Origin of the sequence: Paenibacillus sp. NPDC056722, assembly GCF_042790635.1 — a bacterium.
Taxonomy (GTDB): Bacteria; Bacillota; Bacilli; order Paenibacillales; family Paenibacillaceae; genus Paenibacillus_AQ; species Paenibacillus_AQ agri.
Genome location: NZ_JBHTYV010000003.1, coordinates 115,344 through 173,014 on the forward strand (window position 1 = coordinate 115,344; position 57,671 = coordinate 173,014).

General features: G+C 47.5%; 61 protein-coding genes and 1 pseudogene (2 of these 62 cut by a window edge). 14 read left to right on the forward strand and 48 right to left on the reverse strand.

Features of this window, described 5'->3' with window-relative positions; all coding sequences use genetic code 11:
- The 22 genes from ACFRAM_RS09080 to ACFRAM_RS09185 form a co-directional block, all read right to left on the reverse strand.
- Window positions 1-417: the start of an extracellular solute-binding protein gene (locus tag ACFRAM_RS09080; RefSeq protein WP_379465617.1), read on the reverse strand. It extends 909 nt beyond the left edge of the window; only the first 417 of its 1,326 coding nucleotides appear in the window; it begins with the start codon at window positions 415-417; its stop codon lies off the left edge, out of view.
- Between the two features lie 27 nt (window positions 418-444).
- Entirely contained in the window at window positions 445-1,266 is an 822-nt protein-coding gene (locus tag ACFRAM_RS09085; RefSeq protein ID WP_379465618.1) for a carbohydrate ABC transporter permease, read from the reverse strand.
- A gap of 17 nt (window positions 1,267-1,283) precedes the next feature.
- Entirely contained in the window at window positions 1,284-2,162 is an 879-nt protein-coding gene (locus tag ACFRAM_RS09090) for a carbohydrate ABC transporter permease (protein ID WP_175373778.1), read from the reverse strand.
- On the reverse strand, window positions 2,159-3,223 hold the full coding sequence (locus ACFRAM_RS09095; RefSeq protein WP_379465619.1) for an ABC transporter ATP-binding protein: 1,065 nt from the start codon (window positions 3,221-3,223) through the stop codon (window positions 2,159-2,161). Before ACFRAM_RS09095 ends, ACFRAM_RS09090 begins: the two co-directional genes overlap by 4 nt.
- Before the next feature lie 50 nt (window positions 3,224-3,273).
- Window positions 3,274-4,023, reverse strand: coding sequence for a glycerophosphodiester phosphodiesterase (locus tag ACFRAM_RS09100; RefSeq protein WP_379465620.1), 750 nt, complete (start codon window positions 4,021-4,023; stop codon window positions 3,274-3,276).
- Window positions 4,020-4,886, reverse strand: a complete 867-nt coding sequence (locus tag ACFRAM_RS09105; protein ID WP_379465621.1) for a glycerophosphodiester phosphodiesterase family protein — start codon at window positions 4,884-4,886, stop codon at window positions 4,020-4,022. The genes ACFRAM_RS09100 and ACFRAM_RS09105 overlap by 4 nt, the downstream gene beginning before the upstream one ends.
- A gap of 302 nt (window positions 4,887-5,188) precedes the next feature.
- Complete coding sequence (locus ACFRAM_RS09110; protein ID WP_379465622.1) at window positions 5,189-5,752, reverse strand: TetR/AcrR family transcriptional regulator C-terminal domain-containing protein; 564 nt, start codon at window positions 5,750-5,752, stop codon at window positions 5,189-5,191.
- A gap of 649 nt (window positions 5,753-6,401) precedes the next feature.
- Window positions 6,402-7,157, reverse strand: a complete 756-nt coding sequence (gene sigF / locus ACFRAM_RS09115; protein ID WP_066363542.1) for an RNA polymerase sporulation sigma factor SigF — start codon at window positions 7,155-7,157, stop codon at window positions 6,402-6,404.
- Between the two features lie 11 nt (window positions 7,158-7,168).
- Window positions 7,169-7,624: an anti-sigma F factor gene (gene spoIIAB, locus ACFRAM_RS09120; RefSeq protein ID WP_175373784.1), complete on the reverse strand. Its 456-nt coding sequence runs from the start codon at window positions 7,622-7,624 to the stop codon at window positions 7,169-7,171.
- The gene (gene spoIIAA, locus ACFRAM_RS09125) at window positions 7,621-7,974 is read right to left on the reverse strand and encodes an anti-sigma F factor antagonist (protein ID WP_175373785.1); all 354 of its coding nucleotides are present in this window, start codon (window positions 7,972-7,974) and stop codon (window positions 7,621-7,623) included. The genes spoIIAB and spoIIAA overlap by 4 nt, the downstream gene beginning before the upstream one ends.
- Before the next feature lie 179 nt (window positions 7,975-8,153).
- The gene (locus tag ACFRAM_RS09130; RefSeq protein WP_379465623.1) at window positions 8,154-9,356 is read right to left on the reverse strand and encodes a D-alanyl-D-alanine carboxypeptidase family protein; all 1,203 of its coding nucleotides are present in this window, start codon (window positions 9,354-9,356) and stop codon (window positions 8,154-8,156) included.
- Window positions 9,357-9,476: 120 nt separating this feature from the next.
- Complete coding sequence (locus tag ACFRAM_RS09135) at window positions 9,477-10,403, reverse strand: class I SAM-dependent methyltransferase (protein ID WP_379465934.1); 927 nt, start codon at window positions 10,401-10,403, stop codon at window positions 9,477-9,479.
- A 178-nt stretch (window positions 10,404-10,581) separates the two neighbouring features.
- Window positions 10,582-11,628 (reverse strand): acyltransferase family protein, encoded by a 1,047-nt coding sequence (locus ACFRAM_RS09140; protein ID WP_379465624.1) that lies wholly within the window; start codon window positions 11,626-11,628, stop codon window positions 10,582-10,584.
- A gap of 232 nt (window positions 11,629-11,860) precedes the next feature.
- Entirely contained in the window at window positions 11,861-13,192 is a 1,332-nt protein-coding gene (locus tag ACFRAM_RS09145) for a pyrimidine-nucleoside phosphorylase (protein ID WP_379465625.1), read from the reverse strand.
- A gap of 59 nt (window positions 13,193-13,251) precedes the next feature.
- Window positions 13,252-14,076 carry a purine-nucleoside phosphorylase gene (locus ACFRAM_RS09150; protein WP_379465626.1) on the reverse strand — a complete coding sequence of 275 codons (825 nt, stop codon included), beginning with the start codon at window positions 14,074-14,076 and terminating at the stop codon, window positions 13,252-13,254.
- A 47-nt stretch (window positions 14,077-14,123) separates the two neighbouring features.
- Window positions 14,124-15,302, reverse strand: coding sequence for a phosphopentomutase (gene deoB, locus ACFRAM_RS09155; RefSeq protein WP_175373790.1), 1,179 nt, complete (start codon window positions 15,300-15,302; stop codon window positions 14,124-14,126).
- A 163-nt stretch (window positions 15,303-15,465) separates the two neighbouring features.
- Window positions 15,466-16,389 (reverse strand): site-specific tyrosine recombinase XerD, encoded by a 924-nt coding sequence (gene xerD / locus ACFRAM_RS09160; protein WP_175373791.1) that lies wholly within the window; start codon window positions 16,387-16,389, stop codon window positions 15,466-15,468.
- Between the two features lie 166 nt (window positions 16,390-16,555).
- Window positions 16,556-16,789: a DUF4227 family protein gene (locus ACFRAM_RS09165; RefSeq protein WP_175373792.1), complete on the reverse strand. Its 234-nt coding sequence runs from the start codon at window positions 16,787-16,789 to the stop codon at window positions 16,556-16,558.
- Window positions 16,790-16,994: 205 nt separating this feature from the next.
- Window positions 16,995-17,459 carry a ferric iron uptake transcriptional regulator gene (gene fur / locus ACFRAM_RS09170; RefSeq protein WP_066363568.1) on the reverse strand — a complete coding sequence of 155 codons (465 nt, stop codon included), beginning with the start codon at window positions 17,457-17,459 and terminating at the stop codon, window positions 16,995-16,997.
- Between the two features lie 91 nt (window positions 17,460-17,550).
- Window positions 17,551-18,201: a stage II sporulation protein M gene (gene spoIIM / locus ACFRAM_RS09175; protein WP_379465627.1), complete on the reverse strand. Its 651-nt coding sequence runs from the start codon at window positions 18,199-18,201 to the stop codon at window positions 17,551-17,553.
- A 105-nt stretch (window positions 18,202-18,306) separates the two neighbouring features.
- Window positions 18,307-19,506, reverse strand: a complete 1,200-nt coding sequence (locus tag ACFRAM_RS09180) for an endonuclease Q family protein (protein WP_379465628.1) — start codon at window positions 19,504-19,506, stop codon at window positions 18,307-18,309.
- A complete protein-coding gene (locus tag ACFRAM_RS09185) occupies window positions 19,497-20,069 on the reverse strand; it encodes an NUDIX hydrolase (RefSeq protein WP_083205011.1) in 573 nt (190 codons plus the stop codon). The genes ACFRAM_RS09180 and ACFRAM_RS09185 overlap by 10 nt, the downstream gene beginning before the upstream one ends.
- 77 nt (window positions 20,070-20,146) lie before the next feature.
- Here ACFRAM_RS09185 and ACFRAM_RS09190 point away from each other — a divergent pair, with 77 nt between their 5' ends.
- The gene (locus ACFRAM_RS09190; RefSeq protein ID WP_379465629.1) at window positions 20,147-20,320 is read left to right on the forward strand and encodes a hypothetical protein; all 174 of its coding nucleotides are present in this window, start codon (window positions 20,147-20,149) and stop codon (window positions 20,318-20,320) included.
- A 983-nt stretch (window positions 20,321-21,303) separates the two neighbouring features.
- On the opposite strand, the gene ACFRAM_RS09195 is transcribed toward ACFRAM_RS09190, so the two are convergent.
- From ACFRAM_RS09195 to ACFRAM_RS09205, 3 genes are all read right to left on the reverse strand, one after another.
- A complete protein-coding gene (locus tag ACFRAM_RS09195) occupies window positions 21,304-22,017 on the reverse strand; it encodes a dihydrofolate reductase family protein (protein WP_379465630.1) in 714 nt (237 codons plus the stop codon).
- A 249-nt stretch (window positions 22,018-22,266) separates the two neighbouring features.
- The gene (locus ACFRAM_RS09200) at window positions 22,267-23,217 is read right to left on the reverse strand and encodes an AraC family transcriptional regulator (RefSeq protein WP_379465631.1); all 951 of its coding nucleotides are present in this window, start codon (window positions 23,215-23,217) and stop codon (window positions 22,267-22,269) included.
- 253 nt (window positions 23,218-23,470) lie between these two features.
- Window positions 23,471-24,598 carry a M20/M25/M40 family metallo-hydrolase gene (locus ACFRAM_RS09205; protein WP_379465632.1) on the reverse strand — a complete coding sequence of 376 codons (1,128 nt, stop codon included), beginning with the start codon at window positions 24,596-24,598 and terminating at the stop codon, window positions 23,471-23,473.
- 87 nt (window positions 24,599-24,685) lie between these two features.
- Here ACFRAM_RS09205 and prli42 point away from each other — a divergent pair, with 87 nt between their 5' ends.
- Window positions 24,686-24,787 carry a stressosome-associated protein Prli42 gene (prli42, locus tag ACFRAM_RS09210; protein WP_139084594.1) on the forward strand — a complete coding sequence of 34 codons (102 nt, stop codon included), beginning with the start codon at window positions 24,686-24,688 and terminating at the stop codon, window positions 24,785-24,787.
- Between the two features lie 85 nt (window positions 24,788-24,872).
- On the opposite strand, the gene lipB is transcribed toward prli42, so the two are convergent.
- From lipB to lpdA, 5 genes are all read right to left on the reverse strand, one after another.
- A complete protein-coding gene (gene lipB, locus ACFRAM_RS09215) occupies window positions 24,873-25,574 on the reverse strand; it encodes a lipoyl(octanoyl) transferase LipB (RefSeq protein ID WP_379465935.1) in 702 nt (233 codons plus the stop codon).
- A 62-nt stretch (window positions 25,575-25,636) separates the two neighbouring features.
- A complete protein-coding gene (locus tag ACFRAM_RS09220) occupies window positions 25,637-27,070 on the reverse strand; it encodes a dihydrolipoamide acetyltransferase family protein (RefSeq protein ID WP_379465633.1) in 1,434 nt (477 codons plus the stop codon).
- A 229-nt stretch (window positions 27,071-27,299) separates the two neighbouring features.
- Window positions 27,300-28,286, reverse strand: a complete 987-nt coding sequence (locus ACFRAM_RS09225; protein ID WP_175373093.1) for an alpha-ketoacid dehydrogenase subunit beta — start codon at window positions 28,284-28,286, stop codon at window positions 27,300-27,302.
- A 3-nt stretch (window positions 28,287-28,289) separates the two neighbouring features.
- The gene (locus ACFRAM_RS09230; RefSeq protein ID WP_175373092.1) at window positions 28,290-29,321 is read right to left on the reverse strand and encodes a thiamine pyrophosphate-dependent dehydrogenase E1 component subunit alpha; all 1,032 of its coding nucleotides are present in this window, start codon (window positions 29,319-29,321) and stop codon (window positions 28,290-28,292) included.
- Between the two features lie 284 nt (window positions 29,322-29,605).
- Entirely contained in the window at window positions 29,606-31,027 is a 1,422-nt protein-coding gene (gene lpdA, locus ACFRAM_RS09235; RefSeq protein ID WP_379465634.1) for a dihydrolipoyl dehydrogenase, read from the reverse strand.
- A 170-nt stretch (window positions 31,028-31,197) separates the two neighbouring features.
- On the opposite strand from lpdA, the gene ACFRAM_RS09240 reads away from it, so the two are divergent.
- Window positions 31,198-31,488, forward strand: coding sequence for a DUF2627 domain-containing protein (locus ACFRAM_RS09240; protein WP_175373090.1), 291 nt, complete (start codon window positions 31,198-31,200; stop codon window positions 31,486-31,488).
- 650 nt (window positions 31,489-32,138) lie between these two features.
- Here ACFRAM_RS09240 and ACFRAM_RS09245 read toward each other — a convergent pair.
- From ACFRAM_RS09245 to ACFRAM_RS09255, 3 genes are read right to left on the reverse strand one after another with little or no spacing between them, the layout of a single operon-like run.
- Complete coding sequence (locus ACFRAM_RS09245) at window positions 32,139-33,986, reverse strand: ABC transporter ATP-binding protein (protein ID WP_379465635.1); 1,848 nt, start codon at window positions 33,984-33,986, stop codon at window positions 32,139-32,141.
- Window positions 33,967-35,751, reverse strand: a complete 1,785-nt coding sequence (locus ACFRAM_RS09250) for an ABC transporter ATP-binding protein (protein WP_379465636.1) — start codon at window positions 35,749-35,751, stop codon at window positions 33,967-33,969. The genes ACFRAM_RS09245 and ACFRAM_RS09250 overlap by 20 nt, the downstream gene beginning before the upstream one ends.
- A 40-nt stretch (window positions 35,752-35,791) precedes the next feature.
- Window positions 35,792-36,001: a Ni2+-binding GTPase gene (locus ACFRAM_RS09255; protein WP_379465637.1), complete on the reverse strand. Its 210-nt coding sequence runs from the start codon at window positions 35,999-36,001 to the stop codon at window positions 35,792-35,794.
- A gap of 239 nt (window positions 36,002-36,240) precedes the next feature.
- Between ACFRAM_RS09255 and ACFRAM_RS09260 the strand changes: the two genes are divergently transcribed.
- Window positions 36,241-36,810 (forward strand): thymidine kinase, encoded by a 570-nt coding sequence (locus ACFRAM_RS09260; protein ID WP_175373086.1) that lies wholly within the window; start codon window positions 36,241-36,243, stop codon window positions 36,808-36,810.
- A gap of 53 nt (window positions 36,811-36,863) precedes the next feature.
- On the opposite strand, the gene ACFRAM_RS09265 is transcribed toward ACFRAM_RS09260, so the two are convergent.
- Window positions 36,864-37,118: a putative signal transducing protein gene (locus tag ACFRAM_RS09265; RefSeq protein ID WP_379465638.1), complete on the reverse strand. Its 255-nt coding sequence runs from the start codon at window positions 37,116-37,118 to the stop codon at window positions 36,864-36,866.
- A gap of 144 nt (window positions 37,119-37,262) precedes the next feature.
- Between ACFRAM_RS09265 and ACFRAM_RS09270 the strand changes: the two genes are divergently transcribed.
- From ACFRAM_RS09270 to ACFRAM_RS09285, 4 genes are all read left to right on the forward strand, one after another.
- On the forward strand, window positions 37,263-37,919 hold the full coding sequence (locus ACFRAM_RS09270) for a hypothetical protein (protein WP_379465639.1): 657 nt from the start codon (window positions 37,263-37,265) through the stop codon (window positions 37,917-37,919).
- A complete protein-coding gene (locus ACFRAM_RS09275; RefSeq protein WP_379465640.1) occupies window positions 37,916-38,440 on the forward strand; it encodes an accessory gene regulator ArgB-like protein in 525 nt (174 codons plus the stop codon). The genes ACFRAM_RS09270 and ACFRAM_RS09275 overlap by 4 nt, the downstream gene beginning before the upstream one ends.
- A 137-nt stretch (window positions 38,441-38,577) precedes the next feature.
- Complete coding sequence (locus tag ACFRAM_RS09280; RefSeq protein WP_379465641.1) at window positions 38,578-38,910, forward strand: LytTR family DNA-binding domain-containing protein; 333 nt, start codon at window positions 38,578-38,580, stop codon at window positions 38,908-38,910.
- A gap of 213 nt (window positions 38,911-39,123) precedes the next feature.
- Window positions 39,124-39,303 carry a sporulation histidine kinase inhibitor Sda gene (locus ACFRAM_RS09285; RefSeq protein WP_379465642.1) on the forward strand — a complete coding sequence of 60 codons (180 nt, stop codon included), beginning with the start codon at window positions 39,124-39,126 and terminating at the stop codon, window positions 39,301-39,303.
- 453 nt (window positions 39,304-39,756) lie between these two features.
- Here the strand turns inward: ACFRAM_RS09285 and ACFRAM_RS09290 are convergent, their stop codons facing one another.
- Window positions 39,757-40,065, reverse strand: coding sequence for a hypothetical protein (locus ACFRAM_RS09290; protein ID WP_066363626.1), 309 nt, complete (start codon window positions 40,063-40,065; stop codon window positions 39,757-39,759).
- A 221-nt stretch (window positions 40,066-40,286) separates the two neighbouring features.
- On the reverse strand, window positions 40,287-40,538 hold the full coding sequence (locus tag ACFRAM_RS09295) for a hypothetical protein (RefSeq protein ID WP_379465643.1): 252 nt from the start codon (window positions 40,536-40,538) through the stop codon (window positions 40,287-40,289).
- A 218-nt stretch (window positions 40,539-40,756) separates the two neighbouring features.
- Here ACFRAM_RS09295 and ACFRAM_RS09300 point away from each other — a divergent pair, with 218 nt between their 5' ends.
- Genes ACFRAM_RS09300 through ACFRAM_RS09320 form a run of 5 tightly spaced genes read left to right on the forward strand, consistent with a single transcriptional unit; the run spans window position 40,757 to window position 45,489 of the window.
- Window positions 40,757-42,325: a spore germination protein gene (locus ACFRAM_RS09300; RefSeq protein ID WP_379465644.1), complete on the forward strand. Its 1,569-nt coding sequence runs from the start codon at window positions 40,757-40,759 to the stop codon at window positions 42,323-42,325.
- Window positions 42,318-43,520 (forward strand): Ger(x)C family spore germination protein, encoded by a 1,203-nt coding sequence (locus ACFRAM_RS09305; protein WP_379465645.1) that lies wholly within the window; start codon window positions 42,318-42,320, stop codon window positions 43,518-43,520. The genes ACFRAM_RS09300 and ACFRAM_RS09305 overlap by 8 nt, the downstream gene beginning before the upstream one ends.
- A 16-nt stretch (window positions 43,521-43,536) precedes the next feature.
- Complete coding sequence (locus ACFRAM_RS09310) at window positions 43,537-43,737, forward strand: hypothetical protein (RefSeq protein WP_175373078.1); 201 nt, start codon at window positions 43,537-43,539, stop codon at window positions 43,735-43,737.
- Window positions 43,738-43,770: 33 nt separating this feature from the next.
- Window positions 43,771-44,919 (forward strand): GerAB/ArcD/ProY family transporter, encoded by a 1,149-nt coding sequence (locus tag ACFRAM_RS09315; RefSeq protein ID WP_379465646.1) that lies wholly within the window; start codon window positions 43,771-43,773, stop codon window positions 44,917-44,919.
- A 57-nt stretch (window positions 44,920-44,976) separates the two neighbouring features.
- Window positions 44,977-45,489, forward strand: a complete 513-nt coding sequence (locus ACFRAM_RS09320) for a GyrI-like domain-containing protein (protein ID WP_379465647.1) — start codon at window positions 44,977-44,979, stop codon at window positions 45,487-45,489.
- Between the two features lie 75 nt (window positions 45,490-45,564).
- On the opposite strand, the gene ACFRAM_RS09325 is transcribed toward ACFRAM_RS09320, so the two are convergent.
- The 5 genes from ACFRAM_RS09325 to ACFRAM_RS09345 all read right to left on the reverse strand — a co-directional run bounded on the left by ACFRAM_RS09325 (window position 45,565) and on the right by ACFRAM_RS09345 (window position 49,845).
- Window positions 45,565-45,708 (reverse strand): hypothetical protein, encoded by a 144-nt coding sequence (locus ACFRAM_RS09325; protein WP_379465648.1) that lies wholly within the window; start codon window positions 45,706-45,708, stop codon window positions 45,565-45,567.
- Window positions 45,709-46,105: 397 nt separating this feature from the next.
- Window positions 46,106-46,516, reverse strand: coding sequence for a DUF4362 domain-containing protein (locus ACFRAM_RS09330; protein ID WP_175373075.1), 411 nt, complete (start codon window positions 46,514-46,516; stop codon window positions 46,106-46,108).
- 85 nt (window positions 46,517-46,601) lie between these two features.
- Window positions 46,602-47,225, reverse strand: a complete 624-nt coding sequence (locus tag ACFRAM_RS09335) for a hypothetical protein (RefSeq protein WP_379465649.1) — start codon at window positions 47,223-47,225, stop codon at window positions 46,602-46,604.
- 13 nt (window positions 47,226-47,238) lie between these two features.
- Window positions 47,239-47,760, reverse strand: coding sequence for a matrixin family metalloprotease (locus tag ACFRAM_RS09340; RefSeq protein ID WP_379465650.1), 522 nt, complete (start codon window positions 47,758-47,760; stop codon window positions 47,239-47,241).
- Window positions 47,761-48,999: 1,239 nt separating this feature from the next.
- Window positions 49,000-49,845 carry an amidohydrolase family protein gene (locus ACFRAM_RS09345; RefSeq protein WP_379465651.1) on the reverse strand — a complete coding sequence of 282 codons (846 nt, stop codon included), beginning with the start codon at window positions 49,843-49,845 and terminating at the stop codon, window positions 49,000-49,002.
- Window positions 49,846-50,103: 258 nt separating this feature from the next.
- On the opposite strand from ACFRAM_RS09345, the pseudogene ACFRAM_RS09350 reads away from it, so the two are divergent.
- Window positions 50,104-50,495, forward strand: a pseudogene (locus tag ACFRAM_RS09350) (P-loop NTPase family protein).
- Between the two features lie 213 nt (window positions 50,496-50,708).
- Here the strand turns inward: ACFRAM_RS09350 and spo0A are convergent.
- The 7 genes from spo0A to dxs all read right to left on the reverse strand — a co-directional run.
- Window positions 50,709-51,527 (reverse strand): sporulation transcription factor Spo0A, encoded by an 819-nt coding sequence (gene spo0A, locus ACFRAM_RS09355; RefSeq protein ID WP_175373065.1) that lies wholly within the window; start codon window positions 51,525-51,527, stop codon window positions 50,709-50,711.
- 199 nt (window positions 51,528-51,726) lie between these two features.
- On the reverse strand, window positions 51,727-52,869 hold the full coding sequence (spoIVB, locus tag ACFRAM_RS09360; protein WP_379465652.1) for a SpoIVB peptidase: 1,143 nt from the start codon (window positions 52,867-52,869) through the stop codon (window positions 51,727-51,729).
- 98 nt (window positions 52,870-52,967) lie between these two features.
- Entirely contained in the window at window positions 52,968-54,710 is a 1,743-nt protein-coding gene (gene recN / locus ACFRAM_RS09365; protein ID WP_379465653.1) for a DNA repair protein RecN, read from the reverse strand.
- A 55-nt stretch (window positions 54,711-54,765) separates the two neighbouring features.
- On the reverse strand, window positions 54,766-55,215 hold the full coding sequence (ahrC, locus tag ACFRAM_RS09370; RefSeq protein ID WP_175373063.1) for a transcriptional regulator AhrC/ArgR: 450 nt from the start codon (window positions 55,213-55,215) through the stop codon (window positions 54,766-54,768).
- 29 nt (window positions 55,216-55,244) lie between these two features.
- Window positions 55,245-55,718, reverse strand: coding sequence for a hypothetical protein (locus tag ACFRAM_RS09375; protein WP_175373062.1), 474 nt, complete (start codon window positions 55,716-55,718; stop codon window positions 55,245-55,247).
- Window positions 55,719-55,783: 65 nt separating this feature from the next.
- A complete protein-coding gene (locus ACFRAM_RS09380) occupies window positions 55,784-56,683 on the reverse strand; it encodes a TlyA family RNA methyltransferase (RefSeq protein ID WP_379465654.1) in 900 nt (299 codons plus the stop codon).
- 47 nt (window positions 56,684-56,730) lie between these two features.
- Window positions 56,731-57,671, reverse strand: the end of a protein-coding gene (gene dxs, locus ACFRAM_RS09385; protein WP_379465655.1) for a 1-deoxy-D-xylulose-5-phosphate synthase. Its footprint extends 964 nt past the window's final position; only the last 941 of its 1,905 coding nucleotides appear in the window; its start codon lies off the right edge, out of view; it ends in the stop codon at window positions 56,731-56,733.

The following is a 57,671-nucleotide window of genomic DNA, read 5'->3' on the forward strand; positions in this document are numbered from 1 at the left end:
GTCCCTATTGAAATCGTTCACCTTCATAAAAGGCTCCAGATCCACAATCGTATTGCTGTCCGCAAAACCTTTGGTCTGGGATACTTCACCAATGAAAGCATTCGGAAGCGTGTTGGCAATCGCCGCTGCGTTAACTTTTTGCTGAATCTCCGAATAATCGCCTTGATACTCCGCGCTCACATGAATGTTCAGCTCAACACCCTTGGTCTTATTGAACTGATCCACCAGGTCTTTGTTGACTTGTTCCATAGCCGACGTCCAAAACTTAAGTTCGACGGCCTTGTCGCCTTTAGTGTACTTTACCGCACTCTCGTTTGCACCGGCTTGCCCACACCCGCTAAGAATTACAGTTGTTCCTACGACTGCCGTTAAGACTACAGCGAACTTCTTCTTCATGTGATTCCATTGGTTTGTCATAGCTTCCTCCAGGTCATGTTGTTAGATTTACTTCACACCACTGTACGTGAATGCTTTGATAATGTGTTTTCTCGCAAACATAAAGACAATCAGAATGGGTAGGATTAGCATCATGTTACCGGCCATAACGATATGCGGGTTTAACCCCTCTGAATCCTGAAGCTTCTTAACCCCTAGCGGCAAAGTACGTACTGCGTCGGTAGTTGTCCATACCAGCGGGAAGAAGTAACTGTTCCACGTCCCGATAAACGTAAGCAGAGCGAGTGTAGATAGCGTTGGAACCGCCATCGGCAGCATAATTGTGCGAATGATTTTCCATTCACTGGAGTTATCCAGCCTTGCAGCCTCCAGAATAGAATCGGGAACCTGCATAAAGGTCTGCCGGAGCATGAATATAGCCATCCCGCTCGCGATAAAAGGTACAATTAGGGACACATAGGTGTTCAATAGCCCCACGTTGGCAAACATTACGAACACAGGCAGGAAAATGAGCTGTCCGGGAACCATCATCGTCGCAAGCACGAGACCGAACAGTAACGACTTGCCTTTGAATTGATATCTGGCAAAAGCATACGCGGCTGGCACAACGACCAACATTAGGCCAACAAGGGTACCCAGAGTGATAATAATAGAGTTCTTCGTATAATGAAGAAAATTAATCCGGGTAAACGCATCTTTGAAATTGACCCATTGCAGCTTATCCACCCAGAACTTCGGAGGGACTGCGACTACCTCATCAAGTGTCTTGAATGCGGTCAGCAGCATCCAATAGAACGGGGCCAAAAAGATGATAATCAATAACACAGACAGCAGCAGTCTAATAGTTACTTTAGGGAGTCTCAGCCACATCTGTTTCCTTCTCCCCCTTATCTGTAGTGCACACGTTTATTCAATACTTTAAAGTAGAGGATCGTGATGAGCCCGACGATCAGCATCAGTACGACAGCCATCGCAGACGCATACCCTACCCGGTAATACTCAAAGCCTTGCTTATAAATACTGTAGATCAGAGTATTGGTTGAATTGGACGGCCCGCCATTCGTCATGACACTGATCGTCTCAAAGGCTTGAAACGAGCCAATAATGTTCATCAGAATTAAGAAGAACAACGTAGGCGAGATCATTTTCAGCGTAATTTGAAAAAATACAGAACGCCGGCTGGCATTATCCAAAGCCGCAGCTTCGTATAAATAGGGAGGAATTGCCCCCAGTGCCGAGAGTATGATCAGGACATTGAAGCCGAGTGATTTCCATACCGAGACCAGTACGACAGAGAATAGAGCCACGTTCTTGTCTGTCAACCAGCCAACCGGATCCGCTCCAAAGAGAGAAAGGATATAGTTGAACAATCCCTTGTCCGTATTCATGAGCCACATCCAGATCAACGATACCGATACTAGTGAAATAATATTAGGTGTAAAGCTGATTGTCTGGATAAAACGGTTAATGAACGTGTTTTTCTGCAAAAATAGCGCCATCAATAAACCTAGAATGAGAACCATGCTTACTTCCATCACCATGTACCCTATAGTGTTCATTAACGTATGGGCAAAATCACTGCTGGAGAAAAGCTCTTTGTAGTTCTTCAAGCCGATAAATTTCATAGGCCCGCGCATATTCCAGGAAAAGAAGCTCAAATATATATTGTAGCCAATCGGATAAATGTAGAATGCCACCAGAATCAGCACTGCTGGAGCGACCATCACATAAGGGAGGATTCGCAGCGTGTTATTGTCTTGCTTCATACTCTCTTCGCCCCGTAGATTCTCTGTTCGTTCCCGTCAAAGAAAACTAGACTGGACTCTTCCACATATACCGTTACATGTTCAAGCGGACGTTCCTGACTGTCAAAGCATTTGATAGCAATACTAGAGTTACTACCGAGCTCAGCCTTGTATATTATCTCGGAGCCCAAGATTTCCCGTGTAGTCAGCATGCCGTCAAAAGAAATACATTGCGATCTGCCCCCTGCTTTTTCATCCTCAATAGTGAACTTAACCTTCTCCGGTCTAAACCCTACATATTTAGCTTCCGCAGGTGCAAGAGCCTGCAGTTTGGCATCATCACATTGCTCCAGCTCAAGAACGTTCATAGCAGGTGTACCGATAAATTTACTGGTGAAAATATTTTGCGGATCATGATAAATGCCACGAGGCGTATCCTCCTGCATTATTTTTCCGCCATCCATTAACACAATTTTGGTGCCCATGCTCATGGCTTCAACCTGATCATGAGTAACATACACGAACGTTGCGCCTAGTCTTTGATGCAGCTCGATCAGTTCGGAACGCATTTGCCCTCTAAGCTTGGCATCCAAATTGGAGAGCGGCTCGTCCATAAGGAAAATCGCCGGTTTTTTAACCATCGCTCTGGCCAGTGCCAGGCGTTGTCTCTCCCCACCGGAGAGAAATTCCGGCCGCTTATGCAGATGCTTGGTTAAGCCAACCGTATTGGCAATATCTTTTATCAGCTGCATCCGCTCATCCTTAGGCACCTTGTTATTCTTTAATCCATACTCGATGTTCTGTTCAACGGTCATTGTCGGGTAAAGGGCATAATTCTGGAACACCATCGCCAGATTCCGTTTGCCCGGCTCCACACCGTTCATGTTCTTGCCGCCAATGATGATTGAGCCTCCGGTGTTATTCTCCAGGCCGGCAATCATGCGCAGGGTTGTGGATTTCCCACAGCCGGAAGGACCTACCAGGACCGTAAAGCTGCCGCTTTCGATACTTAAGTTGAGGTTATCAATAATAGATTTGTCTCCGTATTTCTTCTCCACGCGTTCCATTACAATACTGCTCATTTCCCATACCTCCGCCTAGCTGTCGATAGTTGTGCGGGCCGCTACAATAATTAAGCTAGCCCAGATGGTTTAACTAGATTGGCGCAGATATCAGGATAGTCTGTGATAATCGCGTCCACACCTGCATCGATCATTTGTCTCATGACCGAGACCTGATTTACAGTCCAAGCATTGACTTGAACACCGGCCTGATGTGCCTGATCCACCACATTAGCGTCCACACAGATAAACAATGGATGCAACGCATCGGCTTGGACGGTCTTGGCGTATTGCTCGCCTCTATAAAATTTGGAAAAATGCAGCAGGGCTGTTTTGATTTCCGGGCAAGCCTGCTTCAGCTCAAACATCGATTTATGATTGAATGAGGAGAAGATCACCTGATCTACCAGATCATAGGCTTTTACCAATTCAGCTGCTGCTACGTTAAGGCCATCATATTTTTGCGATTGGACCATAATATCCTTGACCTCGATGTTCAGGTACAAACGATGTTCCTTAACTAGCTCCAGCACCTGCCGCAATGTTGGAATCTCTGCAGTGGGATATTTATCTTCAAAACGGGCGTTGTAATTGTATTGCTTCAGTTCGGTCAGCGTAAAATCGGTAACATTTCCCTTGCCGTTCGAGGTTCTGTCGATGGTATCATCATGGATGACCACGATTTCCCCGTCCTTCGTAATGTGGATATCTATTTCAAAACCGTCCGCTCTCTGTTCAATGGCCAGCTTGAAGGCCTCCATCGTGTTTTCCGGAGCATATGCACTTGCTCCCCGGTGTGCCAATACTTTGAGGCTGCTCATAATTCCTGGCCCTCCTGTCCTTCGTTCTTCGCCATCTTGTCATATAAACTCTCTAAAAAAGAATAGGATTTTACTTTTCCATAGCCAGCTTTGAACTTCTCTTCGTCTAGCCCATCACGGGCGGCCTTATCCAGGCTTCTAAGATCAGAACAAACATCAGGGCAATCCGTAATGGCAACATCAACCCCGGCATCGAGCATGGACTTGATATAGGGAACATCGTTAACGGTCCAAGCATGCACCTTCACGCCTGCCTCATGCATCTGATTAATGTTTTCATGACCGATATTTATAAAAAACACATGGAGCGCATCAGCATTTACTGTTTTGGCATAAGCTTCACCGCGATGCAATTCCTCAAGAAACAACAGCCCGGTTCTGATGTCCGGATAGGCTTCTTTTAACTGGGCCATCGAGCCATGGTCAAAGGAAGAGAAACTAACTTGCTTCGTCAAACCATGTTCTGCCACCAGTCTTGCGGCTTCCAAACTGATGTCTGAAAGGTCATTATCTGAAAAAATGAAGTTCTCCTCAATGTTCAGCGCAAGGTTATTCTCTTTAACAAATTGCAGAACCTCTAAAAAAGTGGGGATCTCAGCTCGGGTATACTCCTGCTCAAATCTGGCATTAAAGTTGAATTCCTTCAGCTCTGCAAGTGTATAATTGGCAACCTTGCCAGTACCATTGGAGGTTCTGTCGATGGTATCATCATGGATAACAACAATCTCCCCATCCTTGGTACGATGAATAGTGATATCCAGTCCGTCGGCCTGCTGCTTAACGGCAAGCTTGAAGGCTTCCATTGTATTCTCCGGAGCATAAGCGCTTGCTCCCCGGTGTGCCCATATTTTTAGCTGCTCCATAACCAACTTCCTTTTTCATTTTATTGTTGATCCAATGCAAAGGACTACGTATACGAGTGTCTTCTCTCCTTCAAATCTGTGAATGTTATGGTCCACCTCTATAGAGTAGAGAATATTTATTCTCGTAATTTAAAAAAACATTAAATATATCCACATTTTTTACTATTAAAATTGTCCATATTTTCATATGAATGCGGATTCTCGCTTCAAATAGTGGAATAATGCAGAAAAATTGTCTTAATTTCGTGAAAAAGACCGATCTTTCATTTTACATTGGATTGATCATTCACTCCATATGTAAGCTATAGATTCTGATACTGAGCTAGGCTTCGCTCTATACAACCTCCCATTATTCTGCTGACTTTATGCACAATTACATCCGGGTCAGTGTTAGCTCCAGCCTTCAACCATTGGATTATTTGCTCCAAAACAGCAAGTGTATAGAAGTCAGCGATCTCCTCCTTGGCCTGCGAACTTGTCGTATGATCCCTCGCCAGCTCTTCAACGACTTCACTAGCTACACCGTAGATGACATCGTACAGAAACTTCTCCAGATGTTCGCGGCCGAGTGAATGAAAGGTATTAAGGCAGATGGTTTTGTTCTTCTCTGTATAGTGCAGTACGCTACGGAAGCCCTGCTGCCAGCCGGCGTAATTGCGGTATTGCTCCAATCCCTCAATTATTTCAGTCTGATAGACCCAGCCGAGCAGCTCATATATATCGTGAAAATGATTATAAAAGGTATGCCGGGTCAGACCGCAATCATCGGTTATCTGACCGATTGTAATCTTATGGAGAGGTCTCGTCAGCATCAGCTTTTTCAACGAACGAGCCAGGGCATTTTTCGTAATTTGCGAATTAGACATGTGTTACCTCCTTGGAATGGGTTGGTGTTTAGTTCTCTACATAAAAAAAGTGCTTGGTCATACGTCAGCGGAGAGGCTGCGGGGCGAAGGGTGCTTACGATCGCTGTTAAAGTCCGATTTCAGTGATTGAATTTTGTTAATGTTGAAATCGGACTTTAAAGGCGAACGCTTTCGCTTCTTCAGCATCCCTTCGCCCCTCCGCTGTGCAGCTTTTGTGCGTAAACCAACGTTTAAACATGAAGGCGAATGCCCGCTTCTACAGCATCCCTTCGCCCGGCTTTTGGGCGCATATCAACGTTTAAACATGAAGGCGAACGTCTCGATTCTACAACATCCTTTTGTTCCTTCGCTGTGCGGCTTTTGGGCATAAGCCAATGTTTTTTACAGGGACAGGAGTAAGTAATTCGCATGAATAAGGAGTGCTCATTCTTACGCCAGTGTGAACTTTTCTTGCTCAATGGTTGAAAGGATCAGTATGGAAAAACGGGATTCAGTCTACATTAGTTTAAGATGCTATAAATAATTCTGTTGAAATGTGAAAAAAAGTGCAAATCGCTCATGAAAAAAGATGACCTCTGAAAAAAATGCAGAAGTCACCTTGTTATCTGAATCATTTTATCGTCATACTCCTACTTTACCCATTTATAGCTCACTGGGCAATCTGCTCCCTGATATTCGCCAGGATCTTCTTCTCCAGCCTCGAAACCTGAACCTGAGAGATACCAAGGCGACTGGCGACCTCGGATTGCGTCTGATCCCGGTAGTAGCGCAGGTAGACGATCAGCCGCTCCCGCTCGCTCAAGGCTCCAATGGCCTCGCTGAGCGCCAGCTTATCGAACCAACGCTCCTGGGTCTCGTCGGCAATCTGGTCAATCAGGGTGATAGGATCACCATCGTTCTCGAAAACAGTCTCGTGAATCGAAGTCGGCGGCTTGTTGGCCTCTTGGGCAAACACGATTTCTTCCGGTGTTACACCCAATGCTTCGGCCACCTCGCCGATGGTCGGCAAGCGGTCCAACGTCTTGGACATTTCATCCTTCATCTTGCGCACCTTGTTGGCCATCTCCTTGAGAGAACGACTGACCTTCAGCGTGCCGTCGTCGCGTAAGAAGCGCTGAATCTCACCGATAATCATCGGCACGGCATAGGTAGAGAATTTGACCTCATAGCTGAGATCGAATTTATCAACGGACTTCAGGAGTCCGATACAACCGATCTGGAACAAATCGTCAGGCTCATATCCGCGGTTCATGAACCGCTGCACCACCGACCAGACCAGGCGGATATTGCAGCTTACGAGCGTGTCGCGGGCCAGGTTATCCCCGGCCTGACTAAGCGCGATAAGACGTTTGACCTCCGCATCGTCCAAATAGGTCGGCGGAGCTTTTTTAGCTTCAGCATCCATGGCTCCAACCCCTAATTGTATAAAGCTTTTTTCGAGACGATGGTTTTCTTCATTGTGATGGAGGTACCGCGCCCCGGTTCACTGGTTACTTCAAATTCATCCATGAAATTTTCCATAATGGTAAAGCCCATTCCCGACCGCTCCAGCTCCGGCTTGGAGGTATATAGCGGCTGCTGTGCCAGCTCCAGATCCTCAATCCCCCGTCCCTTGTCCTCAATGGTCAAGCGTACGGTCTCATTATCAATGGATGCCGAGATGCTGACAACACCACTGGGGTCACTGTCATACCCGTGGATAATGCAATTGGTGACGGCCTCCGACACAACGGTCTTCAGGTCATTCAGCTCATCCATCGTTGGATCCAGCCGGGAGACAAAAGCCGCCACCACCACACGTGCGAACGACTCATTCTCCGAGAGCGCAGCGAACTGCACATGCATGAAGTTACCGGCTTGGCTATTAGTCATAACGCAACCTCCAAATCCGAGAGTGCAGCGCTCTCGTCGTCATATAAGGGCATAATCTTGAACAGGCCCGACATTTCAAGCAACCGCTGTACGGGTGCGGTCGCATCGCATACCGCCATTTTGCCACCTTTAGCGCGAATCAGCTTGTACCTTCCCAGAATAACGCCAAGGCCCGAGCTGTCCATGAACTGCAAATGTTTGAGACTCAGCACCAGATGCTCGACCTGGCCCCGCATAATCGCTTCATCCATATCCATCCGTACATAATCGGCGGCGTGATGGTCCAGCTCCCCTGACAAACGGACAATCAGCACACCCCGGTGATGCTCCATTTCCACATTAGAATTCATGCTTGCCACTCTCCTCTTCGTTGCTTTGAAAAACTGCCCATGAACAGATTCACTTACTCACTCTTCACAGGACAAGGTTTTCTACGCGGCAAATCAGGAATCCTGCCTCCCGACAAAACTAGAAGAAAACCCCTATGAATCTACAGAATACATAGGGGGCATCTACAAAATGTACGGAATTAATCCGCGGTGAATAGCGACCCTGCCGTCCGCTTAAACAGCTTCCACCAGCCGGCCTTCGGCACGGCCTCGTCAGCCTTCAGTTCATATTCCTTGATCACACTAGTACCTTGGTATACGACCAGCTTACCGACAGTCTGTCCTTCAGCAACAGGCGCTTTAATACTCTCCGGCAGCACCAACTCGTGACGGATCCCCTCCTGAGTGACACCTTTTTTCAGCAAAACACTGTAGGCATCCTTAGCTGTAATCGGCAACGTCTTCTTCTCGCCCTTCTCAATGTTAAGCGTAGCGATGGTGTCACCAGCCTTGTGGATCGTATGCAGTTTATACTGCGAGAACAGGTAGTCGAACATGCCAGACACCTCGCTGTTACGGGTCTTCGTGTTCGGCTCGCCTAGCACAACGGCCACAGCACGCAACCCATCTCTAGCAGCTGTAGCGGACAGGCAGAATTTAGCCTCCGAGGTGTAGCCGGTCTTCAGACCGTCTGCTCCGGTGTAGAAGCGGACCAGTTTGTTCGTGTTCACGAGCCAGAACGGCTTAGACGAATCCTTGCGCAGATAATCCTGATAGGAGCCGGTATATTTAATAATCCGCTCATGCTTCAGCAGTTCCCGGCTCATCACGGCGATGTCATGGGCTGAGGAATAATGATTAGTCGCCGGAAGTCCATTACAGTTGGCGAAATGGGTATCCTTCAGTCCCAGTTCCTCCGCCCGCTTGTTCATCATATCGACAAAGGCACTCTCCGAGCCGGCCAGCTTCTCCGCCATCGCCACAGAAGCATCATTGCCGGAGGCCATAGCGATGCCTTTCAGCATCTCATCCACCGTCATTTCTTCACCCGGCTCCAGAAAAATCTGCGAGCCACCCATCGACGCCGCGTATTCACTTGTCCGAACCTTGTCATCAAGCTTCAGCCGGCCATCATCCAGCGCTTCTACCGTCAGCAGCATCGTCATAATCTTGGTGATGCTGGCCGGTGGCAGCTTGTCATGGCTGTTCTTCTCATAGATCACTGTACCGGTACCCGCATCCATCAGGATGGCGGAACGCGCTCCTGGCGCCAGGTCAACAGCGGCAGCTGCGCTGCCCTTCGCCTTACTTTTTTCCTCCGCAAAAACACCTGAGGCCGGACCCAGGGCCGCGGTACTGATACAGAATGCTAGCAGCAGAGCTGTCCAACGTTGTTTTCTCACAAAAGTCCCCTCCTGAACGTTAACCTTCATTTCACAGGTACTGTGTTCCAGTTTCGTCAGAAAGGGACATTAATATTCCATTTTGCAGGGAAAAAATCCGAATTATTTTCCGGCAGAAAACTATTTTTTTACAGCATGAATATAATGTACTGTCTCGAATGCAGACAAATAATCCGTCCTATTCTTAAATAGGAGTTTGTTCATCATTTCAGGTGATAGATGCTCTTTAATTTGTAATCCTGACTTTTCCAATATGCTTGTAATTTCATCATATGTAAATCCTGATTTCATCGGTTCCCCGCTTGCTTCAGCAAATTTCACCAGGTTTTCCACCCGATTAGACATTCCCTTTTCTTCAAAAAGTTTTTCAGTTGCATAATCAAACACAATAGAACTACCTGATGGGACATTTGCAAAAAAATGTTGTATCAAGGAAGCGTTCTCTTCTTTTGATAAATAGTATGTGACACCCAACAGGCTAAAGAACGTTTTCTCGTTTTCAAATCCTTCCTTTACTAAGCTCTGATGAGAAAATTCAGTAGTAAAGTCCATTGGTACAAAATAAAGATGATCAGGGATGTCGAATTCAGCAGCTGCCAGCTTTTTTTTCTTTAACACTTGTGTATCCGGATGATCAATTTCAAAGATCTTTAAACTGCTTTGTAATTCCGGAAACCGGAGTGCGAAAGTATCCAGGCCAGCGCCTAAGATGACATACTGCTTTAGGCCAGACTTCACTTCATTAAGTAATACTTTTTCACAATAGGCAGAGCGCGCTAGAGGTATTGAAGATACCTGAACTTGTGTAATCCATTTTAAAATTTGATCTGGTTCATCTTTAAACTTTTCTCCGATATCTTTATTAAAAAATTGTATACCGTCAATCAAATTTTTACTCATAGCTGAAAATTCCTCTTTGGAAATCAACTTATTTACAATAAAATCATCTACCACTTTCGGTGAATCATACCTGCTATGATACGCCCTACCAAAAGCTGATACTAAGGAAGTTAAACTAGCCCCATTTTGTTCTGAATCTGTTTCCACAGAAGCGTCTAATTCTTCAGGTATGTCGCTTTTACTATTGTATGTTCGGTCAAATGCTGAACCTAAAGCTGTTACGTTCGACTCCGTTGGTTTCAATACGTTTTCCTCCCCAAATTGAAAATGTTTTGGTAGATGTAAATACAACTAGATATCAATGATTAGACGCTCACTTATAGATTTATGAAATGGATTCGGTGCTAACGGCATTCTGGGCCGCTCCGCGTTCACTGTAGCTTACACCAGGGCGGCTTTTGCCACTGTGGCCGAGATAGAGTCTCGACAGCACTGGGAACCGGACAATCACCATAGCCAGAATTAGCGGAATGACCACTCCCACCAGCGTGAACGGCACCAGTCCATATTCCGTCCCCAGCAAATACTTCAGACCATAATTGATCGGCAAATGCAGATACATAATCGCAATCGTATTACGTCCCAGATCTCCCAGCCATTTCAGCGGCAGCAGTTTCGAGAGCCAGAACACCAAGGCACAAATCGTCAACGAAATGACTAGCGGAATGACCAGATCCAGCAGCAGCGCATCATATTGCTTGTATTTCATATTCAGACTGTAGCTGATTACCCCGGCATGGTCCAAATAGAACGCGGCTGCGCTAGCCAGTATGATGAACGGAACAATGACCAAACGTCCAATGATGGTCGGAATCGCCTTTTTCCCATAGTACCCGAGGGCATAATAAGTAATCGCCAGCAAGGACACATCGATGTTCCAAGGGAGATTGAAGTTCTTCAGGGAAGTCATAGAAATCACATGGGCAAGCAGATAACACGAGGCGATCAGGAGGAATTGGGTCATGCCGCGGAAACGGGTAATGTACCCGAAGATCAGTTGTGTAAACAACAGGCAGGTAATGAACCAAAACACACCGTAGGGACCGGTAAGTGACAGACCTCCGTAGAGCAGTCTGGCGATATTTTCGGCAAACCCCTTTAAATTAAGTGTAAACAAGAGCAGTACAGTCGTAATGAGTAATCCGTAGGCAAGATAGGGCGTCATCAGCCCCTTGGTCCGTTTCACTGCCCACCCAATGTAGCGTGCCGGGTCCACCGGCTTGAATACCATTCCGCTCAGCAAGAAGAACAACGGCATCCGAAACCAGGACAAATAATGATTGGCGAAGGCATCACCCGAATGTCCCATCACGACAAAAATAATACTTAGGCCTTTGGCCGCGTCAATCCACAGCTCCCGCCTTTTCTCCATACGCGCTCCAGCTCCTCACAGATATAGTCTCTTTTGAGAAAATAGTATAGGGGAGAGAAGTGATCATTTCAATTTTAAATGATTATTTCCTGAAACTTTCATGCTGAGGACCTAGAGCGAACGTCACCATTCCATAAAAAAATGGGCCATCCGTTGACCGGATGACCCAGAGTATTAACCCAAAAGCTGCTATCGTTCATTTTCCCTATAGGCATAGGTACAACAGTACCTCTTAATACCGTGTGACGCCGTCTTTAGTGACCAGAGCATAGACAAGCGGCGGTGGTACCACCGGGCTGGAAGAGATCCGGTAAGCTTCGATAACCTTGCTCTCAGCTTCAGCTACTTTGTCTTCTGCAGCATCGTTGACATGCAGAACCGCAAGCGTCTCGCCAGCCGCCACAGCATCGCCAACCTTCTTGGTCAGGTAAATGCCGACTGCAAGGTCGATCACCGATTCCTTCGTCTCACGTCCAGCGCCGAGCAGCATGGCAGCAATGCCGATTTCCTCAGCCTGAATGCCGTCCACATACCCTGCAGCAGCAGCCTTAACTTCGATCAGGCGTTTCGCTGCCGGGAGCTTGTCCGGGGATTCAATCTGCGTCACATCTCCGCTTTGCGCCACCACCATCTGCTTGAATTTCTCCAGCGCCGTACCGTCCGCGATGTGAGACTTTAAAATGGCCCGTGCTTCAGCCTCGTCGCGCGCCTTGCCGCCCAGCACCAGCATATGACTGCCCAGGATCAGGCTGACTTCTTCCAGATCCTTCGGACCTTGGCCCTTGAGGGTCTCGATGCCCTCCTTGATCTCCAGCGCGTTGCCGATGCCATAGCCCAGTGGCTGGTCCATGTCGCTGATGACCGCTACCGTGTTGCGACCGAGATGTGTACCGATATCAACCATAGCCTGTGCCAGCGCAATGGAATCATCCAGCGTCTTCATGAAGGCTCCGCTGCCGGTCTTGACATCGAGCACGATGGCATCGGCTCCAGCGGCGATCTTCTTGCTCATGACGGAGCTCGCGATGAGCGGAATGGACTCTACCGTAGCAGTGACGTCACGGAGCGCATACAGCTTCTTGTCGGCAGGCGTAATATTGCCCGACTGGCCGATGACAGCGGCGCCGATTTCGCCGACCTGGGCGAAGAAGCGCTCGCGGTCCATCTCCACAGAGAAGCCGGAGATGGACTCCAGCTTGTCGATGGTCCCGCCGGTATGGCCGAGGCCGCGCCCCGACATTTTCGCAACGGGTACACCTGCAGCTGCAACAAGCGGTGCCAGAACTACCGTCGTCTTATCGCCGACACCACCAGTGGAGTGCTTGTCTACCTTGATTCCTGCGATCGGACTAAGATCTACCTGATCACCAGACTTGGCCATCTCCAGCGTCAAATCTCCGGTCTCCCGGGCATTCATCCCTTGGAAGTATACCGCCATCGCCCAAGCCGAAATCTGATAATCCGGGATATCGCCACGGCTGTAGCCTTGAATCAGATATGCAATCTCTTCGCTGCTAAGCTCGCCGCCATCTCTTTTCTTCTGAATAATGTCTACTGCTCTCATCCTGTAACCTCCACTTGGAATGCGGGATAGATAATAAAGTCCACAGATGTAGCTTGTGACTACATGTTTGGAATAAAGCCCAGTACCAGCTTCAAGAAGCTCTCGCGTACGCGCTCAGCTGTCTCCATAACTTCGCCATGATCAAGTGGCTGATCGAGAATTCCGGCCGCCATATTGGTGATACAGGAAATGCCCAGCACTTCAATACCTGCATGACGGGCAACAATCGTCTCAGATACAGTGGACATACCCACGGCATCAGCACCAAGCGCGCGCAGCATTCTGATCTCTGCTGGCGTCTCATAGCAAGGTCCGAGAACTCCGGCATATACGCCTTCCTTGAACTCGAAGTTCTGTGCTGCAGCCGCTTCTTTGGCTACCTTGATGAGGCGTGGGCTATATGCGGTTGACATATCCGGGAAGCGTACGCCAAGTGCTGAGTCGTTCGGCCCGATTAGCGGGTTGCGTCCAGTGAGGTTCAGGTGGTCGGTGAGCAGCATCAGATCGCCTGGCGCGTATTCCGTATTCACTCCGCCCGCAGCATTAGTCACCAGCAAGCTGGTTACACCAAGCTCCTTCATCACACGTACCGGGAATGCTGTTGTTTCCGGTCCATACCCTTCATACATGTGGAAGCGACCCTTCATCATTACTACACGGCGGCCTTCGATCGTACCGATCAGCAGCTCTCCCTCATGTCCTTCTACTGTGGACACCGGGAAGTGTGGAATTTCATTATACGGAATCGAGATCCCGTCTTTGATCAGGTCAGCCAGTACGCCAAGACCCGAACCGAGAATCAAACCGATTTCTGGTGCTACCGTGCTTTTTTCCTTAATGTAAATTGCGGTTTCTTGAATCTGATTTTGGCTAACTACGGTCATTGTCATTTCCCCCTTGAAGTTGGTAAAGCAGTTGTAATCTTTTGTTTCTATTGCAATTCTGCCAGGAAGCTTGTCCCATACTTCGGTGCCTTGGCCCCGAAATTATCAGCAATGGTCGCCGCAACATCAGAGAAGGTATGGCGAATGCCCAGACTGCCCGGAGCTGTCAGCGCTGGACTGTAAATAAGCAGCGGTACATACTCACGGGTATGGTCCGTTCCGGCATGAATCGGATCATTACCGTGGTCGGCCGAAATAATCAGCAGGTCATCCTCGCCCAGTGTAGCAATAATCTCTGGCAATGCTTTGTCGAACACCTCAAGCGCCCGTCCGTAACCTTCCGGGTCGCGGCGATGTCCGTACAGGGAGTCGAAATCTACGAGATTGGTGAACAGCAATCCATTGAATGGTTTGCGCAGCTCTTCGATAGTAACCTCAATCCCATGCTCGTTGCTCTTCGTCGGATAAGAAGCGGTAACCCCTTCTCCTGTGAAAATATCGTTGATCTTGCCTACGGCGATGACATCCTTGCCAATATCCTCGAGCGCATTCATCACGGTCGGCTCTGGTGGTTTCACCGCATAGTCGTGGCGATTCGGCGTACGGACAAAATTCCCTGGCTCACCCACATATGGGCGGGCAATTACACGGCCTACGGAGAACTCGGGAGCCATGGTCAACTCACGGGCGATTTTGCAAGCTGCGTACAGCTCCTCAAGCGGAATGATATCCTCATGTGCGGCAAGCTGGAACACGCTGTCTGCCGAGGTGTAAACAATCCAAGCCCCTGTCTTCATCTGCTCTTCCCCGTACTCCACCAGAATATCAGTACCAGAGGCTGGCTTGTTCCCGATCACCTTGCGGCCAGTTGCCTGCTCGAATTTCTCGATCAGCTCTGCCGGGAAGCCATCCGGATACACATTGAACGGCACCTCAATCTTGAGTCCCATCAGCTCCCAGTGGCCAGTCATGGTGTCCTTGCCTACAGATACCTCTTGCATTTTACCGTAATATCCGGTCGGTGCCTCTACTGGTGCAAGCGGTGGAAGCGGAGCGATGTTAGCTAACCCAAGCTTCTGCAGATTAGGCAGCTTCAAGCCAGGCACCCGTTCCAAAATATGTCCAAGCGTATGGGAACCAGCATCGCCAAAGCCTGCTGCATCCGGCGCTTCGCCGATCCCTACACTGTCAAGAACTATAAAGCCAATCCGTTTAAATGAGGACATGACCGTCTCACTCCTTCGTTATCTGACTGATTTGATTGCTCTATCCAACAGGAAGAAACGGTTGTACCGCCACTATAAGGACTGTATCCGTTCTTCGTGAAAAGAGGGCCGCCGGCTCTTCCCGGAAGGCCTATCTTTTCAGTATGATTCCATCATACCCATATTACTCATAAAAAGCATCTTTGGCCTCTTGTCCCAATGCTCTTGGATGATGCTGCTCATAGACTTCCTTCATATTCTTGCGGGCTATGCCGCTATAGATTTGAGTCGTCGAAATATCTGCATGTCCAAGCATCTGCTGCACGGAGCGCAGATCCGCACCACCCTCCAGCAGATGGGCTGCGAAGGAATGACGCAGGGTGTGTGGCGTAATGTCTTGCTCAATATGGGCTTCACGCGCATATTTCTTGATGACCTTCCAGAAGCCCTGCCGGGTCAAGCGTCCACCCAAACTGTTCAAGAATAATGCCGGCTCCTCCCGATGATGCCGGAGCAGCTTGTCCCGCATATCGGCAGTATACACCGCTACTGCCTCCGCAGCGATCACGCCAATAGGGACCACTCGCTCCTTACCGGAGGTTCCTGTGCAGCGGGCAAATTTCATGCCGGTATGCACATCGCCGACATCCAGAGAGATCAACTCGGACACACGGATCCCTGTTGCGTAGAGTAACTCCAGCATAGCTTTATCACGCATTCCCTGAGGGGTACTCTGATCAGGCGCTGCCAGCAGCTTCTCAATCTCCGCCACTGTCAGTATCATCGGCGGCTTCTTATCCGGCTTGATGGATTCCATCTCCAGCGTCGGGTCCTGAAACATCAATTGTTCCTTCATTAAGTAATGAAAAAAAGCGCGGAGCGACACTGTATTCCGGTTCACTGTCGAGGCAGCCTTGCCTGCCGCGCCCAGTGAGCCGAGATATAGCATAACCAGCGGCTTTCTGATCTCATCCAGTGATGCTGCGCCCCGCCCTTCCGCAAAATCCAGAAATTGCGACACATCCCGCCCGTAGGATTCCAGCGTATTCGCTGACAAACCTTTATCCCTGGACAAATAAAGCATAAAGGGCTGCAAGTGTGACCTCATCTCATTCACGCTCCTGTCTAACGCAGCTACGCTTGTGGCAGTCTGCCTATCCTTGGCATGACTTTCAAATGATGCTATCAGGAAGGACTCAGCCAGATTATGCCCAAGCTCACCTTAGCTTCATTCGACATGGTTCAACCTATTTCCTGCTTTCATTCGGTCGCTCTTACTCGCCGTACCAGTAATAATAACGCAGGCGCTCCCCCGCTTTCATTCCTTCACTGCCATAGTAGGCATCATGAAAGGCCCGGACCGCGGTGCCCTCCGGGATATCTTGTTGCTCCATCGGGTTGATCCACTCGCCAATGAAGCTCATGACATGATAAAGCAAATAGCTCAGCAGCACAAACATAAGCAGAAAATACATCCGCCGCACCGTTTTGGGCAAAGAAACAATCACAAATATTCCCCCTCCACGCTATTAACAAGAATCAGGCCTTCTATGACCCAACAAAATAGGCCCGTCCTTCAACTTATGCGATGGAATGGAACGTTATGTATCTTACACCTGATTCGAGAAAACCGGCACATTCATTCAAAAAGCTCTCCCCGGCCATCTAGCCGTGGGAGAGCTTTGTGCGGTAACTCTTCATCTATAATCTTGCTTAGGACGGCTCGCCGTCCGTATTGTTCTTGTCCTTGCAGCGATGACATATCCCATGAAAGTCAAGTCTGTGATCAAGCACTGAGAAATTGTACTCTTTCTCCAGGCGCTCTTCTAACGGACCCAACCAATCCTCACGGATCTCGTCCATACTGCCGCATTGCACGCAGATTAGATGGTGATGATGATGCTTCGCCGTATCTGTGCGCAGGTCGTATCTTGCTACGCCGTCACCGAAGTTAATCTTCTCTACGACATGAAGCTCGCTGAGCAGTTCCAGGGTACGATATACAGTCGCCAGACCGATCTCGGGAGCCTTCTCCTTGACGAGCATGAACACGTCCTCAGCGCTTAGATGATCCTCTTCATTCTCCAGCAGCACTCTTAAGGTCGCTTCCCGTTGGGGTGTAAGCTTGTATCCTTGGGATTGTAGCTGTTGCTTGATTTTATCTATCCGGGCTTCCACCTGTCTCCCTCCCCCTTGGAAAATTAACCACACCGGGCTTCAAACCACTTCTTTTATTATAGGGGGAGTCGCTTTGAGAAGTCAAACGGTTTTAATGAACAGTTAATAGCGACAGGGCTTGTACGAGCGATGGAGTGACCCAGCGCATCATCACAGGGGTGACCCAGCTCTCAAAGGAAGCAACGCCTAGAATCAGCAGGGCCATAACAAAGGACAGCAAGGTGTACATGGCAAAAGGACGGGTAATCGGCGTCCGGGTCCGGCCTAGCACTCTGCTCCTGATCATTAAAAGGGAGAAGGCAATCGCGGCGGCACTGGTTACCAACAGGACCGGGATCAGCACCAAGTTGTGCGGTGCCACCGAGACCAGTGCGAACAATAGACCATGCCAGGAGTATTGACTCACCAGGCAGCCTACAGTGAAACCAATCAGCACCCCTTTGAGAAAATCAAGAATGAGAATGCCCGGCAGGCCGATGACGGACAAGCCCAGAATCCAGATCAGACCCACCCATTTGAGATGTAGGGCAGCGATATTCCAGAACGACTCCTGTGCGCCCGGCAGCCCTTGCTGGTCTACGGTGACAAAGAAGTTCCCCAGATAGTCACCCAGTTCCTGCTGCTGGTCCATCGTCAACGCACTCACAATCAGAGCGCCGAAGACCACCCCTACTAGAAACAATACGGCGACAAAAATATAAAGAGGCGTCTGCTCCTTCATCATCAGCCTTAAATTACGCATCGGGATGTGCTCCTTTCTGGTGTATGTTACACCATATGAGACAACATCCACTTCTATGACTTGTCCTTAGGCTGTGATAGATCCGGGGGTACCCGCGTACCTAAGCTACTTGCCTTCCCGGACGACCTTGCCGTAGGTTCCTCCGCCACCTGCTGACAATGCAAGTGTACCCGAGCGGGCAGCGACAATGCTTGACGCCAAATCAGTCCCCGCCACTGCGGCGATCTCGTCCTCCCGGGCGGCATGCAAAATATTCATCTCCGTCCCGAACGCGTCCAGCAGAAGCTTCATCTTGGCTTTGCCAAGCCCCGGAATAAATTCAAGCGGCACCTGATAATGGTACGGCGGCCGATATTCTGGCACCTGCGGTGTCTGGCGGTCGGCAATGTCCATAACTCGATCCAGCACACCTTTCACCAGTTTGAGACTCCCGCAGTAAGGACAGCGCTCTGAGGTGGCATAGGCTTCATCAATGATGCTGCCGCAGCCGGCGCAGTACGTCCGGTGGTACTTACCGAGCCGCGGGTTAAGCCCATAATTGGCGCTCACGCTTCGCCCATCCTTCCGTTCCAAGGCCAGACGCAGCTCTGCAAACGAGGGATTGGCCAGCTCCAGTGCGTTATACTCCCGGCCGATTTTGCCCAGAGAGTGAGCGTCAGAGTTGGTCAGAAAGGTGTACGGGTCTAGCTCCGATAGATAACCAGCCATCTCCGAGTCCGCGCTCAGCCCCAGCTCCACGGCCGCAATACGCTCCAAATCAAAAATGTCGGCCATCCGCTCGGCAGAACATCCATATAATCCTTTGTGCGGTGTGAAAATATGGGCCGGAATCAAGATTCCGCCCCGTTCGTAAATCTCGTCCTGCAGCACCTGAGCCGGTGTATACAAACGCTGAGAGCTGAGATTCACATTGGTCATGTGATGGCTCATCCAGTGGCTAAAATCCGCCATGGTCTCTATGTCTGGCATAAAAGCCAAGACATGACACTCTTTTCGCCCCGGCTCACGAATTTCGATCTCTGAACCCAGCAGGATGGTGGTCCCGCGGTAAGCGATCCCTCCACCTTCGGCCTCCGTCATCTCGCCCGAGTCCAGTGCACTCCGAATGTCACGCTGCACACCCGGAGAGTGGCAATCGATGATTCCGATCAGTTCGATGCCCTTGCGTTCAGCGGCCTCCTTGGCAATATTCGCAAAAGTGAGATTGCGGCTACCGCTTATTTTGACAGGCTGACCTTCCGAAGTCCTCCCGATATGGACATGCAGGTCACCATAATAGGTCTTTAGTTCCGGTGTTAGTGCCATTGTCCGGTCAGCGTATACAGATGCCAGGCGTACACGGCCATCATCGTTTTGGCGTCGGCAATACGTCCGTCCGCAATATATTGATACGCTTCCTCCAGTGTCAGCTCCGATACCTCCAGAAACTCATCCTCATCCAAAGCCATCTCTCCAACCTGAGCATTCTCTGTGACATACAGATGAATGATTTCGTCAGCAAAGCCAGGTGAAGTGTAGAACGACTTCAGATGCTTCAGATCGCCGCTATGAAAGCCTGTCTCTTCTTGTAACTCCCGGTGCGCTGCCGTCAGTGGATCTTCACCCGGGTCCAGCTTGCCTGCCGGAATCTCGACCTCGGTCCGAAGCATCGGCTGCCGGTACTGTTCCACCACCAGCAGCTTGTTATTGTTCAGTGCCAGCACTGCAACAGCGCCAGGATGCTTCACGACCTCACGGGTCGCAGTATTTCCATCCGGCAGTTGGACCGTATCCACCTGCAGGGTAATAATCTTCCCATCAAAAATCGGCTGAGTGGACAAGGTTACTTCATCCAGGGCCGGATTGCTGTGTCTTTTTTGATTTTCCATCACATTCTGGTCTCCTTTGTCTCTGTTCTGCATACGGTGTATTATAGCAAACTTATCAGGAAAGAAGGTAACGGACAATGAACAAGTTCTTCAGCCGTACAAGCTCAGCCGCCGTCATGATGGCAGGATCACCAGCGCAAATTAAGGCCATGCTGGCCGAATGGATCGATCGGTACGGAAGGGATATGCCGCTGGCTTACGTCCTCTCTCTGCATGATGAAGCGCGGGTCCGCTCTTCTAAGGCTGGGTAAATAGCCTCTTAATTTATCAAAAGGCTAAATAAACTTCTTATAAATAACTTCAAAGACATCAACACCGATGGCGACATTTACGGCTCATGGATAACACATAGATAGCAGATAGTCAGCACATGGACTGCACATGGACTGGACATCGATAGTTACTGAGGTACGTAACTGGATTTCTTCCCGTTAATTCAACTCTTTTGCGCATTCGGAACTGATTAACGGGAAAAATTCCCGCTATTCCAGAGGTTTCAACTAACAAACTAGGCTTGGATCTGAAATAACAGGAGCAAATCCTGTTATTTTTTGTAATGTAACGATTCTGCAGAAATTAGCGGGACTTTTTCCAGTTATTCCATTTAAAATGCAGCTCCCCCACCCCCGAATTCTACCCCAGTGACTACACCACTTCGGGGTAATCGTAACTATTTCATCTCTTCTCGTAATCCGCAATTACCTCGGAACAAAAATAATGCCCTCTGACTTCCTACTGGGAAGCGAGAGGGCTGAAACGTGTGCTTTCACGTTATTATGGAGCGTGCTTAACCTCTTGGAACCGCCGTATGCGTACCTTCATGTACGGTGGTGTAGGGATGGGGATTATCTGCCCCTCCTACTCTTTTATGTATGTATTCAGGTATTTAGTTTTGCTCGCATTTGCTTTTTCGGACGTCACGGTTTCAAAATGAGGTTGATATACGGTGGCTCCCTGATCAATCGTCTTTTTTTCTTACTCCTAATGTATATCGGGATGGAATAATGGAGTAGGAGGCTACCCATTAACTGAGTAGCCAACTTCTCACACGACCGTATGTACCGTTGGGTATACGGCGTTCAACCGCATAAGTGCAATTTGCATAGAGCTCGTAATACGTAGGAAAGTCATAATATCCTGCCTGTACGAGCTTTACGTTTGTTATGGAACGAGACAGCACCACCGGGCTTGACTCAACGATAGACCGGTAGCTCAATTTGTTTTATACAACAATTCAATTATCAATTTTATGAAATTTGTAATATAACCAAACCATACCATCGTTCAATTGTTTTACCGAGGTCAGTTCTAACGCTTGTCCGGCTGCCGGCAGCTCTTCCCCTTTTCCATTGTATTCGAAAATAGAAGGCATACCGGAGAGGCCATCGATCCCCGGATATATTAGAAGGCTCAGCTCATCGAGAAGACCAGCTTTCAGGAAATTACCATTAATAATTCCGCCTCCTTCAAGCCTTAACTTCTTGAAGCCAAAATCATTCCCAAGTATCTCCATGGCCTTCGTCATATCTTTACCGTCAGCTCCACTAAACAAGTAAGAGACATTCCAGTCACGCAGATGCTCTAGATAACGATCCGAAACTTGTTCGCTAAGTAGGGCTATAAAGCAATAATCTGATTGTTCATCGTACATCACTTTGCCGCCAGGGTCTGTTACGATGAACGTGCGTTTGCCATTTCTTTTACCGACAAAAGGGTTACGGTCCTTCGTGGGCGGTTCGTCGCTATGCTCAAAAGTCTTTAGTGAAAGAAACTCCTGTAGTGTTACGCGCCCAAGAATTGTGGCTTCACCCCCCACTTGCTCAGCGATCTGAAAATAGATATCCAGAACTTCATCACTGCTCTTTCCATCGAACGGTTTGCTGTAACGTGTAACATCAAGCCTGCCATCGACTGTCGATTCCATATGACAAATAATCATTGGTTTCATACATTCATTCCCTCTCTAATTGGATTGTGTAAAATCAAAGCTCACAACACTTCCGTCTCCCTATTTTCTTTTCAGGGGTTTGTATGGAGCGTTCTGAACTCTTAGTTAAGAATAGAACTTTGAACGTAGAAATACACTACACGATCCGGGCAGATTATTGCCTAATTCGCCCATTCTGATTCCGATTTCACACTTTGTTTTAGAGGGATTTGGAAGTGAACTCGCCGCCAAGCGGCGAGTTATATACTACTAATCAAGAAGCATGCCAGCGGCCCTCATCCGGCTGATATCCCGATGCGGAGGCTCACCGAACTCGCGTTTGTATTCCCGGCTAAATTGAGTCGGGCTTTCATAGCCAACTTTGAAGGAAGCGGTAGTCGCATCCAGATTATCGAACAGCATCAGTCGTTGTGCTTCGTATAGACGCAGGCGCTTTTGGAATCGCAAAGGGCTGTATGAAGTCACTTTCCGGAAATGGCGATTGAAGGTGGATTCAGACATATGGACCTGATTCGCCAGATTCTCGATTAACAGAGGTTCCTGAAAATGATTGCGCAGCCAAGTGATAGCCTGAGCTACCCGATTAATAGGAGTGCCCTGAGTACCAATCGCGCGTAGACACCCGCCAAGGGGACCGATTATCAAGTGATAATGAATCTCCCTTATAATCAGAGGCGCGAGAATCGGTATTCGTTCCGGGTTCTCCAACAAACTGATTAGGCGTAGAAAACAGCCTGCGATTTCCAGCGTTGATGTGGCGGAGCAGATTCCCCAATGGTCATTCGTATCCACTTTGCCATCAAGCGGAACCTCGGTAGCTAATTGGGCAATTTGAGAAAGATCCAAAGGCAGGCTCAAAGACAAAAAAGGGGCTTGCGGGGAGGCTTCTATTTCGCTGTTAATACAGGGCATGTCTACGCCGGAGACCATAAACTCTCCTTCACCGTACTCCATTTCCCCATTTCCGAAGATCGTCCTTTTGCGGCCTTGAACAATCAGGCCAATTACTGGTCTATATATATTGCTTTCATCCTGAGTCGGAACGTCTCGCCGGAGTAGTACCAATCCATCCAAGGCTGTGTCTGCCTTCTGCGGTTCTGGCAAAAGGCGCAGGAGTTTTTCTGTCAACTGTTCATAAATCGTATAAATGTCGCTCGATATATTGTCGGATTTCATTTTTCTTCCGTTTAAGGATTCCACAAAAATCACCACCGTTTTTTTGTTTGAAATTTAATATAGCATAAACGTCCTGAGGAACAATCAATTTGAATGATTTGTAATTCAGCTCCACCACTCACATCTTTCTCGTAATTCACAATTACCTCATCACCTTACGCTTGCATCTAGCTGTCTGTCCCTACTCCCTCGCAAAAAGAGCTGCTACCTGAACTGGCACAATGCCGGTCAGATAACAGCTCTTTTAGTTAAGCGCAGAGGAGAGACCGCGGTCAGCCTATCCCTTAATGTTTTCCTGAATGATCGCAACCACCAGTTCGGCGGCTTTAGCGATATCCGCAGCCTTGATCCGCTCTTGGGTCGTGTGAATATGCTCGTAACCAATGGCTAGATTGACTGTCGGCACCTTCAGACCATTGAACACATTGGCATCGCTGCCACCGCCGGAAGCGAATAGGCGGGTTGTCAGGCCAAGCGAGGTGATCGCACGGTCAGCAAGCTGCACAACGGGATCATGCTGGTTGAAGCTGAACGCCGGATAGATCACTTCGCTGCGGAATTCACATTCCGCGCCGTGTTCACGAACGGTTGTCTCAAGCACTTCGCGCATGGATTCGATCTGCCGGTCCACCTTCTCCTGCACAATACTGCGGGCTTCCGCATCGAGCTGCACATGGTCACAGACAACATTCGTCGGGCCACCGCCGGCGAATTTGCCGATGTTGGCAGTAGTTTCGTTGTCAATTCGACCGAGCTTCATCGCCGAGATTGCTTTGCTCGCCACCTGAATGGCACTGATGCCATCCTCCGGATTGACCCCGGCATGCGCCGACTTTCCGTAGATTTGCATTGTAATTCTCGCCTGAGTCGGTGCAGACACCGCAATCGCGCCTACTTCACCATTGGAGTCCAGCGCAAAGCCAATCTCAGCGTCCAGATGCTTAGGGTCCATAGCTCGAGCGCCCAGCAAACCGGACTCCTCACCCGCTGTGATAACAAATTGAATCTGACCATGCGGCAGACCTTGCTCTTGGATTACCCGGATCGCTTCAAAAAGTGCTGCTAATCCGGCTTTATCATCAGCACCCAGAATCGTGCTTCCGTCACTTGTAATCCAGCCGTCTTCATGCAGGGTTGGCTTAATTCCTTTGCCGGGCACCACTGTGTCCATGTGGCAGGTAAACAGCAGCTTAGGCGCCGTAACCCCTTGCACTGCAGGCCACGTTACAAACAAATTGCCTGCTCCATGTCCTGTCCGCTCCTGGGAGTCATCTTCGACAACCTCCAGACCCAGTGCTTTGAACTTGCTCGTCAACACATCGGCGATTTCCCGTTCATTTCCCGTCTCGCTGTCCACACGGACAAGCTCCATAAATTCCTGTATCAATCGGTCCTGTACAATCACTGGACTTCCCTCTCTTTCACGGATACGTTACAATAGTTTGTAATTGTGATATGTTCATAACTTAAACTAATTCAAAAGGAGTCACTCATGCAACGTCAAAAATGGTTCCGCATCATTATCTACGTTATGCTGATCGCTATGATCGCATCCACCTTGCTGGTTGTCATCGAGCCCTTCCTTGCCGGCTAGTTTCCTGCACAGGCAACGATAATAATAGCGGCCAGGGTTCTCCCGGCCGCTATTTGGACTTGCCATTTTCCCGGACCCATCACACTTAATGTTCATTCCAGGACGATATGGCTTCACTATCAAAAGGAAAATGCTGCAGAAAATAAGGAATTAGCGACTGTGCAACTTCCTCAACATCCATTACGCGGCCAACGCATTCCTCCAGGGAGGTTACCCCGTACTCCGTAATGCCGCATGGAACAATGCCCTGAAAGCCTTGACGGGCAATTCCGGCAGAAATGTTAAAAGCAAAGCCGTGGCTGGTAATAAAGCCCCTGCGGTGCTTGCTTTTATTAAACTTCACACCGATCGCGCAAATTTTCTCATCGCCTACCCAAACCCCAGTATATTCCGGCTTGCGGCTGCCCACAATGCCATGGGAGGCAAGATAATCAATAATTACCGCCTCCAAAGTTCGCAAATAACCATGAAGATCTACTCTGCCCTGTTCCCCCAGCTTCAACAGCGGATAACCGACCAGTTGTCCAGGACCATGATATGTAATATCCCCACCACGGTCGATTTCAAACAAAGCAATGCCTTGTTCCTGCAGCTGTACGCTGTCCAGAAGAAGGTGCTCAGGATGATTCTGCGATCCGATGGTGTAGGTAGGAGGGTGCTGCAAAAGGATCAACTGCTCCGGCTGCACTCCGCGATCAATCCCTTGCACAAGCTCCTTCTGCAGCTCCCAGGCTGCACCATACTCCATCAATGGTGCATAGGAAATACGCAGCCTGTGGTCATTCAAGTTCTCCATGCGTCAGGTCCCCTTTAGTGAGTCTCTGTATCCTGTGATGGGCCGGGTATGGATCAGTAAAGCTTCGTCTCCGGCGTATAGCCTTCAATATTATCTTTTACACGCTGCAAGAAGCGTCCACAAATCACACCGTCAAGAATCCGGTGATCCAGCGACAGACAGATGTTCGCCATAGAACGCACGGCAATCATGTCGTTGATGACAACGGGCTTTTTCACGATGGATTCAAAGGTCAGGATTGCCGCCTGCGGATAGTTAATTATTGGATAAGACAAAATCGAACCAAATGAGCCGGTATTGTTGACGGTAAAGGTTCCGCCTTGCATGTCGTCGAGACGCAGCTTGCCCTCCCGTGTCTTCTGAGCCAGTTCGTCAATTTCGCGAGCCAGACCAGCGATATTCTTCTGATCGGCCTTCTTAATCACCGGAGTCATTACGGAGTCTTCCGTGCCGACGGCCAGCGAGATGTTAATATCGCGCTTCACGATGATTTTGTTAACGGCCCAGACCGAGTTCATGATCGGATAATCCTTAATTGCACTAACCACTGCTTTCATCATAAACGCCAGGTAAGTCAGATTGATACCTTCCTTGCGCTTGAAATCATCCTTCAGCTTGTTGCGCAAAGCCACGAGATTTGTAACATCCACTTCAATCATGGTCCAGGCATGTGGAATTTCTGACACACTCTGGCGCATTCTGGTCGCAATGGTATTGCGGATCGGTGTGACATCGATCAAGTATTCGGAAGCGCCATTTTGTGCCCCTTCAATTTCAACCGACGGAATACGCGGAGATTCACTCAGATGCAGTCCAGAATGGCGGACTGGCTCATGCGATGCGGATGCACCTTCTGCCATCGGCGGTGCAAATGGAACTGTAGGTGTTGGCGACTGTGCATATGTTGGTGCCTGTGAAGGAGTAGGAGCTGATGCTTGTGGTGCATTTTGCCCAGCAGTAGCGGCACCTCCAGCTTCCAAATACGACAGCACATCTTTGCGGGTGATGCGTCCGCCCATTCCTGTACCAGTAACCGCAGTTAAATCAATGTTATGCTCCGCTGCCAGCGTCTGAACAGCTGGGGAATAGCGGGCACGCATCGGAGCATCCGCAGATGAAGCAGAAAGCGCAGGTCTGCTAGCAGTCGGAGCCACTGGTGATGCCGGTACTCCCGCAGCAGCTATAGGTTGCGAAGCAGCGCTAGCCGCGGCTGAAGCCGCTTCAGAAGGCGATACAGGTACAGCGATACGACAAATCACTTCTCCCACACCAATCGTCTGGCCTTCCTCAGCCAGAAGCTCGCCCATAATTCCATCAACAGTGGATGGCAGCTCAGCGTTTACTTTATCCGTAATAAGTTCACACAACGGCTCATACTGCTCAACCGGATCACCCGGTTTCTTCAGCCATTTGCCGATGGTTGCCGACACAAGCGATTCCGCGAGCTGGGGCATAACCACGTCGGTCAACTTTTGATTGTCAGACATAATTTCACTCCTTAAAAGTTTTACGGAGCCGTGCTTCCTAGAGTTACTCCGCAGTAAAACTCGCTTCGAAAGCATACTCTTAGTTTTACGGAGCCATGCTTCCTAGAGTTACTCCGCAGTAAAACTCGCTTCGGAAGCATACTCTTAGTTTTACGGAGGTATACTCCCTGGGGCTACTCCGCAGTAAAACTCGCTTCGAAAGCATTCGCTCCGCAAAGACTAATAAATGTTAGTATTGCGCCAGGCGAAGCATCTCCGCCTTCACTTTATCCTTGCTAAGCATGAAGAATTTCTCCATTGGCGGGCTGATTGGCATGGCAGGTACATCGGGACCACAGAGTCTGAAGATTGGCGCATCCAGGTCGAACAGGCAATGCTCGGCAATAATGGCTGCAACCTCGCCGCCTACACCGCCAAATTTATTGTCTTCATGGACGATCAGCACTTTGCCCGTTTGACGAACTGCTGCGATAATCGCAGCGGTATCAAGTGGCTGCAACGTGCGCAGATCAAGGATATGCGCTGTGATACCCTCCTCACGTTCCAGCTCTTCCGCTGCCTGCATGGCAAAATGCATTGGGAGGCTATAGCCGATAACCGTAATATCGCTACCTTCGCGCAGCAGGTTCGCTTCGCCGATCGGCACTGTGTAGTCACCCTCAGGAACGTCCCCTTTTATCAGCTTGTAGCATTTCTTATGTTCGAAGAACAATACCGGATCAGGGTCACGTACAGCGGCCTTCAGCAGTCCTTTGGCATCATAGGCCGAATAAGGAGCTACAATCTTCAGGCCTGGTGTACCGAAGAAAATGGATTCAGCACACTGTGAATGGTACAACCCCCCGAAGATACCGCCGCCGATAGGCGCACGGATCACCAATGGACAGTCCCAATCATTATTGGAACGGTAACGGATTTTAGCCGCTTCACTAATAATTTGGTTGGTGGCTGGCAGCATGAAATCTGAATACTGCATCTCGGCAATCGGCTTCATACCATACATGGCTGCACCGATGGCAACCCCGGCAATCGCGGATTCCGCAAGTGGTGTATCCAGCACACGCTCTTCACCGAACTGTTCCTGAAGGCCCTTGGTCGTCGTGAACACGCCGCCCTTCACGCCTACATCCTCACCCAGTACGAACACGGAGTCATCGCGCTCCATCTCTTCCTTCATCGCCAGCCGAATAGCGTCAATATATTCCATCATAGCCATCGCTTATACCCCTCCTTGTGACTGGGAATCGCTGTACACATGCAGCAGCGTTTCTTCCGGTTTCGGGAACGGTGCATTGTCGGCGTATTCAATAGCTTCTTTCAGCTCCAGATTGTACTCTGCAACGAGATCGCGTTCCTGCTCCTCACTCCACAGTCCCAGAGCTGTCAAATAATCGCGGAAACGGGCTACGCCGTCCTTTTTCCAGTTCTCGTCAACCTCTTCCTTCGTCCGGTAAGCCAGATCGTTGTCAGAAGTCGAGTGTGGTCCGAGACGATACATCATCGCTTCAATCAAGGTAGGACCTTCACCCGCCAGCGCACGTTCGCGGGCTTCCTTCACCACTCGATATACTTCCAGCGGATCATTACCGTCAACACGAATACCCGGGAATCCGTAACCTAACGCGCGGTCGCTGACCTTCCCGCCAAGCTGGCGGTGGGCTGGAATGGAGATGGCGTACTGGTTGTTCTCGCACATAATAATAACCGGAAGCTTGTTGACCCCAGCAAAGTTGCACGCTTCATGAAAATCCCCCTGGTTACTGGAGCCTTCACCAAAGGTAACAAAAGAAACAAACGGCTTCTTCTGCATCTTCGCAGCCAGCGCAAAGCCAACCGCATGTGGTACCTGAGTCGTTACCGGACTTGAGCCGGTCACGATCCGCAGGCGTTTGCTGCCGAAATGACCCGGCATCTGCCGGCCACCACTATTGGGGTCTTCCGCCTTAGCGAATACAGACAACATCAATTCACGCACCGTCATTCCTACTGAGAGCACAAAAGCATAATCACGGTAATATGGCAAAAAATAATCGTTCTGCCGGTCTAGCGCAAAAGCGGCTGCAACCTGAGCCGCCTCCTGGCCGATACCAGAGACATGGAAGTTGATCTTCCCGGCGCGCTGCAACAGCAGGCTGCGCTCATCGTATTTGCGAGAGAGCTGCATATATCTGTACATATCAATGACCTGGCCGTCGCTGAGTCCAAGCTGCTTATGTCGGTTAACCGTTTCTACAGTACCTTGCAATTCCATAAGTGAGGTACCTCCTAAAGTTTGGTAAGCGCAACTTCTTTCAGCTCCTTCATACGAAACGGCTTTGGAAGCATACGCTTGTTCATGTAGCCTCAAATCTTAGACTGTTTTAGGACCACCTATACCCTGATCTTAAAACCAGGTACTAAGACTTGGCTTGAGTCTATTATAATCCCAACTTACTCAAAAAGAAAAGCCGGAAATAAACGTTTGACAGCCCTTTTGAAGCCGTTTGGGCAGCAGAACCCATTCTCTGCTGTCCCTCAAGTCCCTCGCAGCCCATTTTACAAGCCAATTGCTTTACCATCCACTGCCAACATGGCTTCGCCCACGATCTCCGACAACGTCGGATGCGCATGGATCGCCTCGCCGACTTCCCATGGCGTCGCGTCCAGCAGCTGGGCCAGCGCCGCTTCCCCGATCAGATCGGTCACATGCGGCCCGATCATCTGCACACCCAGAATGTCACGGCTGCTGCGATCAGCCACAACCTTTACGAACCCGTCTTGCAGGCCATATACAATAGCTTTGCCAATGGCCGAGAAAGGAAACTTGCCAGTGACAACATCATGCCCTAAAGCCTTAGCTTCCTTTTCCGTATAACCGACACTTGCAACCTCAGGCCGTGTGTACACACAGCGGGGAACAAGGTGGGGATGATACGGATGAAGCAGCTCCCCGGCTAGATGATTCACGGCCCGGATGCCTTCATGGCTTGCCGCATGGGCCAGCTGCAATCCGCCAATGCAGTCACCGATCGCATAGATATGCGGTTCGCTAGTTTGCATGTTGGCGTTGACGGAGATAACACCCTTCTCTACGCGGATGTCTGTGTTCTCTAGACCAATATTCTCCACATTGGCTACCCGTCCTACGGATACGAGCAGCTTCTCTGCTGTCAGAACCTGCCGCTGCTCACCTTTAGTTGCTTCGATGGACAGCGTATCCCCGCTGCTGCTAAAGCTCTCTGCATCCACAGTCGTACCTGTCAGAATCTTAACGCCTCTTTTCTTCAGAAGGCGCTGCAGTTCACGTGCCACTTCCTCATCTTCCTGCGGCAGAAGCTGGTTTGCGGCCTCCACCACTGTCACGTCCACACCGAAATCAGCCAGCATGGAAGCCCATTCTACACCAATAACTCCGCCGCCGACGATGATCATCGAAGCAGGGAGCTCTTCCAGCGTCAAGGCTTCTTCACTGCTGAGGATCATCTTGCCGTCAGGCTGAAGTCCTGGCAGAACACGCGGACGGGAACCGGTAGCGATAACGAGATGCTCTGAGACAACGGTCTCCATCTCGCCATCTTCCAGCTCCACCGCCACGGCACCACTGCGTGGAGAAAAAATAGAAGGGCCAGTGACGCGCCCTTTCCCTTTGATGACTTGTATTTTATTTTTGCGCATCAGATACTGTACGCCTTGATGAAGTTGATCGACTACGGATTCCTTACGCTGCTGTACTTTTGGGAATACAAGCTTTACGCCATTAGTCTCAATGCCGTAGCTTTCGCTCTCCTGTACTTCCGCGTACACTTCGGCGCTGCGCAAGAGCGACTTGCTTGGAATACAGCCACGATGCAGGCAGGTTCCGCCCAGTTTGTCCATTTCGATGACGACAACAGATTTCCCCAATTGTGCAGCACGGATTGCGGCCACATAACCCCCGGTTCCCCCACCTAGCACTGCCACGTCGCATGAAATTGTCATGATATGTATCCTCCAGTCATTACACTTAGCTTTGAATGTTAATCTACTACATTGTACTCCCTTTTTAGCCTATTACAAAATGTATATTCGTCATATGTCAATGGACTTTTACAGATTGAAGCGTTATCATAATGTTGAACTTACAGCGCCTAGAAGGGTAGGAGACACTTATGAGACTGCTCATTTCACGCTTTATTGCCATCCTTATCCTTGTAATTCCCGGCCTTGTCGCCATGAAGGGCTTTCTCATGATGAAGGATGATATCTTCGACTATTACTCCATGCATGGAGATGATAGTGTTACTCCGGTATTCGCCTGGCTTCATTTTGGCGGGGGACTGGTGCTGTTCGCAGCAGGCATGACTTTCCTCGGCGGCTGGATTCTCACCCGTGACCGCAAACGCAATTACGTCGGCCCCCGTTTTCGGGAGAAGCAGAAGGCTGAAGAAACAACACCGTGAAACATGGCTCACTTATCCAACTAGCAGCATTTTTTCATCCTATATTTCTTGAATTTTTCAAGCGAAATTAGGATACATACAAAAGGTCAGGCGTTTCTAGTGAAGGTAAGGCTTTAATATGCAAATCTCCCATCCCCTTTACAAGTTGTCTTAACAGTGGAAAATGGTCCACCTCGCAATTAAGTGCATTTTTGTATCTTATTTTTCTTCAATTTAGGGAAAAGAAGGACATAAGGGCATTATTGTATCTTAATTTTCAAAAAAGCACGCTAAACGGGGTATTCTGGAAGATTTAAGGTACAATATTGCACTTAATTCCCACTAAGCCTTAGCTACAGAGTATTTAAGGTACAAAAATGCCGTTAATTGCAGTTCGTTAGCCAAACTTCGTTAGTCTCTCTTCGTAAATCATTATTTCAATGCGTTCCACATATTTGTTTTCTCAAAAAACTCCCAAACGTTAGCACATCAAATAAGAGGCTCCCCGTGACTACGCAAATGCGCCTTCGGAGAGCCTCTTTTGTTGCTCTATATGACGTACTTGAGATACGAACTTAAGAACCGAACTTAAGATCCGGACTTAAGTCACAACATAAGACTCGGGCGGCCCTACGGTGGATGTTTGGACTTTTGGCCGATGATGTCCTAGGTCAGTTAACAGCTGCTTTACGCTGACCCTGTACCAGTTCCTGGTACAGTCCCTCTTCCTGTAGCAGCTTCTCATGGGAGCCTTGCTGGATCAACCTGCCGCCCCGCAAGACAAGAATACGGTCCGCTGCACGAATCGTGTTCAAGCGGTGGGCGATGACAAAGCTGGTTCTGCCCTTCATCAGCGCCTGCAAGCCTTCCTGAATTTTGACCTCTGTCACCGTATCGATGCTGCTCGTCGCTTCATCCAGGATAAGCATGGCCGGGTCGGCCAGAATGGCTCTCGCAATCGCCAGCAGTTGCTTCTGCCCTTGACTGATTCCACTGCCATCTGCAGACAGCATTCGATCATAACCGCCAGGCATCCGCATGATGAAGGAATGCGCATTGGCCAGCTTCGCTGCCTGCTCGACTTCCTCATCGGTAGCATCCAGCTTACCGTAGCGGATATTGTCCCGGATGCTGCCCTTGAAGAGGAAGGAATCCTGCAAAACAAAAGCCATATGCCCGCGCAGACTCTCGCGCTTGATCGAGGTGATATCCCTGCCGTCTATCATAATCCGGCCTTCGCTCGGATCGTAGAAGCGGGATAACAGGCCAATTAGTGTTGTTTTTCCAGCACCTGTCGGCCCCACCAAGGCAATCATCTCGCCGGGCTTCGCCTCGAAGCTGATATTCTGCAGCGTATCACCTTCTCCGTCATAGGAAAAAGCCACCTCGCTGAATTGAACGGCCCCTGCTACATGCTCCAGTGCGATAGCCGCTCCTTCATCGCTGGCCTCAGTCTCCTCGTCCAGCACCTCAAATACCCGTTCAGCCCCAGCCACAGCGGATAGCAGTGTATTCCACTGGTTCGCCAAATCGTTAAGCGGCCGGGTGAATTGGCGGGTGTATTCCACAAATACGAGAATAACCCCAACCGAGATGGAGCCATGGATTGCCAGCAATCCGCCGACTCCGGCGACAATGGCGAAGCTCAGGTTGTTGAGCCCGTTCATCAGCTTCGGAATGAAGCCGGAGATCGACTGTGCCCAGTACCCGGAGAGCATGATCCGGTTATTTCGTTCACGGAAGCCCTGGATCACTCTGGTTTCCTGGGAGAAGGCCTTAATAATCCGTTGGCCGGACAAGGTTTCTTCAATGTAGCCGTTCAGTTCACCCATATTGCGCTGCCGTTCCTTGAAGAGCGGACCTGTGCGCCGCGTAATCCAGCGCATGCCAAACAGCATTAATGGCACCACAATAAACGTTAACAGGGTAAGCAGCGGGCTAAGCCACAGCATAACGACCACTGTTCCCACCAGTGTAAGTACACTGGAAAAAATCTGGATCGCCGAGCTGTTTAACGTAGAGCTGACATTCTCGATATCATTGGTCAGACGGCTCATAATCTCGCCCTGCTGTCTGCGGTTAAAAAACGAGATTGGCAGCCTGTGGAGATAAGCGAACAGTTCGGTTCGCATCCGGTAGATCGTCTCCTGAGCCACCTCGATCATCCAGATATTTTGCAGCCAAGAGGTTAGTGAATAGAGGATATATACTAGCGACAGTGCGCCGAGGAAGATTCCCCAGGACCGGCCCCCTGCGCCTTCCAGATAATCGTCCACCGCCATCCCGATCATGTAAGGACCTAGCAGCGACAAGCCCGAGCTGAGGATTACCATAAACAACACCAGTCCCAGCTTGGCTTTGCGCACAGCAAGGTAGCTCCAGAGCCGTTTCAGCGTACCGGACCAGTCCTTGGCTTTACCCTTGGGCTTGCGTCCGGAAGGTGTCCCGAATCCGCTCCCCGCCCCCAGTTCGATGTCCGGCTTCGGATGGCGGAACGCTTCAAGTAAGGCTTTCAACATGTTGCTCCGCCTCCCCTGTCTGTGATTCAAGAATGGTCCGGTACAGCTTCGAGCTGGCCATCAGCTCAGCATGTGAGCCGCGCCCAATCAAACGACCTTCATCCAATAGCAGAATCAAATCTGCAGATACTGTAGAGCTGATCTTCTGAGTAATCAGGAATGTTGTACAGGACATTTCCTTCAAAGCCTGAAGCAGCAAGCCTTCGGTCACCGCGTCCAGCGCACTTGTGCTATCATCAAGAATCAGTATGGCCGGCTTGCGGACAAGTGCCCTGGCAATCGTAAGCCGCTGCTTCTGACCGCCGGACAGATTAACGCCCCGTTGTCCCAGCAGCGTATCGTACCCCTTCGGCAAATTAGCAATCGTCTCATGAATCTGGGCCGCTGCCGCCGCCTGCTCAATCTCCTCCTGAGTGGCATGCTCATTGCCCCAGGCGATGTTCTCCCGCACCGTGCCGCTGAAGAGCAGCACTTCCTGTGGAACATAACCGATCGCGCCGCGAAGCTTATTGAGATCCAGTTTGGCGGAGTTCACTCCATCCACTGTGATCATCCCGCCACTCTCTTCATAGAGACGGGGGATCAGTCCAACGAGCGAGGATTTTCCGGAACCGGTAGCGCCCATAATAGCCACTCGTTGCCCTGGCTGCACCGCAAACGACACATCCTCCAGCACAGCGATCTCGCTGCCAGGATAGCGGAAGCTCACTCCGTCGAAAACAACACTGCCGTTGATTGCTGCAGTGGAATCATTAGCATTCCCTGGGTTTGGTGTCGCATGTGCTGAAAAGCCCAACGCTCCTGCCGTCCCGTCCGAGGGCGGGTTACCGGCGGCCATGACCTCCCCAATCCGCTGTGAGGACGCGCGGGCGCGGGAGAAGGTCACCACAATCCAAGACAGTGCGGATAATGCTCCGATCGTCCGCAGTGAATAATTGATAACTGCAACTGTCTCTCCCAAGGTGGCACTTCCTGTAGAAATATCCACACGCCCGAACCATAGAACAGCCACAATTGCAGCATTTACAATCAATAGAATGAAGGGCATCGTAGTCTCTGTAAGACGAAGTGCAGATATCGTTGTTTTCATCAAATTACCGCTAAAGTTAGCAAAACGGCCAATCTCATGGCCCATCCGTACAAAAACCCGAATCAGGCGAATACCTGTCAGATTTTCCTGAATAACACTGTTTACGCCGTCAAGCCGGTTCTGAACCTTACGGAACAGCGCCGAGGCTTTTTTCATCACCCAATATAAAAAAACGATCAGAATGGGCAATGTTACTGCCAACAGCAGGCCCAGCTTAAAATGCACGACCAGCGCCATAATCACACTGCCCAATACTACGAGCGGAACCCGGGTCATAAAACGCAGGCTCATGAACACCGTATCCTGTAGCTGGGACACATCAACGGTCAGACGGGTAATCAGCGACGAGGTGGCAAAGCGGTTAAACACTTCATACGTGAAGCCTTGTACCTTCTCATACAACCGATCCCGCAGATCGAAGGCAAAGCTCTGACTGGCATGTGAAGCGAGAAAAGAACTAAGTACACCAGCTATAAATGCCAGGACTGCGCTACCAATGAGCACTCCACCCCATAGCCACACCACCGATGCCTTCTGCTCCCTGATTCCGTCATCAATAATTTTGGAAATCAGGAGGGGCTGGGACAATTCCACAGCTAGCTCAATGACCATCATGACCAGTGCAGCAATGGAGGCAACTCTGTATTTTTTGAGAAAAGAAAAAATTATGTCCATAAGCATTTCCTCCGTAATATTCCATTACCCGTTATTCTGCTTATTCATACAATGCTTCCCGCAAGCGGGTAGACATCGTGGATGACTGGCCTGTTTTCAAAATCACCCGTCTCAATGCCTTGTTACTGCGATTACTCTCGGCCAGATCACCTAGCATCTCTTCCAAAAGACGCTTAGCCGCCTCGGATAAATCCCCGCTCGCTTCGAGTGCCGCTATCCGTTCCTTGTAGTCATCGTATTGCTCAGCCATGCCATTCCCTCCCTTCTTCACACGCTAGAAACCGTGCCTGATATACGAACTCATGTTTCACTGCAATAGAATTAATTATAGCATATCCTGTCAGAATGATCTTTACGACAACCTGAGCGCAAGAAGACTGTAGAACGCATTATTGACACTGGCTTCTCCGGGGCTGAATATGATACTCTGTTAAGGTCGCAATTTTCGGGATCATAATCAAGCGGGTACCAACGAAAGGATAGATGGACGTGGCACAGTTGTTTTTTAGATACGGGGCAATGAACAGTGGAAAATCCATAGAGATATTGAAAGTCGCACATAACTACGAGGAGCAGGGAAAATCGGTGCTGATGTTTACACCCTCCATTGATGACCGGGACGAAGTGGGCTATATCACCTCACGCATCGGACTTCGTAAACAAGCCATTCCGATTGATGATAACACCGATATCTTCGGGATTGTCAGCAGAAATCTGCCCAAGCCCCACTGTGTATTGATTGACGAATGCCAGTTTTTGAATAAGGACAGCATTTTGCAGCTTGTGCGGATTGTCGATGAGCTGGATATTCCGGTGATGGCGTTCGGGCTCAAAAATGATTTTCAGAACAACCTCTTCGAAGGTAGTAAATATATGCTGATCTATGCGGACAAAATTGAGGAGATGAAGACGATCTGCTGGTTCTGTGAACGCAAAGCAACCATGGCCCTCCGCGTAGAGAACGGTAAACCCGTCTACAGCGGCAAGCAGATTCTGATCGGCGGCAATGAAGCATACTATCCCGTGTGCCGCAGATGCCACAAGAATCCCCCCTTGTAACGATAAAAGCATTCCGAACCGGTTCATCGGTTGGAATGCTTTTTTTATTAAAGTCAGCGTATTCCCTGCAGTGCCCTGTGCTCATCTTCCTTCCGGACATATAGCTCATATTTAGGATTGGGTCGTCCTCCGGCCCTAGTGCGCTGGTTCAAGCCTGCGCTTCCCCCATCAATCTTGGAACGATGCGGTATACCTTCAGCAAGCAGATGATTCTTAACCTTGAGATATTGCATTTGATCGAATGTGGAATACAGCAAAAAGCGTTCCCTTGGAATAAAGAAATCCAGTATGCTACGCAACAAACTCAATGTTAACCCTCCTCGTCTCTATCAAATACATTTTTAAGAATTTTTTGCCGGAAAGTGTCATTTATCGTTGTTGTATTTTAGCATATTCTGTATACTGTTTGGTAGATTAAGGATTTATTAGTCTGATTACCGGGATGTGTCAGCATGTTGGATTTTGTGCTATTCATGATTTTTTCTGTTATAGAGAGTTCTACATTATTCTATTTCGCATTTAAGGTTTTTAAAATTGATTTGTATGTAAAAGAAATTATATTCGCAGGCTTTATCATGGCCTTTTTCTCTTATACTATTCGAATTGTATATGGTTTGGCTGAAATTGATATTTTAGTACAATACTTATTAGTTTTTTGCTTTTTGTGGCAATTATTTCGTATTCATATCTTCTATGCCGCAATCATGACGGGTATGGCCTATCAAACCTATATGCTTATTCAATCCCTTGTGTATTTAGTCCTGAATAGAACATTCATTTCTACACTTCATATTCCTACCAATTCCTTAAGAATATATTTCCTACAATGCTTATCCGCTCTTTTAGTTTTTTCTATAGCTTTTTATATAGGTAAGAGAAGAAAAGGTTTTGATTTTGTTCCTGATAAACCCGATGGAAAAATAAATATAAGTCACAGTGAAAAGATACTGTTTGCTTTGTCGTTCCCCTCTATTACTGTAGTCGTACTAATGCTTTACCTTTTCGATAGTTCATCTCCATACTTTCGTTTGATGCCGCTGTTCTATGCAATCATTCTATACGGTTATTTATATCTCTCAAGAAAAAAGAATTTTGGAGATACGATATGAATAAATTAGCGTACAAAATTGCCAGTTTGATAAAACATACCAATCCAGAAGAAACATCCTCTATTGAAGTCATGCAATATGCTTTAAATATTATTTTGAATACTATGGTAATTTTTCTCGGTACTTTTATGCTGGGCTGGTTACTAGGTAACTTAAATGAATCCATAATCTTTATACTATGCTTTTCTTCATTACGATTTCTCTCTGGCGGGTTTCATCTTAAAACGGCAACAGCCTGCAATATTTTCACGATTTTACTATGTACCCTAACTCCTTATTTGATCACCCTTGAAAGCAACCTAGTTTGGATCATCAACAGCGTAAGCTTGCTAATCATGTTTTTGTTCGCACCAAACCCGGACAAAAATGCCCAAATACAGCCTCAGTGGTATCCCATGCTAAAAAAATTCTCAATAATCCTGGTTTCTCTGAACTTCTTCATTGGCTCTGCTGTTATCGGACTTGCTTTCTTAGCCCAGTCCTTAACAATAATACCTTGGAAAAGGAGGATAAAATCATGAAGAAAACTGCAGCTAAACTCGCCTCTTCAACGCTTTCCGGATCTGCCCGTTTTTTTGCATCCGTCTTGAAGATTGGACTACACAGTCCAGAAGCTCCAAAAGAACTGCGGAAGTAGTCGAACAAGGACGGGGAAAACATGCGTGTCTTGCTAAATGACGGTTCCTCCCAGGAAATTCTGGAGGAAGAAATATTGTATTTCTCCAATTACAAAAATACGATATTCGTCCATACGAAAGAAGGCGAATTTGTTCTCCCCACCACTCTTTCCGATCTTTTCGCCGCTTATGGTAGCAAGGGCTTTGAACGTCTGGACCGCAGCAACGTCGTGAACATCAACAATATTGACGGTTATGATTCCGAACGGAAGATCGTTTTTTTCAATCAAGGGGAGTATTTCACTAACGTCTCGGAATCAAACGAAGCCCGAATCAAAAAGTATCTGTATGACCGCAACAAAACTCGGGATTAAAAAACAAAAACGGCGATACTGTCCTCATGTGGGATAGGTCGCCGTTTTCCGTTTTCGAATACATATTTTACACAAAAAGTTAATTATCGCTTAAAGCCTATAATAAGTAAAGATAAATTCGCAGCGCGAATGGCAGGAGACGGATTCAATGGCAAATGGTACCATTTATATCAGGGTCCTGATCCTATTCTTACTACTCTTTGGAGGAATCCTATGAATTATCATTTTCATCCCATTCCGCGCCCTTCATCACTCGATATGCTATCCGACGAACAATTGATAGATATTTATGAATTGGCCATCGAAGCCAAGGCCTCTCCAGAATTTATCGATATTATTGAAAATGTCCTGAGCCGCAGAAACCTTCTCTATGCGTGTAAACACAAATCATAAGGTCTCTAAAGTCTAGAAGCAGAATATTCCCTTCACCAGTCCTTCACCAGTCGTCTTAACAGTGAACAAGAGGGGCTCTCTCCCAGACTAACAGCATTTTTGTACCTTATTTTCCTTCAATATAGTTAAATGAGGGAAATAAGGTCATTATTGTATCTTATTTTCAGGAAAAGCGCGCTGAACGGGGGATTTTGGAAAATTTAAGGTACAATATTGCACTTAATCTCCGCTAACCCTTAGCTGCAGAGGATTTAAGGTACGAAAATGCCGTTAATTACACTTTGATACTTAAGTAGCACACGTATGATCTGGGTTCAAGCGTCGTCACTGCTGCCACCGACAGTTATTTAAGAACAACAATTCGTTGTTCAGCAGCCCTGAACATAAAAAACCAGGCACCCCCGCTCGGGCGATGCCTGGTTTCTTTTTCAATTCATATTGCTCATTGCAATATTATTCAACAATCTCTGTCTTAAAGACATTGTCTAATTTGACGCCAATTCTTTTCTTCAAAGGGACTTTAACATCACGGCCCAGCTCTTTAAAGAAGGTATCTGCATCACAGTTAACGTTCTTAGCCAACGCAGTCAGCACACCATCTCCAACGATGTTTGTGTTGCTCTCCGCAGGTATGTCTACTTCAATATCATACTTTTTAGTTAGAGTTCTGATATATCTCGTAAAGATCTCCAGCAGTTCCTCGTTGTTAAAGTATTCAATGGCTGCCTTTCCTTTGCTGGTGAATTTCATGGTAATCTTCAATAGCGTATCCCCTTTTCTCTTCCCCATTGGTAATGTATGCTCTGATTCAACTTAAAATAGATGGCTGTAAGAAAGGGCAACAGATTCATTTCTTTCAGTACGATCCTATCTCTAATCATAACACATCAGGACAAGGGATGGTAAAGGGTTCGCTCAGAGAAGATTTTATCCAAATATTACATGAGCTTTGCCCCGTCCAAATTCTTCGGCTTGCTTGTCATTTAGAAAGGAAATTTGAAAACGACCACTACTAAGATTATTATTCCAACAATCAACGATATTAATCCCCGGTTATCTTTTCTTCTTGTATAAAAGTATGCCCCATTAAATATCACTGCACCACACATCGTTATCATCGACCATGTACGCATGGCTTGATCAGCCGGATTATAATCATTAATTGATAAATACAGAGCCAGTGCAATGGTGGCTAATGAAAACAGAATACCGAGAATTCTTAAAAGGTACTTCAAACTTCGTCCTCCCTCCATACCATTAGAACTCCCACCTGATTAAAGTATATTGAACTTGGGACTTTATGTAAATCTAATTTCAAAATACGGAGGCTAGGTGATACATTTCTAACGATGTCATTACGGTTCTACGGAGCCTCTTTTTCGCTGTGCATAGACTTTTTTGGCACTGGTCATAATAGGAAAGAAATGTGCACCGGAGAGAGAAGGTTCTGTTCATGCAGAGAAAATCGTCCGCCTTTATGCACCACAAAAATGAGTCTCAAAGCATGCCTGAATATGCGAAAATTCCGATCTATACAGAGATTGATTCCAATACAAAACGGATTCGGCTTGATTTGGGAGAAAGCGATGACGTTGTTATTCGCATGGTTTGTTATGAACATACGGAAAAAGCAGCGGCGGCGATCATCTATGTGGATGGAATGTCAGATTCGGCTATCATTAATCAATATCTAACTGATGTACTAATCGGAAATATGAGAGGCATTAGCTTACGTAATAACGAGGCCACTAAGGACCACGACGATGGCCCGGCCTTGTTAGCCAGAGAGCTTCTGATCGGCATAGGTTCGATTCAAACCGTGACAGAATTCGGCTCCTTGTATAAAAGTTTGCTGTCTGGTGAGGCCATTATTGTGCTGGATGGCTCTGATTTTGCCTATTGTGCCGATATCCGGCAATGGAAGGGTCGTGAAATCGGGGAGTCCAGCAATCAGACATCGATACGCGGACCGAGAGAAAGCTTCAACGAGACGCTGCGCACCAATACCGCATTGGTAAGAAGAAAAATAAAAGATCCCCGACTTTGGTTGGAGACGTACGCTATCGGATCTGCGACACAAACCGATGTTACGATGATGTACATCAACGGCGTTGCCAAGCCTTCTGTCATTGAAATGACCAGATCACGTTTACAATCCATTGAGATCGACAGCATCCTTGACAGCGGCTATATTGAGGAATTGATAGAGGATGGCAAATACTCACTTTTTCCCACCGTTTATAATACGGAGCTTCCTGATAACGTCGCCGCCCAATTACTGGAAGGGAAAGTCGCAATTCTGGTGGACGGAACCCCCAATGCGCTGCTTGTCCCTACTCAGATGATCACATTCTTCCAATCCCCGGAGGATTATTACCAGCGATCCGTCTATGCGAGCTTGCTGCGCCTTTTACGCTTCATTGGATTCTTCATTTCCCTGCTATTCCCGTCCCTTTATATAGCCATTACGACGTTTCACCGTGACATGCTTCCGGCTCCCCTACTAATCAGTCTGGCCGCGCAGCGTGAGGGCGTACCTTTTCCCGCGTTTGTCGAAGCAACTATTATGGAAGTGACCTTCGAGATATTGCGTGAAGCCGGCCTGCGTATGCCCAAGGCCACCGGACAAGCGGTATCCGTGGTCGGTACACTTGTCATTGGTCAAGCTGCAGTAGAAGCCGGGATTGTGTCCGCCGCAATGGTAATTGTCGTTGCTGTCACAGCGATCTCCACATTCACAATTCCTGCATACAGCATGTCGATTCCTATCCGAATTTTGCGATTTCTTTTCATGATTGTAGCCGCGAGCTTTGGTCTTCTTGGTATATTTATGGCCATCTTCGTATTATTGCTCCATCTTTGTGCGCTTCGTTCCTTTGGAGAGCCCTACCTGTCGCCCATTTCCCCCTACCGGGAAGTAGAAATGCAGGACTCCCTGCTGCGGATGCCAAGGTGGCTAATGTTCAGACGTTCTGAAACTACGGTGGGAAGAGGCAAGGAAAGGTTACGTAAACATGGATAAATGTAAAGTCACCATTATAAAATTAATGATCGTTATGCTCTGTTTCCTCTCGTTGACCGGCTGCTGGAGCAGACGCGAGTTGAACGAACTTCTGATTGTGCTGGGAATCGGGTTTGACTGGGTAGATGATGAATTTCTTGTCTCCTTCCAGGTGGTCAACCCAAGTGAAATATCTGCGCAAAAAAGAGGTGGAGATCGTCCGCCAACCACCTTGTTTCAAGGCAGGGGTAAAACATTGCTAGAAGCCGCCCGTTTCTTGACGGCAGAGGCGCCACGTAAAGTGTATATGGGACATCTGCAATTCTATGTCATCGGTGAGGAACTTGCGAAAAGAGGGATCAGCGATTTCGTAGATAATGCGCTTCGTGACAATGAACATCGCATGGATTTCAATGTGGTAGTTGCCCGTGAAACAAAGGCGGAGAATATTCTGAAGCTATATACCCCGCTTGAGAAACTTCCTACCTACAGCATGCTTCATTCTCTAGAGACATCGGAGAAAAATTGGGCACCTACAGTATCTGTTACGATGGATGACGTGATGAAGAAATTATCCAGTAACGGTGTTGATTTGACTTTGACCGGAATCAAGCTGATCGGCAATCTGCAACAGGCCGAAGCAAAAAGCAACCTTGAAACATTTCTCCCACACAGTCGTTTTCGGTACAACGGTATCGCAGCATTCAAAGGGGATAAGTTGATCGGATGGTTGAACCAGCAGGAGAGCAAGGGCTATACCGACATTACCAATAAATTGGAGAGCACCTCTATTGAAATTCCATGTGGCCCAACTTTCTACACAGGAATTGAAGTCACCTCCTCCAAATCGAAAGTAGAGTCCAAAATTATCGACGGAATACCGGAGATGACGATATCTATACGATCCGAAGGAAGTATCAATCAAAAATCATGTCGTGATATTAATTTGATGGACCCTGATACTATTACCCAATTGCAGAATCAGGCTGTTGAAATCATCCGCAGCAATGCCGAAGCGGCAGTCCATCGTTCCAAGAAAATGAAATCCGATTTTCTGGGCTTCGGAGAAGTCATTGCCAAGAGCCATCCCCACTACTGGGATACCATCAAAGAAAGCTGGATTGAAGATTTCTTATCTAAGACCAAAGTCCGTTACAAAATCGAAATGTTAATACGCAAAACCGGAACAACCGGCAATACGACCCTGGAATCATGAGTAAGGGAGGGAGACTATGGCTTCAGTCATTGGGGTGCTAGCATTGGCTGTGGTGGCCCTTGGACTGGAAATACCGGGACTACTGCATAGAAAACGGAAGTGGGAGCTTGTCGTATTTCTTGTACTGCTGTTTACAGGAACGGCAATATATATAGCTCTGGTATTGGACGCCCCGCTCCCCAATCTACTTCAGCTTGTGAAAATCAACTTCTCGTAGCTATTCCAGCGCTGTACGGGAGAAAGGAAACACATGCAGACAAACGCCATGGAAAAAATATCAGCGCGTCAGTTCACCATTCTGATCATACTCGGAATTATCGGTGACTCTATTCTAGTTCTGCCGACTATGATTGCCTATTATGCCAAACAAGATTCCTGGATTTCCATGCTGCTCTCCTGCATAATCGGGCTGGGAGTCGGGGTTCTGTTCGCAGGAATTGCTAACCGGCTAAAAGGAAAGAGTCTTATTACTGCTGTTCAGAATAAATTCGGCATTGTTACAGGTAGCATCATTACGCTGCTGATTTTATTCCAATTCTTCATGTGTTCCCTCACGCTCATGAGTGAAATGAGTCAATTCATGACGACACAGATGATGCCCGAAACACCTGTCAGTGCGATACTGCTATTGTTTAGCGCGGTTATTATTATTGCTTACCGATACGGAATCGAGGCTTTTGCCCGGATGGGTGAGCTGCTTTTTCCGGTGTTTCTGATATTGTTTCTATGTCTGGTATTTTTTCTGATGCCACAGATTGAGACCACCAATGCAAAACCGATTCTACCCCATGGAATGGGACCTGTATTGAAAGGGATGTTCCCTGCGTTCACTCAGGCTTTTACGGAAATCGTATTTATTCTGATGCTGACCCAGCATGTACACAGCAATACCAAGCTGACAAAGCCCATCCTGACGGGCTACGCCATTGGCGGACTCATTTTGCTCATCGTGGTCAGTTTATGTGTATTGGTGCTCGGTCCCATGCTCATGGAGACCAAATATTATCCGGCCTTTGTACTGGCACAAAAAATCACCATTGGGAAATTCCTTGAACGCCTTGAAGTAATCCTGACCTTTTTATGGATTATTACCGTGTTCTTCAAATCCACTATGATCTTCTTTGCCTTAACGAACGGACTGGCCCAATTGCTGCGCCTGAAGGAGAGCCGGATGCTCACCATCCCGCTCAGCATGATTATCATTGTGTGCACGATCTCCAGTACGCCCAACATCACCATCTACAACCAGATTCTGCTCTTTTACTATCCCTGGTTCGATCTCATCTTCTGCCTCGGTTTACCGCTGTTATTCTTTGTGATTCTACTTGTCCCAGGGAAACGGAAGAAAGGTTCACCTAAAGAAAGCGAGCCCAATGATAAGGATAGAAATACAGCATAAGTAGTTCTGTTTTTGAACTCTCCCCACTAACCAGGTATAATTTGGTAGAGGCAGTCTTTGGATCTGCACGAAAAAGTAAAAGGAGCTGTGTTATTCGTGTCGATAAAATCAGTACAAATACAGCGTAATGAAACCAAACTTGTGGGATATGCCGCAACAGCGTCGTTAAATCAAGACTTGGAAAATGAAGTTGTCGTAAATTTACGCGAACCACTTATAGCCAGACGTCATGAAATCGCCAATCAATTAGACGATAACGGCATATACCTGGTCCAAGTATATCCGGACGTCGAATGGACACCGGATGTCCCTTTCGAAAGCATCGTTGCGGTAGCAGTCAGCGAATTCAGCACGTTGAACGATGGATTCATTAGCCATACCCTACCGGCAGGAACCTACGCCAAGATCACCCATACAGGCCCCGAATCGCAAATCGGCGAAACGTATGATGCCATCCGTGAAGCGGATATCGCTGGTGACCGAATGTTTGATTTTGAATACTGGGCGGATATGGGTTCTCCGGAACAAGAAGAGAGTGTTATTGAGATTTATTTGCCTTTGGGGGATTGATTTTCCTCGCTCTGCTGCAGTATAACACGCTACTGCTTCACCGGCTGACAGATGAGGATTGGGAGAAGTAAGCTATTAATTCCAAGCGCGATCTGGTGCGAAGCATGATGATTGTTCGTAGCTTCGCGCTTTCATTTCAATTCCCCTCGCAAAACTTTGAATTGCTTGGAACAACCTTTCGTGCGTTTCCTGAAAGGCTTGAATATTCTGCTTGCTCATGCTTGCATTCTCCAAATCATGAATTCTATGGGATCATGCATGAAGCCAAATAACCAATAGCAGTCTGCAGTACGTTGCAAAATTCACTCCTGATTGTATGGTGCTCGGCTCACCAATTGTTTAACCTTACTCAATAATAAATCATCCTCTTATATGTATTTGGACAATATAAAAAGGACAAGTGACAAATAACTGCACTCATCCCCTTATGTCGCTTCCGTCATATAAAGGTCGCATATCACCTCATACGCTGTTTCATTATTCAGTTTACTTGCTATAGCACAAGCTGCTGAGGTAATCTCCTGTATTATTAATGTCAACAAGATTCGGACAACAAAGAAGGCATAAAACACCATATAAAAAGTTGCCAAAACTCAGATTTCTAAAAATTAATATCTTATTCTTGTCTAGCTCTAAATCTTTGACCAATTTCTCCGTTAGCGCAACCACTCAAATAATAAATATTGTCCTTATTTATTAGGCTTGAGCAAGTCGTATTCAGTTTTTCTTTTTTACCATTATTGTCTGATCTACTGTCATACGTATATACAATTTGATTGTCTCTATACACAAGGCTATGAAAGATTGGGTCTCCTTCATCTGTATACTTCGCCAATTTAACTTCTGTTTCTACCTTATTATTGAAATCTTTTACAAAGTCATCAAGGTATTCACTATTAAAAATTTCTGAATTTACATAAACTACGTATCCCTTTTTTATTGCATCTTTTGAATTCATTGAATTTGAACAACCAACTACGAAAATTAAAGTTAAGAATAGTAATATAAGAGACTTTAGTATTTTCACATACTCACCCCCTACTAAATTATATATTGAACAAAAAAAATTATGACAGAGCACAAATAACGTGCTCTATCATAGATTATTATCATTACTCTAAATTCAAGTCAGAAAGCCATTGCACTTCACTTAATTCCTCCTGTTCAGTGGCGGCAGGTGTGAGTTTCTTTGTGGATTTATCCATATCAAATTTGCCTTGGTAGACTCCCGAAATAACGTATGCACCTTGTGCTTCAGGAATTGGACCAATATATTTTTTTAAATAAACGATTGCTGTATCTCCAGGCTTTAGTACACCGCCTTCTTCAAATAGATATTCGACGTTATTAAGAGTTCCTCCTGTTTCAAGTATTTTAACAGTACTGATATCTTCGCCCTTGAAAAGATTATTTACACTCGCTTCAGATAAAGTAAACACAATGTCTTTGTACTCAAATGAGTTTGTATTGGTAACAGAAACTTCATAAATACTATCAGAGTCATACGTTATATCTTGAACGGTAGTATAGTTAAAAGCTAAATCTCCGTGATAAACAACTATCTCAGTTTCATTGGATTCATTATTATTTTCATCAAGTTTTTCTGTATTATTTGCGACTATAGGCTTAGCATATTCAGCACTTGTCTGATTTAAATCAGTTATAAAATATGTGGTTCCTACCACTAACAGAAGTGCAAAAAGTATCAAAGCACTCTTCTTTATGATATTTAGCATAATAACCTCCAATTTAATATAATGAATTAACACCATTGATGTCATCAAGTTGTGGCGTTACAACTTGTCTACCATCTAAAGAAGTACACATCAATGTATAGGTATTAGTTGTGTGTCCTAGACCAAATACATGACCAAGTTCATGCCCGAAAACACCTTCACGTTGAACCGCACTCATACTTCCCATCCAGTACCTATTAGCTTTAACTTCATCCATGTAATCATAGCTACTGAAATTAACACGATGATGGCTTGTCGTTGCATTCCAATCCGTATTTCCATAGTCATTGTCCGCAAAATGGATCTCGTAAGAAGCATTAGTAGTCTGTGTATAACTAGCGTTCACAGCGTATGCCCAGTCTGCCATAGCGGCTTTTGCTGGGCCAATATAATTGGCTGATAGTATCGTATAATATGTGAAATTTTTATCTGTGAAGGGTTTCCCGTTATCTGAATACGTATAGGCAAAGCTACTCGATGGTATTGCGAGTAGAGCAATGGCTAAAGCACAAAAAAATGAAACTACTTTTTTCATAAAATTATATCTCCTTAATTATGATATGAACCTAGTGTGGCGCCGCACTCTAAGTTAAGTTTATCATTCCATTTATCACAAAACATGAGATTATTTTCCTATTTATTACATATAATATATCTTTATAGTCTGCATAAAATAGAATTAATTGTCTTATTTTGTAATAGTATTTTATATTTTCTTTTTTCATTCCTATACTAAGGAAACAATAATTTCATATGAATTAATACTCTTATTGTTGCACGTCTTCATGTCGCCCCTAACGATTTTCACACCTATGTCTTAACTGAACAAAGAACTTCACTGCTGTTGGCCAGGTTAACAAGCATTCGGACCACTTTACTAAATAGATTTATAATAGATTTCATTTTCTTGAGCTTTTTCAAATCTACATTAATGCGGTGCAGGACTCTAACTTCCGGATTGGCCATAACCATACACATCGTCATGTCATAGAGAAACTGACGGAGGCGAGGGGACCGCGCTTGCTGAGCGCCATTTTCCCACGCTAATTCCCGGAACTAGCCTTAGACATATTTAGCCCCGCTGATGAAGCAAGGCCTTTCGATTGGATGCATGAATCTATTCCTTTTGTAGTTGGGAAAAGTAACAGGGTTTCCCTATATTCGATCTTTTTAGTTCTCTTTGCATCAAATTTGAGAGGTAGACATAGCTTTCTTTTATTGACCTTTCGTTCTAGTCACAAGGATCATTTTATTTTCAAGATCGATATCATCAACAAAAAAACTCAAACATTCACCGATCCTTATGTCCTACTCGAACTTCCTTCACTTAATCCACATCATGTTTGTTTTTCAAATAAGCAATGAATAATTTCAATGAATGTTCATAAGAGCTAATCATTTTTCGTGATAAATTTTGTTCTAACAATAGGCTAAAAGAATCCTCCAGGAAAAATTCCAGATCCGATAAATTCATCTTATTCCTCCATCTCTTTTCCCCACAAAACAAAACCCAATAAACCAAAATAGTTTATCGGGTGAGATGGAAAAAGTTTATCGATTTTATATACTGAATGTGATATTTATCCAATCATTAAAATCTCGTACCCCTCACTCCTCCTTATTACTAGTTGATTCACTTGTTAGATATACTACTAGTTATTACTTATCTCTTAGAAAACATCCAAGCTACTTTACTATTTCGAACCTGATGACACCACTCCTGAAATAATTACATAAGCACTAAACACAAACTTGTTCTGCATGGCGTCAATTGCTACTCATGAACAGGCAATCCCAGCAGTTTAGCAGCATTTTCATAAAAAAACTTCTGCTGTACCCCCTCATCCCAGTTCCAATTCTTCACTTTATCTAGTGTGAATTCATACGGAACATTGGGATAATTACTTCCATACAGGATTTGGTTCGATAAATGGAAATTCGCAGCTTCCAGATACTTTTCTCCGTCCGGGAATCGAACAAACAGGTCAGGCAATATATAAATATTACACAGGTAAGAAGCGGTGCCGATTGCTTCATTGACGAATGGCCAAGCTCCGTGGTTGATAATAAAGTTTAAATCCGGGAACGCCTGAGCAGCTCTAACCAGTTGGCTAGGTCTAGCGAAATCATAGTTCTGCCGTGGTCCAGTCACACCCAGATAAACACTCAGCGTCAGCGCAAGCGGCAACTTATGTTTTGCGCAGGCTATGAAAATAGGGTCCCAAGCAGGATCGCCTACTGGTAAATGCGGCAGCAACACGGATGCGTTGAGAGCCACCCCGCGGAACAGCCCCGTAGCGGCGTAGGTTTCAATCGTTCTTACTGCTTCGTCGACGTAGGGCGTATCTACACCAATAAAGCCAATGAAGCGTGTGGACAGGGGACTTCTCAGAAAATCTGCAAGCTCCTCATTCGAGGAGCCCAGCTCATTGCCACGTCCCATTATGACCGCGTAATCTATGCCGTGAAGGTCGAGTTCCCCAATCACCTCATCAAGAGTGTTTGAAGGTACTGAGACGACGTTGCGCAGCTTGCTGCTGTCTCTAACAACGTCCTTGCCGTCTGCAAACAGCTTCTCCCATTTGGGAATCGGCGCCTTCATACGAAAATCAATGATCATAGTTGTTAACCCTCCGTCCTTTTCCTAAATTTATTCTGCTGATCTGCTGTTGCGGATATAACGTTGGAATCATGCACGGTAAATAATTATAATTCACATGTAATTAGTTTGATTTTTTTACATACTTAACTCTAACATTGTGCTATTTGAAGCGTCTAATAGAGTTTCTTTATTTTTCTATTTAAATTACTTTGAGAGAAGCATTATTGAAGGTTTTAATTCCAGTGGAACAGTTTTGACCACATCAGGAGGTGTTATATGAATAAAATTGCAATTATCGGTTCAGGAGGCTCTGGAAAATCAACTTTAGCGAAGCAATTAGGAGCAAAGTTAATGATAGATGTATATCATCTCGATTCGCTTTTTTGGAAGCCTAATTGGGTTAGTGTACCAAAAGATGAACAAATAATAGTGCAAAATGATTTGGTTAAGAAGCAAAAATGGATTATTGACGGGAATTATAGCGGAACAATGTAGATAAAACTTAATGCAGCTGATACAATTATCTTTCTTGATCTTCCAAGAACAATATGCGTACTAAAAAACCAGGAATTTTAATAAGTTTAGAAAATTTGGCTAAAGAAAGGGTAATCATTATCTTAAAATCTCCAAAAGAAGTTGAACAATTTTTAGAGGAACAAATAACATGAAATTGTCCACTTGAAAATCGAAGTCCATCACAACAAAAAACCGCCATTCGTTGGATTTTAAGAACCCAATAAACAGCGGTTAGTAATAGATTTTCTTAAAAACATTTATCGGTTTTGAACATGCCATTTCGGATATTTATCGGTATCTTTATGTTACCTGTAAACACCCTTCCAACACCCACAATCCCTTACCCCTCACTCCTCCTTACCCTTTCAAGACACCTTATGCTCAATGCGCAGCTTGTCAGCTACCATCGCAATAAATTCCGAGTTAGTAGGCTTGGATTTGGAGATATTAATGGTATAGCCAAACAGGTGGCTGATGCTGTCAATGTTACCACGGGTCCAGGCCACTTCGATGGCGTGGCGGATGGCGCGTTCAACGCGGGAAGGTGTGGTTTTGAACTTTTCAGCGATGGCCGGATAGAGCGTTTTGGTGATGGCACCCAGGATTTCGATGTTGTTGTACACCATGGTGATCGCCTCACGCAGGTACTGATATCCCTTGATATGGGCTGGTACGCCGATCTCATGGATGATGGAGGTGATGTTAGCATCCAGGTTCTTACCTTTGGATAATGGCACCACATTAGATCTTGAAGCCGTGAAGCCCGACATACCGGAAGAAGAGGAAGAGGTAATATTAGATTGGACTCCCACCAACTGACGCACCCGGTTCGCAAGAACTTCCATATCGAACGGTTTCAAAATATAATAAGATGCCCCCAGCTGCACAGCTCTTTGAGTAATGTTCTCCTGCCCGAAAGCCGTCAGCATAATGATCTTGGGCTGCGGATTCAGGTCCATTTCGCGTAGACGCTCAAGCACACCCAGTCCGTCCAAATGAGGCATAATAATATCAAGAATAAGGACATCGGGAACTTTACGTGTTTCGCTAAGCATATGCAGCACTTCTTCCCCATTGTACGCGATGCCCGTTACAGTCATGTCTTCCTGTTCTGTAATGTATTCGGCTAGCAAGTTCGTAAATTCCCGGTTATCATCGGCCAACAATATTTCAATATTCTGCACTGGCTGCTTCCTCCTTATTTATACCTGCTATTCGAAAATAACAATTTTGTCTTCTCTCCCTTACGTTTTCGACATCTGGATTGAATTTCCTTCTGTCGAAAATTATTTTTCTTTATTTTTTTTCGGGGTTAGATTATAATTAAATATTTTATTGCAAGGTTCGATGTAGTTCGGTCAGCTTCGACAAAAAATCTTAAGGCTAGATGGCCTTAAGATATTGTGGGAAGCTATTTTGTTGACTGGCTACTCCGGAGTCCCTAAGCATCCATTCGATAAAGCAGCCGTAGCCGGATTTAGGGTCGTTCACGAATACATGGGTGACTGCACCGATCAGACGGCCTTCCTGCACAATAGGGCTACCACTCATTCCTTGTACAATCCCGCCGGTCTTGTCGAGCAGACGAGGATCGGTGATCCGCAGAATCAAACCTTTCGTGGCTGGAACCTGCTGTTTAGCTACATGAATGATCTCCACATCGAAACGCTCCACCTGCTGGCCGTCTACAACGGTCAGGATCTGCGCCGGTCCTTCTTTCACATCATTGCTCAGTGCAATCGGAATCGGCTCTTTGTAGAGGCTGTGTTCCGGGTTACGATCCATTTTGCCGAAGATGCCAAAATCCGTATTGCTCTCCACGTTTCCGAGAACCTGGCTTTCCTTGAGAAAATGAGCTCTTTTCTCACCGGGATCGCCGTCCTGGCTCTTGGAAATCGAGGTTACACTGGACTGCACAATATGGCCGCTGCCGACAACAATGGGTGTCCCTGTGTTCATGTCGGTGATGACATGCCCGAGTGCACCATACACTCCTTGCTGGGGAGCATAAAAGGTCAGGGTACCTACCCCTGCTGCTGAATCCCGGATGTAAAGTCCAAGGCGCCACACCTTGTCATTACGGTCGTAGGCGGGTTTGAGCTTGGCGGTATGCTCTTTGCCGCCCCGTTTAAACACAATATTGAGGAATTCGCCTGCTTTACCGGCACGCTCCACAAGCTTGGCTACCTTGGACACTTCATCCAGCTTCACACCGTCAATCGAGGTCATCAGATCTCCGGGCAGCAGCCCGCTGTTCTCGCCAGGTGAAATCTTGGAGGCCTGTGCAGTCTGGACCATGTGATGCCCGACAACCAGCACGCCTGCAGATTTGACCTTCACACCAATCGTCTGTCCCCCCGGAATAACCTTTAGCTCCGGATCAATTCCCTTCTGCACCATTTTGGCCTGGTTAGGCTCACGCTCTGGTGAAGAGGCAAAGCTTGTGACGGGTCCCGTTATGCCTGATAAACTGAGAAAGAAGGCAAGTAAAAGGCCGGGCATTAACTTCCTGAGGTTCGGCTTCAATGGCTGTCACGCTCCCTTTTGCTTCTTTCGCTTGACGAAAAAGGTGGTCGCCAATTGCGTACCTATAAGATAACCTTGCCCCCAGGCTTTTATTACTGTCAATCATTGTCCCGCTTACCCTGCGCAGCCTTGCTGGCCCCCGCCAGATTAAGCATTTCCTGCGCATGATGCAGTGTCTTTTCGGTAATTTCCACGCCACCCAACATCCGGGCCAGCTCCTTTACCCGTCCATCCTCGGTCAGGGCTTCTACCTCGGTCATGGTCCGCTCATCCTCCACCTTTTTACGGATCAGGTACTGATGATCGGCCATGCAAGCAACCTGTGGTAAGTGAGTAATGGAGAACACCTGGCAGGAAGAAGACAGCTTAAACAGCTTATCTGCTATGGACTGTGCTGCACGGCCGCTTACACCGGTATCCACCTCGTCAAAGATCAGTACAGGAATGGCGTCGGTCCGGGCAAAAATACTCTTCATCGCCAGCATAATCCGCGACAGCTCACCGCCAGAGGCGATTTTGCCGAGTGGGCGCAGTGGCTCCCCGGGGTTTGGGGAGATCATGAACTCCGCACTGTCGATCCCTTGTCTCGTTAAGCGAATACGCTGGCCTTGATATTCAATACCCCGTGGGTCCTCGAGCGTCTCCAATCTGACTTTGAGTGAGGTCCGCTCCATCTGCAGATCCTTCAATTCGCCTTCCACCTGGGTTGCCAGATCGTCCGCACAGATCCGTCTTGCCTCGGTTAGCTCAACAGCTGCATCCATTAAAACTGCAAGCAGCTCATCTCGCTTCGCAGTCAATTTCTCAAGATACTCGTCCTTATTCTCCAATAAATCGGTTTCCCGATGAATTTGTTCATAATAAGCCAGAATCTGCTCTACACTGTCCCCATACTTGCGGCGCAAGCCGGTAATCAGGTCCAACCGGTTCTCGATATCCTCCAACCGCTGTGGGTTGAATTCGATATCTTCACGGTAGTCGCGAAGCTGAAAGGCCGCATCCTCCAATTGATAATAGGAAGACTGCAGCTGCTCCAGAATGCTCTTCAAGCCTTTTTCATCATAACGAACGGCATCTTCCAGCCTTGAAATGACTTTTCCAATCGATTCCAGTCCCTGACGATCATACAGCAGTTCGTATGCACCTGATACGGAATCCATCATTTTCTCACTGTGGGATAGTTTGACCCTTTCTTCGGAAAGTAATTCATCTTCTCCCGGTTTTAAGGCCGCCGAAGAAATCTCCTCCAGTTGAAAACGATACAAATCCAGCATCTGGTATGCCTTTTGACTGGATTCCTGTAATTCCCGTAGTTCTCTTTCCACCTTAGCAAAAGCGGTATACCGCTCCTGATACACCGCTTTAAGCGGCCCAATAATCGCATCGCCGTAAGTATCCAGCAATCCGAGATGGCGTTCCGCCTTCAGCAGATTCTGATGCTCGTGCTGGCCGTGGATGTTGACCAATTGTTCCCCTATTTCCCGCAGCATGCTGAGGTTGACCATCTGTCCGTTCACACGTGATGTACTCTTGCCCTGCAAGGTGATCTCACGCCGGATGATGAGGTGCTCCTCCTTCTGTGCCCCGATGCCCAGTCTGTCCAGCGTTTCCCACACCGGATGACTGCTGGGCAGACTAAACAAGGCTTCCATCTCCGCCTTCTCACATCCGTAACGAATGGAATCACCGGACCCGCGTCCGCCTGCAATCAGCCCCAGCGCATCAATAATAATGGATTTACCTGCACCGGTCTCACCGGTAAGCACATGAAATCCAGGGAAAAAATGAACATCCACCGCCTCCACGACGGCCAAATTGCGGATTGATAACGTTTCTAACACGAAAAGAAACACCTCCGAAAAGTCATGCCATTGGCTGTTGATTAATGCTTTACGATTACGAAATATAACCCATAATCTGCGAAATCACCGTTTTGCTGTCTTCGGGCTGGCGGCAAATAATGAGGATGGTGTCATCCCCGGAAATGGTTCCCATAATCTGCGGCCAATCAATATTGTCGATCAAAGCGGCGACGGAATTTGCCGTACCGGGCAAACACTTCATTACAACCAGATTACCGGAAAAATCAATCTGTACGAAGTTGTCCACCAGCACGCGCTTGAGCTTCTGAACCGGATTATAACGCTGGTCTGTTGGAAGTGAATATTTATATCTGCCGTCATCCATCGGCACCTTGATCAGCAGGAGTTCCTTGATATCACGAGACACCGTAGCCTGGGTTACCTGAAAACCGGCGTCGCGCAGTGCTTCAACTAGCTCGTCCTGTGTTTCTATTTCCTTTTGCGTAATAATTTCACGAATCTTGATATGTCGTTGTCCCTTCATTGTTGCCTCCCGTATTTAAAAAATTAAGCTTAATTGGATTCACCATCGTCTTTACCGAGCTCAATCACATGGATTGCCGCAGCCGCCATATTGACATACAGCACACCGCTGCATTCGGGGTAGATCAGCAGATAAGGCAGCAAATAATCACGCAGCCCGCTGCCGGTGAAATCCAGCGGCTTGCGGGGGCGGGCAAGAATCACCATATAGAAGGACCCGTCCTCTTTGGCGGCAACATAATCGATAAATATCCTGCTGTACATCGCCGCTCCATTGACCCGGAATGACAGAGGAATCTTCAATTTGCCGCCAATCACCTCGTACCCAGCCTCTTCCAGATAATCGATGGCCGGGTGCGGGAGAATATCCTTATTTATCGGAATCTTATCTTTTATTAATGAACGCGGAGAGCCCTCCAGCCATACATACAATCTGTATAACAAGCCAATGGCAACCGCGATCCCAATCACCGTCATGACGATCTTGTCAGAGCTACCTGCCATATCCATCACCTCGGAGATTTATTCGCGCGTCCCCCTGCAAAATCCTCCCCAATGACAAAAGAAACTCACCGTCGTGAGTTTCCATGAGTTGTATTGACACTAAATGTGGCGTTAGCCTCCTTGATGACCTTATCGGCCAGCACAGCAAAGCTGACGTCAGCAGACGAAGCTTCCACAATTGCAGATGGTTCTCCGACTTCCACTGCCGCAGACTCGCTAACCGGCTCAAGCCGCCAGTGAGCCAGGAACTCCACATTGCCCTCACCGCCAGTAATCGGCGAGAAAGTCAGGTTCTGAAGACTATAGCCCAGTCCGGCTGCCATCGAAAGCACATTGACCAGCACTTCCTTATGTACAGCAGGCTCACGAACTACGCCCGACTTCCCAACCTTCTCCCGGCCTGCTTCAAACTGCGGCTTGATCAGCGCGGCAATATCTGCCGGACGATTCAACAGCGCCATCAGCGGAGGGAGAATGATTTTGAGGGAAATGAATGATACATCGATGCTGGCAAAATCGGGCACTGGCCCCTTAAGGTCCGGGGGCGTCATATAACGGAAGTTGGTCCGCTCCATAACACTCACCCGTTCATCGTTGCGCAGCGACCAGTCCAACTGGTTGTAGCCGACATCAATGGCATAGACATGACTGGCACCATTCTGCAACGCACAGTCCGTAAACCCTCCGGTGGAAGAACCAATATCCAGCATATTCCGTCCGGTAAGATCAATCCCAAAGGTACGGAGCGCTTTCTCCAGCTTCAATCCACCTCTGCTAACATAAGGATGGACAGCCCCTTTGACCTTCAGCACGGATTCGCGCGGCACCTTCATGCCCGGCTTCTCGATCCGCTCTTCATCCGCGAGAATTAGGCCAGCCATAATGGCGGCCTTGGCTTTTTCACGACTTTCAAAATACCCCTGCTCCACGAGCAGTACATCTATCCGTTCTTTACGGTGTTCCATGGTCATCTCCCATTGTACAAAGGATGCAATTGCAGCTTCCGGTCTTCTCAGGAAGACGAAGTGTTCTTGTAAGAAAAGGCGCGCAGAGCGATCATCGACTTGATACGTTTGCACAGTGCTTCAACGGTAAGTCCCGCAACCTGGCGCTGATCTTTGATCGAACCATGCTCCACGAAAATGTCCGGCACACCCATTGGGTGAACTCTGACATCGTATAGTTCATGCTCCGCGTAGAATTCCAGCACAGCGCTGCCCAAGCTGCCGGCTTGACTTGCTTCTTCCAGTACGACCATGCTTGTTCCGGCATGAGCGAGGTCCAGCAGCATCGAGTTGTCCATCGGTTTCAGGAAACGCGCATTGACCACGCCAACCTGAATACCTTCACGCTTCAGCAGCTCTGCTGCTTCCTCTGCAAGCTGGATCATTGGTCCACAGGCTACAACCGCGTATTCATCTCCCGGACGCACCCGTTCCCAGGTACCAATCGGTATGGTGTGCAGCTCTTCATCAAGAGAAACACCCGTGCCATTGATCCGTGGATAACGATAAGCAATCGGGCCGTCATTATACTCTATCGCCGTCTTCATCATATGGCGCAGCTCATTCTCATCCTTAGGCATCATCAGCACGATGTTCGGAATATGGCGCATAAAGGCAATATCATACACCCCTTGATGTGTCTCCCCATCGGCGCCGACAAAGCCGGCCCGGTCGATCGCGAACATGACATTAGCATTATGACGGCAAATATCATGCACAATCTGGTCATAGGCCCGCTGCATAAAGGTGGAATAGACCGCGAATACCGGCTTCATACCCTCCATCGCCAATGCAGCACAAAGAGTAGCAGCATGCTGTTCAGCAATGCCGACATCAATCATCCGGTCCGGGAATTCCTTGGCAAACGGGAACAGTCCAGATCCGCCTGGCATTGCAGGCGTAACGGCAACCAGACGTTTATCCTCACGGCCCAGCTCGATTAGCGTTT

Coding starts and splice junctions, on each gene's coding strand:
- ACFRAM_RS09380 (WP_379465654.1), bottom strand. CDS start 56,683: ATGGAACACCGTAAAGAACGGATAGATGTACTGCTCGTGGAGCAGGGG.
- ACFRAM_RS09285 (WP_379465642.1), top strand. CDS start 39,124: ATGAATTATCATTTTCATCCCATTCCGCGCCCTTCATCACTCGATATG.
- ACFRAM_RS09090 (WP_175373778.1), bottom strand. CDS start 2,162: ATGAAGCAAGACAATAACACGCTGCGAATCCTCCCTTATGTGATGGTC.
- deoB (WP_175373790.1), bottom strand. CDS start 15,302: ATGTCCTCATTTAAACGGATTGGCTTTATAGTTCTTGACAGTGTAGGG.
- ACFRAM_RS09230 (WP_175373092.1), bottom strand. CDS start 29,321: ATGGAATTGCAAGGTACTGTAGAAACGGTTAACCGACATAAGCAGCTT.
- ACFRAM_RS09375 (WP_175373062.1), bottom strand. CDS start 55,718: ATGGCAGGTAGCTCTGACAAGATCGTCATGACGGTGATTGGGATCGCG.
- ACFRAM_RS09275 (WP_379465640.1), top strand. CDS start 37,916: ATGAATAAATTAGCGTACAAAATTGCCAGTTTGATAAAACATACCAAT.
- ACFRAM_RS09185 (WP_083205011.1), bottom strand. CDS start 20,069: ATGGAAAATCAAAAAAGACACAGCAATCCGGCCCTGGATGAAGTAACC.
- ACFRAM_RS09085 (WP_379465618.1), bottom strand. CDS start 1,266: ATGTGGCTGAGACTCCCTAAAGTAACTATTAGACTGCTGCTGTCTGTG.
- ACFRAM_RS09180 (WP_379465628.1), bottom strand. CDS start 19,506: ATGGCACTAACACCGGAACTAAAGACCTATTATGGTGACCTGCATGTC.
- ACFRAM_RS09340 (WP_379465650.1), bottom strand. CDS start 47,760: ATGAAAAAAGTAGTTTCATTTTTTTGTGCTTTAGCCATTGCTCTACTC.
- ACFRAM_RS09250 (WP_379465636.1), bottom strand. CDS start 35,751: ATGGACATAATTTTTTCTTTTCTCAAAAAATACAGAGTTGCCTCCATT.
- sigF (WP_066363542.1), bottom strand. CDS start 7,157: ATGGATGCTGAAGCTAAAAAAGCTCCGCCGACCTATTTGGACGATGCG.
- ACFRAM_RS09145 (WP_379465625.1), bottom strand. CDS start 13,192: ATGAGAGCAGTAGACATTATTCAGAAGAAAAGAGATGGCGGCGAGCTT.
- xerD (WP_175373791.1), bottom strand. CDS start 16,389: ATGAGGTCACACTTGCAGCCCTTTATGCTTTATTTGTCCAGGGATAAA.
- ACFRAM_RS09315 (WP_379465646.1), top strand. CDS start 43,771: ATGCAGACAAACGCCATGGAAAAAATATCAGCGCGTCAGTTCACCATT.
- ACFRAM_RS09335 (WP_379465649.1), bottom strand. CDS start 47,225: ATGCTAAATATCATAAAGAAGAGTGCTTTGATACTTTTTGCACTTCTG.
- ACFRAM_RS09100 (WP_379465620.1), bottom strand. CDS start 4,023: ATGAGCAGCCTCAAAGTATTGGCACACCGGGGAGCAAGTGCATATGCT.
- ACFRAM_RS09310 (WP_175373078.1), top strand. CDS start 43,537: ATGGCTTCAGTCATTGGGGTGCTAGCATTGGCTGTGGTGGCCCTTGGA.
- ACFRAM_RS09270 (WP_379465639.1), top strand. CDS start 37,263: ATGTTGGATTTTGTGCTATTCATGATTTTTTCTGTTATAGAGAGTTCT.
- ACFRAM_RS09195 (WP_379465630.1), bottom strand. CDS start 22,017: ATGAAACCAATGATTATTTGTCATATGGAATCGACAGTCGATGGCAGG.
- spoIIM (WP_379465627.1), bottom strand. CDS start 18,201: ATGCGTAATTTAAGGCTGATGATGAAGGAGCAGACGCCTCTTTATATT.
- lpdA (WP_379465634.1), bottom strand. CDS start 31,027: ATGACAATTTCATGCGACGTGGCAGTGCTAGGTGGGGGAACCGGGGGT.
- ACFRAM_RS09345 (WP_379465651.1), bottom strand. CDS start 49,845: ATGATCATTGATTTTCGTATGAAGGCGCCGATTCCCAAATGGGAGAAG.
- ACFRAM_RS09240 (WP_175373090.1), top strand. CDS start 31,198: ATGAGACTGCTCATTTCACGCTTTATTGCCATCCTTATCCTTGTAATT.
- ACFRAM_RS09105 (WP_379465621.1), bottom strand. CDS start 4,886: ATGGAGCAGCTAAAAATATGGGCACACCGGGGAGCAAGCGCTTATGCT.
- prli42 (WP_139084594.1), top strand. CDS start 24,686: ATGCAACGTCAAAAATGGTTCCGCATCATTATCTACGTTATGCTGATC.
- ACFRAM_RS09140 (WP_379465624.1), bottom strand. CDS start 11,628: ATGGAGAAAAGGCGGGAGCTGTGGATTGACGCGGCCAAAGGCCTAAGT.
- ACFRAM_RS09110 (WP_379465622.1), bottom strand. CDS start 5,752: ATGTCTAATTCGCAAATTACGAAAAATGCCCTGGCTCGTTCGTTGAAA.
- ACFRAM_RS09150 (WP_379465626.1), bottom strand. CDS start 14,076: ATGACCGTAGTTAGCCAAAATCAGATTCAAGAAACCGCAATTTACATT.
- ACFRAM_RS09280 (WP_379465641.1), top strand. CDS start 38,578: ATGCGTGTCTTGCTAAATGACGGTTCCTCCCAGGAAATTCTGGAGGAA.
- ACFRAM_RS09325 (WP_379465648.1), bottom strand. CDS start 45,708: ATGAGCAAGCAGAATATTCAAGCCTTTCAGGAAACGCACGAAAGGTTG.
- ahrC (WP_175373063.1), bottom strand. CDS start 55,215: ATGAAGGGACAACGACATATCAAGATTCGTGAAATTATTACGCAAAAG.
- spoIIAA (WP_175373785.1), bottom strand. CDS start 7,974: ATGAATTCTAATGTGGAAATGGAGCATCACCGGGGTGTGCTGATTGTC.
- ACFRAM_RS09245 (WP_379465635.1), bottom strand. CDS start 33,986: ATGTTGAAAGCCTTACTTGAAGCGTTCCGCCATCCGAAGCCGGACATC.
- ACFRAM_RS09255 (WP_379465637.1), bottom strand. CDS start 36,001: ATGGCTGAGCAATACGATGACTACAAGGAACGGATAGCGGCACTCGAA.
- ACFRAM_RS09190 (WP_379465629.1), top strand. CDS start 20,147: ATGAACAAGTTCTTCAGCCGTACAAGCTCAGCCGCCGTCATGATGGCA.
- ACFRAM_RS09300 (WP_379465644.1), top strand. CDS start 40,757: ATGCAGAGAAAATCGTCCGCCTTTATGCACCACAAAAATGAGTCTCAA.
- ACFRAM_RS09095 (WP_379465619.1), bottom strand. CDS start 3,223: ATGAGCAGTATTGTAATGGAACGCGTGGAGAAGAAATACGGAGACAAA.
- ACFRAM_RS09220 (WP_379465633.1), bottom strand. CDS start 27,070: ATGTCTGACAATCAAAAGTTGACCGACGTGGTTATGCCCCAGCTCGCG.
- ACFRAM_RS09225 (WP_175373093.1), bottom strand. CDS start 28,286: ATGGCTATGATGGAATATATTGACGCTATTCGGCTGGCGATGAAGGAA.
- spoIIAB (WP_175373784.1), bottom strand. CDS start 7,624: ATGACTAATAGCCAAGCCGGTAACTTCATGCATGTGCAGTTCGCTGCG.
- ACFRAM_RS09305 (WP_379465645.1), top strand. CDS start 42,318: ATGGATAAATGTAAAGTCACCATTATAAAATTAATGATCGTTATGCTC.